This window comes from Paenibacillus sp. Y660 (assembly GCF_057221575.1).
Genome location: NZ_JBXBBJ010000001.1, coordinates 230,687 through 288,357, shown reverse-complemented (window position 1 = coordinate 288,357; position 57,671 = coordinate 230,687). Strand labels below are relative to the sequence as shown.

The 57,671-nt window shown below is 48.7% G+C and carries 49 protein-coding genes (2 of these 49 running past the window's edge); 13 read left to right on the top strand and 36 right to left on the bottom strand.

Going from position 1 to position 57,671, the window contains the following annotated elements; genetic code table 11:
* Positions 1-3,044: the 5' portion of a glutamate synthase large subunit gene (gene gltB, locus AC2TDN_RS01250; RefSeq protein ID WP_484686757.1), read on the bottom strand. The gene continues 1,561 nt to the left of window position 1, outside the view; only the first 3,044 of its 4,605 coding nucleotides appear in the window; the start codon lies at positions 3,042-3,044; the stop codon falls past the left edge of the window.
* A 429-nt stretch (positions 3,045-3,473) separates the two neighbouring features.
* Here gltB and AC2TDN_RS01245 point away from each other — a divergent pair, with 429 nt between their 5' ends.
* Positions 3,474-4,835 carry a stalk domain-containing protein gene (locus tag AC2TDN_RS01245; RefSeq protein WP_484686756.1) on the top strand — a complete coding sequence of 454 codons (1,362 nt, stop codon included), beginning with the start codon at positions 3,474-3,476 and terminating at the stop codon, positions 4,833-4,835.
* Positions 4,836-4,837: 2 nt separating this feature from the next.
* Here AC2TDN_RS01245 and kapB read toward each other — a convergent pair whose 3' ends face one another.
* Complete coding sequence (gene kapB / locus AC2TDN_RS01240; protein ID WP_482065089.1) at positions 4,838-5,233, bottom strand: kinase-associated lipoprotein KapB; 396 nt, start codon at positions 5,231-5,233, stop codon at positions 4,838-4,840.
* Positions 5,234-5,437: 204 nt separating this feature from the next.
* Here kapB and AC2TDN_RS01235 point away from each other — a divergent pair, with 204 nt between their 5' ends.
* From AC2TDN_RS01235 to AC2TDN_RS01225, 3 genes are all read left to right on the top strand, one after another.
* Positions 5,438-6,553 carry an MGDG synthase family glycosyltransferase gene (locus AC2TDN_RS01235; RefSeq protein ID WP_482065090.1) on the top strand — a complete coding sequence of 372 codons (1,116 nt, stop codon included), beginning with the start codon at positions 5,438-5,440 and terminating at the stop codon, positions 6,551-6,553.
* Between the two features lie 95 nt (positions 6,554-6,648).
* Positions 6,649-8,052, top strand: a complete 1,404-nt coding sequence (locus tag AC2TDN_RS01230; RefSeq protein WP_482065323.1) for an NAD-dependent malic enzyme — start codon at positions 6,649-6,651, stop codon at positions 8,050-8,052.
* A gap of 387 nt (positions 8,053-8,439) precedes the next feature.
* Positions 8,440-9,081, top strand: coding sequence for a YqaA family protein (locus tag AC2TDN_RS01225; RefSeq protein ID WP_482065091.1), 642 nt, complete (start codon positions 8,440-8,442; stop codon positions 9,079-9,081).
* Positions 9,082-9,154: 73 nt separating this feature from the next.
* On the opposite strand, the gene AC2TDN_RS01220 is transcribed toward AC2TDN_RS01225, so the two are convergent.
* Complete coding sequence (locus tag AC2TDN_RS01220; RefSeq protein WP_482065324.1) at positions 9,155-10,060, bottom strand: cation diffusion facilitator family transporter; 906 nt, start codon at positions 10,058-10,060, stop codon at positions 9,155-9,157.
* Between the two features lie 262 nt (positions 10,061-10,322).
* Positions 10,323-11,321, bottom strand: coding sequence for an ABC transporter substrate-binding protein (locus AC2TDN_RS01215; protein WP_484686755.1), 999 nt, complete (start codon positions 11,319-11,321; stop codon positions 10,323-10,325).
* A gap of 267 nt (positions 11,322-11,588) precedes the next feature.
* On the opposite strand from AC2TDN_RS01215, the gene AC2TDN_RS01210 reads away from it, so the two are divergent.
* Genes AC2TDN_RS01210 through AC2TDN_RS01200 form a run of 3 tightly spaced genes read left to right on the top strand, consistent with a single transcriptional unit; the run spans position 11,589 to position 14,514 of the window.
* Positions 11,589-12,596, top strand: a complete 1,008-nt coding sequence (locus tag AC2TDN_RS01210) for a FecCD family ABC transporter permease (RefSeq protein ID WP_482065093.1) — start codon at positions 11,589-11,591, stop codon at positions 12,594-12,596.
* Position 12,597: 1 nt separating this feature from the next.
* Complete coding sequence (locus AC2TDN_RS01205; RefSeq protein ID WP_484686754.1) at positions 12,598-13,644, top strand: FecCD family ABC transporter permease; 1,047 nt, start codon at positions 12,598-12,600, stop codon at positions 13,642-13,644.
* A gap of 54 nt (positions 13,645-13,698) precedes the next feature.
* Positions 13,699-14,514 carry an ABC transporter ATP-binding protein gene (locus AC2TDN_RS01200; protein ID WP_482065095.1) on the top strand — a complete coding sequence of 272 codons (816 nt, stop codon included), beginning with the start codon at positions 13,699-13,701 and terminating at the stop codon, positions 14,512-14,514.
* Between the two features lie 95 nt (positions 14,515-14,609).
* Here AC2TDN_RS01200 and AC2TDN_RS01195 read toward each other — a convergent pair whose 3' ends face one another.
* The 10 genes from AC2TDN_RS01195 to AC2TDN_RS01150 form a co-directional block, all read right to left on the bottom strand.
* Positions 14,610-16,271: a glycoside hydrolase family 13 protein gene (locus AC2TDN_RS01195; RefSeq protein ID WP_484686753.1), complete on the bottom strand. Its 1,662-nt coding sequence runs from the start codon at positions 16,269-16,271 to the stop codon at positions 14,610-14,612.
* A gap of 16 nt (positions 16,272-16,287) precedes the next feature.
* Positions 16,288-17,379, bottom strand: coding sequence for a carbohydrate ABC transporter permease (locus tag AC2TDN_RS01190; RefSeq protein ID WP_482065097.1), 1,092 nt, complete (start codon positions 17,377-17,379; stop codon positions 16,288-16,290).
* Between the two features lies 1 nt (position 17,380).
* Positions 17,381-18,463 carry a carbohydrate ABC transporter permease gene (locus AC2TDN_RS01185; RefSeq protein ID WP_484686752.1) on the bottom strand — a complete coding sequence of 361 codons (1,083 nt, stop codon included), beginning with the start codon at positions 18,461-18,463 and terminating at the stop codon, positions 17,381-17,383.
* A 156-nt stretch (positions 18,464-18,619) separates the two neighbouring features.
* Positions 18,620-20,020 carry an ABC transporter substrate-binding protein gene (locus tag AC2TDN_RS01180; protein WP_484686751.1) on the bottom strand — a complete coding sequence of 467 codons (1,401 nt, stop codon included), beginning with the start codon at positions 20,018-20,020 and terminating at the stop codon, positions 18,620-18,622.
* Positions 20,021-20,304: 284 nt separating this feature from the next.
* Complete coding sequence (locus AC2TDN_RS01175) at positions 20,305-21,312, bottom strand: LacI family DNA-binding transcriptional regulator (RefSeq protein ID WP_482065100.1); 1,008 nt, start codon at positions 21,310-21,312, stop codon at positions 20,305-20,307.
* Positions 21,313-21,616: 304 nt separating this feature from the next.
* On the bottom strand, positions 21,617-23,236 hold the full coding sequence (locus AC2TDN_RS01170) for an ABC-F family ATP-binding cassette domain-containing protein (RefSeq protein ID WP_482065101.1): 1,620 nt from the start codon (positions 23,234-23,236) through the stop codon (positions 21,617-21,619).
* Between the two features lie 46 nt (positions 23,237-23,282).
* On the bottom strand, positions 23,283-23,864 hold the full coding sequence (locus AC2TDN_RS01165) for an MFS transporter (RefSeq protein WP_484686750.1): 582 nt from the start codon (positions 23,862-23,864) through the stop codon (positions 23,283-23,285).
* Between the two features lie 10 nt (positions 23,865-23,874).
* The gene (locus tag AC2TDN_RS01160) at positions 23,875-25,305 is read right to left on the bottom strand and encodes an FAD-binding oxidoreductase (RefSeq protein WP_484686749.1); all 1,431 of its coding nucleotides are present in this window, start codon (positions 25,303-25,305) and stop codon (positions 23,875-23,877) included.
* 113 nt (positions 25,306-25,418) lie between these two features.
* Positions 25,419-26,486 (bottom strand): Gfo/Idh/MocA family protein, encoded by a 1,068-nt coding sequence (locus AC2TDN_RS01155; protein WP_484686748.1) that lies wholly within the window; start codon positions 26,484-26,486, stop codon positions 25,419-25,421.
* Between the two features lie 161 nt (positions 26,487-26,647).
* Entirely contained in the window at positions 26,648-27,799 is a 1,152-nt protein-coding gene (locus AC2TDN_RS01150) for an MBL fold metallo-hydrolase (protein WP_484686747.1), read from the bottom strand.
* 299 nt (positions 27,800-28,098) lie between these two features.
* On the opposite strand from AC2TDN_RS01150, the gene AC2TDN_RS01145 reads away from it, so the two are divergent.
* Entirely contained in the window at positions 28,099-29,256 is a 1,158-nt protein-coding gene (locus AC2TDN_RS01145; protein ID WP_484686746.1) for a virulence factor, read from the top strand.
* Positions 29,257-29,651: 395 nt separating this feature from the next.
* On the opposite strand, the gene AC2TDN_RS01140 is transcribed toward AC2TDN_RS01145, so the two are convergent.
* The 5 genes from AC2TDN_RS01140 to AC2TDN_RS01120 all read right to left on the bottom strand — a co-directional run bounded on the left by AC2TDN_RS01140 (position 29,652) and on the right by AC2TDN_RS01120 (position 34,801).
* Positions 29,652-30,836 (bottom strand): transglutaminase domain-containing protein, encoded by a 1,185-nt coding sequence (locus AC2TDN_RS01140; protein ID WP_484686745.1) that lies wholly within the window; start codon positions 30,834-30,836, stop codon positions 29,652-29,654.
* A 174-nt stretch (positions 30,837-31,010) separates the two neighbouring features.
* Positions 31,011-31,985 carry an alpha/beta hydrolase gene (locus AC2TDN_RS01135; RefSeq protein ID WP_482065108.1) on the bottom strand — a complete coding sequence of 325 codons (975 nt, stop codon included), beginning with the start codon at positions 31,983-31,985 and terminating at the stop codon, positions 31,011-31,013.
* 17 nt (positions 31,986-32,002) lie between these two features.
* Positions 32,003-32,635: a bifunctional 4-hydroxy-2-oxoglutarate aldolase/2-dehydro-3-deoxy-phosphogluconate aldolase gene (locus AC2TDN_RS01130; protein WP_482065109.1), complete on the bottom strand. Its 633-nt coding sequence runs from the start codon at positions 32,633-32,635 to the stop codon at positions 32,003-32,005.
* A 28-nt stretch (positions 32,636-32,663) separates the two neighbouring features.
* Positions 32,664-33,923: an A/G-specific adenine glycosylase gene (gene mutY, locus AC2TDN_RS01125; RefSeq protein WP_482065110.1), complete on the bottom strand. Its 1,260-nt coding sequence runs from the start codon at positions 33,921-33,923 to the stop codon at positions 32,664-32,666.
* Positions 33,923-34,801, bottom strand: coding sequence for an AraC family transcriptional regulator (locus AC2TDN_RS01120; RefSeq protein ID WP_482065111.1), 879 nt, complete (start codon positions 34,799-34,801; stop codon positions 33,923-33,925). Before AC2TDN_RS01120 ends, mutY begins: the two co-directional genes overlap by 1 nt.
* A gap of 176 nt (positions 34,802-34,977) precedes the next feature.
* Between AC2TDN_RS01120 and AC2TDN_RS01115 the strand changes: the two genes are divergently transcribed.
* A complete protein-coding gene (locus AC2TDN_RS01115) occupies positions 34,978-35,331 on the top strand; it encodes a c-type cytochrome (protein WP_482065112.1) in 354 nt (117 codons plus the stop codon).
* Positions 35,332-35,419: 88 nt separating this feature from the next.
* Here AC2TDN_RS01115 and AC2TDN_RS01110 read toward each other — a convergent pair whose 3' ends face one another.
* The 5 genes from AC2TDN_RS01110 to AC2TDN_RS01090 form a co-directional block, all read right to left on the bottom strand.
* Positions 35,420-35,647, bottom strand: a complete 228-nt coding sequence (locus AC2TDN_RS01110) for a hypothetical protein (RefSeq protein WP_482065113.1) — start codon at positions 35,645-35,647, stop codon at positions 35,420-35,422.
* 67 nt (positions 35,648-35,714) lie between these two features.
* The gene (gene acpS, locus AC2TDN_RS01105) at positions 35,715-36,107 is read right to left on the bottom strand and encodes a holo-ACP synthase (RefSeq protein WP_482065114.1); all 393 of its coding nucleotides are present in this window, start codon (positions 36,105-36,107) and stop codon (positions 35,715-35,717) included.
* A 94-nt stretch (positions 36,108-36,201) separates the two neighbouring features.
* On the bottom strand, positions 36,202-38,325 hold the full coding sequence (locus tag AC2TDN_RS01100) for a copper resistance CopC/CopD family protein (RefSeq protein ID WP_482065115.1): 2,124 nt from the start codon (positions 38,323-38,325) through the stop codon (positions 36,202-36,204).
* Positions 38,326-38,384: 59 nt separating this feature from the next.
* Positions 38,385-39,446, bottom strand: coding sequence for a DUF4198 domain-containing protein (locus AC2TDN_RS01095; RefSeq protein ID WP_482065116.1), 1,062 nt, complete (start codon positions 39,444-39,446; stop codon positions 38,385-38,387).
* A 117-nt stretch (positions 39,447-39,563) separates the two neighbouring features.
* A complete protein-coding gene (locus AC2TDN_RS01090) occupies positions 39,564-41,198 on the bottom strand; it encodes a hypothetical protein (RefSeq protein WP_482065117.1) in 1,635 nt (544 codons plus the stop codon).
* Positions 41,199-41,319: 121 nt separating this feature from the next.
* On the opposite strand from AC2TDN_RS01090, the gene AC2TDN_RS01085 reads away from it, so the two are divergent.
* The gene (locus tag AC2TDN_RS01085) at positions 41,320-41,478 is read left to right on the top strand and encodes a hypothetical protein (protein ID WP_482065118.1); all 159 of its coding nucleotides are present in this window, start codon (positions 41,320-41,322) and stop codon (positions 41,476-41,478) included.
* A 53-nt stretch (positions 41,479-41,531) separates the two neighbouring features.
* Here AC2TDN_RS01085 and AC2TDN_RS01080 read toward each other — a convergent pair whose 3' ends face one another.
* The 8 genes from AC2TDN_RS01080 to AC2TDN_RS01045 form a co-directional block, all read right to left on the bottom strand.
* Positions 41,532-41,930 carry a ribosomal maturation YjgA family protein gene (locus AC2TDN_RS01080; protein WP_482065119.1) on the bottom strand — a complete coding sequence of 133 codons (399 nt, stop codon included), beginning with the start codon at positions 41,928-41,930 and terminating at the stop codon, positions 41,532-41,534.
* Positions 41,931-42,054: 124 nt separating this feature from the next.
* On the bottom strand, positions 42,055-42,864 hold the full coding sequence (gene nadE / locus AC2TDN_RS01075) for an ammonia-dependent NAD(+) synthetase (protein ID WP_482065120.1): 810 nt from the start codon (positions 42,862-42,864) through the stop codon (positions 42,055-42,057).
* A gap of 14 nt (positions 42,865-42,878) precedes the next feature.
* Positions 42,879-43,313 (bottom strand): BrxA/BrxB family bacilliredoxin, encoded by a 435-nt coding sequence (locus AC2TDN_RS01070; RefSeq protein ID WP_482065121.1) that lies wholly within the window; start codon positions 43,311-43,313, stop codon positions 42,879-42,881.
* Positions 43,314-43,410: 97 nt separating this feature from the next.
* Positions 43,411-43,788, bottom strand: coding sequence for a DUF3905 domain-containing protein (locus AC2TDN_RS01065; protein ID WP_484686744.1), 378 nt, complete (start codon positions 43,786-43,788; stop codon positions 43,411-43,413).
* A gap of 15 nt (positions 43,789-43,803) precedes the next feature.
* On the bottom strand, positions 43,804-43,944 hold the full coding sequence (locus tag AC2TDN_RS01060) for a hypothetical protein (protein WP_484686743.1): 141 nt from the start codon (positions 43,942-43,944) through the stop codon (positions 43,804-43,806).
* 81 nt (positions 43,945-44,025) lie between these two features.
* Positions 44,026-44,478, bottom strand: coding sequence for a GNAT family N-acetyltransferase (locus AC2TDN_RS01055; RefSeq protein WP_482065124.1), 453 nt, complete (start codon positions 44,476-44,478; stop codon positions 44,026-44,028).
* An 86-nt stretch (positions 44,479-44,564) separates the two neighbouring features.
* Positions 44,565-46,091: an ATP-binding protein gene (locus tag AC2TDN_RS01050; RefSeq protein ID WP_482065125.1), complete on the bottom strand. Its 1,527-nt coding sequence runs from the start codon at positions 46,089-46,091 to the stop codon at positions 44,565-44,567.
* Between the two features lie 252 nt (positions 46,092-46,343).
* Complete coding sequence (locus AC2TDN_RS01045) at positions 46,344-47,180, bottom strand: lysophospholipase (RefSeq protein WP_484686742.1); 837 nt, start codon at positions 47,178-47,180, stop codon at positions 46,344-46,346.
* 63 nt (positions 47,181-47,243) lie between these two features.
* On the opposite strand from AC2TDN_RS01045, the gene AC2TDN_RS01040 reads away from it, so the two are divergent.
* Positions 47,244-48,500, top strand: a complete 1,257-nt coding sequence (locus tag AC2TDN_RS01040) for a BaiN/RdsA family NAD(P)/FAD-dependent oxidoreductase (RefSeq protein WP_484686741.1) — start codon at positions 47,244-47,246, stop codon at positions 48,498-48,500.
* Positions 48,501-48,578: 78 nt separating this feature from the next.
* On the opposite strand, the gene AC2TDN_RS01035 is transcribed toward AC2TDN_RS01040, so the two are convergent.
* Positions 48,579-48,989, bottom strand: coding sequence for a hypothetical protein (locus AC2TDN_RS01035; RefSeq protein WP_482065128.1), 411 nt, complete (start codon positions 48,987-48,989; stop codon positions 48,579-48,581).
* A 179-nt stretch (positions 48,990-49,168) separates the two neighbouring features.
* On the opposite strand from AC2TDN_RS01035, the gene AC2TDN_RS01030 reads away from it, so the two are divergent.
* Positions 49,169-50,074 (top strand): helix-turn-helix domain-containing protein, encoded by a 906-nt coding sequence (locus AC2TDN_RS01030; protein WP_484686740.1) that lies wholly within the window; start codon positions 49,169-49,171, stop codon positions 50,072-50,074.
* Positions 50,075-50,098: 24 nt separating this feature from the next.
* Here the strand turns inward: AC2TDN_RS01030 and xylB are convergent, their stop codons facing one another.
* Complete coding sequence (xylB, locus tag AC2TDN_RS01025) at positions 50,099-51,595, bottom strand: xylulokinase (protein ID WP_484686739.1); 1,497 nt, start codon at positions 51,593-51,595, stop codon at positions 50,099-50,101.
* A gap of 21 nt (positions 51,596-51,616) precedes the next feature.
* Positions 51,617-52,930 carry a xylose isomerase gene (gene xylA, locus AC2TDN_RS01020; RefSeq protein ID WP_169083557.1) on the bottom strand — a complete coding sequence of 438 codons (1,314 nt, stop codon included), beginning with the start codon at positions 52,928-52,930 and terminating at the stop codon, positions 51,617-51,619.
* Positions 52,931-53,160: 230 nt separating this feature from the next.
* On the opposite strand from xylA, the gene AC2TDN_RS01015 reads away from it, so the two are divergent.
* Positions 53,161-54,321 (top strand): ROK family protein, encoded by a 1,161-nt coding sequence (locus AC2TDN_RS01015; RefSeq protein ID WP_484686738.1) that lies wholly within the window; start codon positions 53,161-53,163, stop codon positions 54,319-54,321.
* A gap of 59 nt (positions 54,322-54,380) precedes the next feature.
* Here AC2TDN_RS01015 and AC2TDN_RS01010 read toward each other — a convergent pair whose 3' ends face one another.
* Positions 54,381-57,671, bottom strand: partial view of an Athe_2463 domain-containing protein gene (locus AC2TDN_RS01010; protein WP_484686942.1) — the 3' portion only. 3,147 nt of this gene lie beyond the right edge of the window; 3,291 of the gene's 6,438 nt are visible here — the last part of the coding sequence; the start codon falls outside the window, past its right edge; the stop codon is at positions 54,381-54,383.

Below are 57,671 nucleotides of genomic sequence, written 5' to 3'. Positions count from 1 at the left end.
ACAAGCTCAGCCAAATCCTCGATCGAATAAATATCGTGATGCGGCGGTGGCGAGATTAGGCCCACACCAGGCGTTGAACCACGAACCTCGGCTACCCAAGGATATACTTTAAGGCCAGGCAATTGTCCGCCTTCACCAGGCTTAGCGCCCTGCGCCATCTTAATTTGAATTTCATCTGCATTTACCAAGTAGTTGCTCGTTACGCCGAAACGTCCGGATGCAACCTGTTTGATTGCGCTGCGCCTTGAATCTCCATTCGCATCAGGAATGAAACGTGCAGGATCTTCTCCGCCTTCACCTGTATTCGACTTGCCGCCTAGACGGTTCATCGCAATAGCCAGACTCTCATGCGCTTCTTTACTGATTGAGCCAAACGACATCGCGCCTGTTTTGAACCGTTTCACGATGGATTCAAGTGATTCTACTTCATCAAGAGGCACCGATTGGCGGCCTTCCTTAAACTTAAGCAGCGAACGAAGCGTTAAATGCTTCTTGTCCTCGCCTTGTACAAGCGCTGAGAACTTCTTGTAAAGCTTGTAGTCGTTCGAACGCGAAGCCATTTGAAGCGTATGAATCGTTTGCGGCGTGAACAGGTGGTCCTCGCCGTCTTTGCGCCATTGGTAATCGCCGCCGGAGTCAAGCTCCTTCTCTCCGCCCTCTTGCTCGGCGAATGCACGATTGTGATGCTTAAGCGTCTCTTCTGCGATTACATCAAGGCCGATGCCGCCGATGCGGGACGGTGTCCATGTGAAGTATTCGTTAATGACATCCTCTTTCAAGCCGAGCGCTTCGAAAATTTGTGCGCCGCGGTAGGATTGAATAGTTGAAATACCCATTTTGGACAATATTTTAATAACGCCTTTAGTAGCTGCTTTAATAAAGTTTTTGACTGCTTTGTCATGCGATACGCCGCGAAGCATGCCCTGACGAATCATATCGTCAAGCGTCTCGAACGCTAGGTATGGGTTAACGGCGCTTACGCCATAGCCAAGCAGCAGCGCAAAGTGATGCACTTCACGCGGTTCGCCTGACTCAAGCAATAGAGCTACCTTTGTACGAGTTCCTTGGCGAATAAGGTGATGATGCAAGGCCGATACCGCTAGCAAAGCCGGAATGGCAGCATTGTCCTTGTCGACGCCGCGATCAGATAGAATAAGCAGGTTGTGGCCCTTCGCGATAACGCGGTCAGCAGCTTCGCACATTTGAGTTAGCGCAGCACGCAGGCCTGCTTCGCCTTCTTTCGCAGGGAAGAAGATCGGAAGCGTGATCGAACGGAAGCCAGGACGGCGCACATGGCGCAGCTTAGCGAATTGCTCGTTGGATAAAATCGGCGTAGCCAATTTGATATGACGGCAGCTTTCCGGCTCCGGGTTAAGCAAATTGCGTTCAGGGCCGATCGTTGTGCCAGTCGCCGTAATAATCTCCTCACGAATCGCATCAATCGGTGGATTCGTAACTTGGGCGAACAATTGCTTGAAGTAGTTGTACAAGCGCTGCGGACGCTCTGACAATACCGCAAGCGGTGCGTCGTAGCCCATCGAAGCAATTGGCTCCGCGCCGCTGCCAGCCATCGGCTCAAGCACTTTACGAACATCCTCGAACGTGTATCCGAAGGCTTGTTGTCTCATTTGAACCGTCTCGTGGTTCGGCTCCGGCAATTCCGGCGCTTCCGGCAGGTCTTCCAAATCAACGAGATGCTCATCAAGCCATTCGCGGTAAGGATGCTCCGTTTCGATTTCCGCTTTCACTTCCTCATCGGAGATGATGCGGCCTTTCTCTGTATCTACTAGCAGCATGCGCCCAGGACGCAAGCGGTCTTTGTATAAAATATCCTCTGGCGGAATTTCAACTGTTCCAGCCTCGGAGCCCAAAATGATGTGATCGTCCTTCGTTACATAGTAACGGGCTGGACGAAGACCGTTGCGGTCAAGCACGGCACCGATTTTCACGCCGTCAGTAAAGCCAAGCGCTGCCGGTCCATCCCACGGCTCCATTAAAGTGCTGTGGTATTCGTAGAATGCTTTGCGCTCGTCGCTCATGCTCTCATGGTTGGACCAAGGCTCTGGAACCATCATCATCGCTGCATGTGCCATCGAACGACCGGACAAGAACAGAAACTCCAGCGTGTTGTCGAACATCGCCGTGTCAGAGCCGTCAGGGTTAATGACCGGTTTGATTTTCTCGATGTCGTCGCCGAACAATTCCGTTGCAAACAAGGTTTGGCGGGCATGCATCCAGTTTACGTTGCCGCGCAGCGTATTAATCTCGCCGTTGTGGATCATATAATGGAATGGATGCGCGCGCTCCCAGCTTGGGAACGTGTTCGTACTGAAACGGGAGTGAACGAGCGCCATTGCCGATACTACTGACTCGTCATTAAGCTCGGTGTAGAACGAGCGAACCTGCTCGGTCGTAAGCATCCCTTTGTAAACGATCTTTCTCGAGGACAAGCTCGAGAAGTAGAACATATTGCCGCCTTCTTTGCCGGCATAACGAATCGCAAGCTCTGCGCGCTTACGAATCACATATAATTTGCGTTCAAATGCCATATTGTCCTTCAAGCTATCGTTCATGCCGATAAATAGCTGACGAACATATGGCTTCACCGCTAATGCGGATTCACCCAGCTTCTTGTCATCCGTCGGTACCGTACGCCAACCGATTACCGATTGGTTCTCCTCTTGAACGATCGACTCCACTTCACGCTCAATTGCATTGCGGGCAGCTTCATCCTGCGGCATAAAGATCATACCGACAGCATAATGGCCTTCGGCCGGAAGCTCAAGCTCTTGCTTCTTTAATTCTGCTGCAAAAAAAGCATGCGGAATTTGAAGCAAAATACCTGCTCCATCTCCGGTATTCGGTTCACTGCCTTGACCGCCGCGATGCTCCATATTCTCGAGCAGCATCAGCGCTTGGCGGATGACCTTGTGTGATTTAATTCCCTTGATGTTGGCCACAAAGCCCATGCCGCATGCGTCTTTCTCGAACTGCGGATCATAGAGCCCCTGCTTAGGCGGCAATCCCAAAATATGTTCTTTCATTGTGTGCAACCTTTCTATGAGAAGATTTTTGGGTAAGCGTGAACATGTTGTAAATAAGCTCCGATGAATACGCATTACGCTTCATTTTTGGCTTGTTTTATCATAGAATGGTAGTCAGCGAGGCGCATCGGCCTGCTCCTTGCCATTCATAAGCTAAACGGCCAGCAGCTCGATTTAATGAGCGCCGTTCGTTTAAGCGACCATATACCGGGCCTCTACCGCGACATTGCGATTATTATATTATTTTAACACCAGCCCATAGCGGAATCAATTTAATATTTTCATAATTATTTGCACTATTTTACTACAATTGCATACCTCGAATGTCGGCCTTTTGGCCGTACAGCCTCCGTTTCGTCAAGAATAATAAGCATATCATAAGTTCTCATTTACAATTTCATTTTATTTTATCAGAAGGATGTGTGCGTTTTGTATAGCAAGTTTAGGAAAGCGATGCTGCGCGCGGCGGCCACAGTCGTTATTGCCGGTTCGATGACGTTAGCGCTTGCCCATCCTCTTAAGGCTGCCCCAAATGGAAGTCTTCCTGCTGATTCAGCCTTCTTAGCTGTCGCATATGCCGCCCCGCAATCAGAAAAAGTTATTGAAGAGAATATTTACAAAATCGTCGCAGTTGGCGATTCCGTCACAGCAGGCTACGAGTTCGGCTTTACCGAGCAATCGATTCCATATGGGTTTGCAGAGCATGTCTATGAACAAGCTCTTTTCCATGGACTTCGCACGGAATACACCAATTATGGCGTGCTAGGGCTGCAGACAACAGGACTGAAGCGATGGATGGAGGCAGTCGCAAGCGGAGCGAGCGTGAAGAGCACGGATATACAGAGCAGCCTTCCCGACCCGCGGGCAGACCGCATTTTTGCTAAAACGAAGCAGCTTCGAGCGGCATTAACGAAAGCCGATTTGATCGTGATGACGATCGGCGGCAATGACATGTACAACATCCTTGCGAAGCTGGAAGCCGGAGCAGATCAAGTGGAAGCAGCAGCCGTGCGTGAGAGCACGCTTGCCAATTACGAATCAGAGCTTGAAGCTGCGCTTCGATTGATGCTGAGCCTGCAGCCGAAAGCGGAGGTCGTCGTCGCAGATCAATATTTGCCGATCCCGCCGCCGATTAAGGTCGGAGAGCTATTTTTCCCATTGTATCCCGAGGCTGATCGTTTGTTTCTTCTTGATAGCGTCAAGCAGCTTCGCGAGCGTCTTCATTTAGTGTCGGAGCGTCTAACGGAGGATGGCTTTCATGTTCGCATCGCAAACGTCGCTTCTTCATTTATTGACAATGAGCTTAGCTTCACTTCAATTGCCAAGGGAGATATTCATCCTACTCAAGCCGGCTATGCGGCAATGGGGAAAGCATTTGCGAAGGCCATTTGGAGCGATTACCGAATAGTCAAGCCTAGAGAGAGCAAAGTGCCCGTATCGATTGTTGTCAAAGGGAAAGAGCTCATAGGTTCAAACGAGCCGCTTCTCGTGCAAAATCGAACCTACGTGCCGCTTCGCAGCATAACGGATGCGCTTGGGGCTGCAATTAAATGGAACGCCGCAACACAGACAGCGTCCATCAAGCTGCAAAGCGGTACGGTTGATATTACCGCCTATTCGACAGCATTTAAGCGCAATGGGGTGTCTAAGCCGCTCCAAGCGCCGCCGGCCTTCATACATTCAAGCGGCAAAGCAAGCACGCTATACGTCCCGCTTGCCGCTATATCCGAGGGCTTGCAATATCAAGTTGTGTATCGCGATACCTTAATAACCGTCTTCATTAATAAATAATATTACTTGTATTCCTTGAGAAGCTGCTGCATTTGCTCAAGCCCTTTGGCAGCCCAGCGGTGCAATCGATCCAGACCGGCGATTTCCGCTTCAGCGGCAGTCCTTAACGAAGCGCCGTATTCTGGAATGCTTCCTGTAAACCGCTTCACATCACGCATCAGAACGGTCGTTTTCTCCGTATAGCTAAGCGCGCGCCGCTCGTGAAACATAGGAACATCCGGGTTGTAAGGATTATGAAGGTCACCTTGCTCGGGATGCTTCAGCACGGCTAACACCTTTACGAGCGCGCGCGGCCCGTTTATTTCGATTAGCTCGCCTATATACTGCCCGGAGCGGACTTCCGCACGAACGTGATCTCCTATTTTCATGCTCTGATCTTCCTGATTAAATGATTCCATTTGGCCACATCCTTGCTGGTTATTTTTTTATTTCCTTGTAAATTATATGTAAATATAGTTGACAGTAGGGATACATATCATAATAATATGCACATCTGCATATAAGGATAGATTATCCACCTCAATATTCGCAACCCTATCGGATAAAACTTGTGTTAGTCGCACTTGCATCGTAATATGGAATTAGAAAAGTAGGTGGAATGAATGCGTAAGAAAAGAGTGCTTCTGCTCTCTGAAGGCTTTGGCTCCGGTCATACTCAAGCTGCCTATGCGCTCGCTGCTGGACTGAAGCAGTTAAGTCCGGGAATTCAGACCCGCGTTATCGAGCTTGGAAAATTTCTTAATCCGGTGCTTGGTCCATGGATCATATCTGCATATCGCAAAACGGTAAACAAACAGCCAAAGATGGTTGGTCTTATGTACCGCAGCAACTATAAAAAATCTTTTAATCGCCTTACACAGCTTGCGCTTCATCGTATGTTTTATACCCAAACGTCTCAAGTCATTTCACAGCTCAAGCCGGATTTAATTGTATGTACGCATCCGGGTCCAAACTCGGTTGTAGCCAGACTCAAGCGTCTAGGACTGGAAGTTCCGCTATACACGCTTATTACAGATTACGACGCACATGGGTCCTGGGTAAGTCAGGAAGTCAATCGATATCTCGTCTCCAGCGAGCTTGTAAAAAATCGACTGATAGAAAAAGGCGTCACAAACGATCGAATTGAAGTAACAGGCATACCCGTTCATCCGAATTTCTGGCATACATACGATAAGGAAGAGGTAAGGAAGCAGTTTGAGTTGAAAAATATGCCTACAGTACTCATTATGGGCGGCGGTTGGGGAATTATGTATGAGGATAATGCCCTTGAGTATATGACCAAATGGCGGGAGAGTACTCAGCTCATTTACTGCGTCGGCTCGAACGAGAAAATGAAGGAAAAAATGCTCGCCGATCCGCTGTTTCAGCATCCGAACATCCGAATTCTTGGCTTCACTCGCGAGGTCCATAAGCTGATGGATGTGTCGGATCTCCTTATTACGAAGCCTGGCGGCATGACCTGCACCGAGGGAATGAGCAAAGGAATTCCAATGTTGTTCTATGAACCGATCCCCGGCCAAGAGGAAGAGAACTGTGAATACTTTATTAGCAACGGCTTTGGCGAAATGCTCGATTCGAACGATACTGTCGATCGCTGGCTCTCTCTTATCCATGAGCCCTATGCCTCAGGTCAATTCAGGCACAGTCTACTAACGAAGCGAAACCAACAATACGACCCGACGAGTTGTCCGAACGCTGTCCTGCGCCTTATGCAGTGACGGCTTTCTTTATATAAAAAGAAAGAAGAATAAAATGTTCGTCCTTATCCAAAAATGATAACTGATAAAGGGGGCCGTTTATTGTGAGTTCGCATATGACAGACGGGAAAACGATTATTTTGAGGGTTGAAATCGATACGAATATCGCGCAGTTTGGAAGAGCGGCTACAGCAATCGAGAAAGCCGGCGGCGACATCATCGCTATCGATGTCATACACACGGACAAAAACAAAAGCTTGCGCGACTTAACGGTCAAAATTACGGAGCAAGGCGCAGGCGATCGACTGGCGTTGGCGCTCAAATCATTAGTCGGTATCAGGCTAGTCCATATTTCCGACCGTACCTTCCTGCTGCATCTCGGTGGAAAAATTACGATCCAGCCAAAAACGCCTATACAGAACCGCGACGATTTGTCGCGTGTTTATACGCCGGATGTCGCTAGAGTTTGTCAAGCTATTTTCGAAGAGCCTTCCAAAGCCTTCACGCTTACCGTAAAAAGAAATATGGTCGCAGTCGTTTCCGACGGCAGCGCCGTGCTCGGTCTTGGCAATATCGGTCCTTATGCCGCAATGCCGGTAATGGAAGGGAAAGCGATGCTGTTTAAGCAATTTGCCGATGTTGATGCGTTTCCGATCTGCCTGGACACGCAGGATACAGATGCGATAATCGAAACGATCAAGAACCTTGCTCCGGCCTTTGGCGGCATTAATCTCGAAGATATTTCGGCACCGCGCTGCTTTGAAATCGAGCAAAGGCTAAGGGACGAGCTTGATATCCCCGTCTTTCACGATGATCAGCATGGAACGGCGGTCGTCTTGTATGCAGGTCTGCTTAATGCGCTTAAGCTCACTGGGCGCAGCTTAAGCGAAACCCGCATCGTAATTTGCGGAATCGGTGCTGCTGGTACAGCATGCACCAAAATGCTGCTCGCGGGCGGTGCTCAGCATATCATCGGCGTGGACCGCGAAGGAATCTTAACCGCAGACCGCACTTACGATAATGCGATGTGGCAGTGGTACGCAGATAATACGAATCCGCAGCGCCGCAGCGGCGGGCTCGCTGAAGCACTTATTGAAGCCGATGTATTCATTGGCGTATCGGCTGGCGGCATTTTAACTCGCGCCCATATTGAGACGATGGCAAAGGACCCGATCGTATTTGCGATGGCAAATCCAGAGCCAGAAATACGACCTGAGGCGGCGGAGGATATCGTTGCCGTCTTCGCAACAGGACGGTCCGACTACCCGAATCAAATTAACAACGTTCTTTGCTTCCCTGGCATTTTCCGAGGAGCGCTGGACAGCCGCGCCACAACGATTAATGAAGAGATGAAGCTCGCGGCTGCCGAAGCTATCGCCTCTGTCATCAGCGACGATGAGCTAAGCCCTATGTACATCGTTCCAAGCGTATTCAACGCAAGAGTCGTTGAAGAGGTTCGTCGCCGCGTCATTCAAGCTGCACAGCTCAGCGGCGTATCGCGCCGTCAGACTCGGGAGTAGCACTATAGCAACAATCATTAAGCAAAAGCCCCTTGTTATGGGATTCCTCCCTTGGACAAGGGGCTTTTTTTATCGAATCCAGCCAAAACATAAAAAAAGTTGATGAAACCTGAGAGCAGGATATACGTATTCGTTCTTATGACTTTATTAATCTGGATATAGATCCTAAGAACTAAACTCAAATACTCGAATTTGCTAATTTTCAACAAACACATGACAACTATCATCTTTTTAACCGTATCAATTGTGCTATAATTAAAATATTAAGCGTTAAAGCGCTTTTTCAACAAGCTGCAGCATATGTTAGCACATAGGGAAAGTTCCAAATGGCATAACTCGATAAGCAGGCTTTATGTGCAGGTAAGTTGATGGAAAGGGAGCCTGGTAATGTTTCAAGCTGTAGTTGACTTTTTAAAAGATTTCGGGCCGCTGGGGTTGTTTATTCATTCGTTTCTTGATGCAGTCATTTTCCCTATTCCCGCTCTCTTTCTTCAAGTTTCATTAAGCTTACTAAATCCATCTACAGCACTTTGGCTAGCTACAGTGGGCTATATCGCCTGTCTTTTAGGCACACCAGTTGGGTATTATCTAGGAAAAATAATGGGTAAATCAGTCCTATATAAATTTCTGAAAAAAGAATGGATCGATGCCGCTACAGAAAAGTTCCAGAAGAACGGCGAAGCCGCTATTCTAATCGGCTCGTTCACACCGATTCCATTCAAAGTGTTTACCATTTTATCCGGCTGCTTGAATTTTCCTTTATGGCGATTGATCGGCTACGCAGCAATCGGTCGAGGATTGAAATTTTATATTGTTGGTGCGTTATTTTACTTTTATGGACAGGCCGCGGAAAGCATGGTTAAGGATGTTTCCTTATATATTTTCATAGGAGCAGTTCCGATCATAGTCGTATATCTTTTCCTTCGCAAAAGACGCAACAAGAAAAAAGCGCTGGCTGAGAAGGAAGCAGCAGCTAAATCCGAACCTATTAAACAAACCGAAAGTACAACTATACAAATAGATTCTTAACCATTTAGGCGAAATCGCTTAAACCCAATCAAGGCCGGTCAGGGTATTCCCCTAACCGGCCTTCACGCTTTTCTTAATGCTTCTCCGTCGTAATTACCTCTACCCTCTCCACAAGCTCATGCGGCTCGACGTGAACATGCACGCTCATAATATTGTGCTTGCGGCCCATACGATTCTCGATTTCGTCGCTAATCCGATGGCTTTCAATCAATGTAAGCCCGGGATCAACCTGTACAATCACATCCACGAGCACATGGCTGCCATGCACTCTCGCCTTAATATCCTTTATCGTTTTGACGCCCTTCGTCTTAGCGATTGTTGCGCGCAGGGAAGAAAGCTCGTTTTCGTCAAAACCATCCGTAAGCGCATGTGTAGAGCTGTAGAAAATTTCCCAAGCCGTTTTACATATAATAACGCCTACCGCTAAAGCAGCAACCGGGTCAAGCCACGGCAGGCCAAATTGCGCCCCTATAATCCCGATAGCCGCGCCAATACTGACAAGCGCATCCGACAGGTTATCTTTTGCAGCAGCTAACAATGCTTGATTATTTATGCGAAGGGCTAGCTTCCGATTGTATATGTAGACGCCGCCCATACATATAGCCGCGAACAATGCTACCCAAGCCGACATTAAATTTGGAATATGATGATCGGAAGCAAACAATGATTTAACAGCCCCGATTAATACCTGAATGCCGACTGTGGCCATAATGAATGATGCAACCAGCGCTGCAATCGTCTCTGCCCGAAAATGTCCATACGGATGATCCTTGTCCGGCGGCTTCTGAGATATTCGCAATCCAATCAATACAGCTGCCGATGCAACGATGTCCGTGAGGTTGTTAAAGCCATCTGCAACGAGAGCCCCTGACACGAACCAGTAGCCTGCGCCAAGCTTAATCGCAGAGAGTGCCAAGTAGGACGCTATACTTACCCAGGCACCCTTCTCGCCCTGTTTTATTTCTTCATACTGATCCAGTTTCAATACCCTCCCAAGCGTAAAACGTATATATTTTTAAGCCTTATAAAATAACCTATCGGTATCATACCCGAGAGAACCTATGTGGGTCTAGAGAAACAGTGTTTACCAGGTGCGCACTTTTATGCACCCGTGCAACAATTCATCATGCATTGTGATAGCTAAATGATTCGCATATACCTATTTTCTGATACCATTTACGCAAAATAACCTAAATAAATAAAAACAGCCGGAGTATTTTCCGGCTGTTTTCATAAATTATTTATTGAATTTCATAAATTTTATAAAGCTCATCAAGCATAAGGTTAGCTGCAATTACGCCGCCTGCTGTATTCCAGATCGCATCGCTCACTCGAATGGCTTTGTTGTTCTTCACAACCTGCAGGCTTTGCCACAATGGATCCTTCAGCATTTCTTCCTCCATCGCAGTTCCCTTGCCGTCACCAGTCTCATACGTGAAGTAGAAGAGCATATCCGCGTCTACCTCAGGAAGACGCTCCTTCGTAATTTCTTCAACAAAGGTGTCTTTATATTTTTGGTTATCAGGACGTGTAATGCCAAGCTTGGAGAATGCAATGCCAGTAAAAGTATCATCTAAATAAATACGGGTTTTGCCTGCCATGAAACGAACGACGGACACTTTCTGATTCAGCTTGTCACCTGCTTTAGACTTAAAGTCGACAGTGCGGCTATCAAATTCAGCAATGACTTTTTCTCCCTCAGCCTTCTTGCCGATTGCATCTGCATACAACAGGAAGTTGGATTGCCATGCCCCGCGAAGCGTCTCGGAGAAGACAGTTGGCGCGATTGCTTTAAGCTGATCATAAACTTTCTCTTGGCGCAATTTATTACCAATAATAAGATCTGGCTTTAGGCTAGCGATCAGTTCCATATTCGGCTGGCTCTCCTCGCCGACTTCCGTAACGCCTTCCATTTCCACTTTGATGTGCTCATACCATGGATCACCTGTCCATGATTTAACTGCGCCTACCGGTTTAATGCCAAGCGCTAGAAGTGCTTCCGTTCCTTCGTTCGTCAACACTACGATACGTGCCGGCGTGCCTTCAACCTTCGCATCGCCCATTGCGTGCGTAATTACTCTTGCCTCTTCAGTCTTCGGCGCTTCTGATTGTTCAGGAGCTGCCGCATTTCCGTTGCTATTGTTTGACCCGGATTGACCGCAGCCCGATACGACTACGGCAAAAGCAAGCAGCATCGTAGTAGCAGTCCAAGTGAATTTCTTCTTCAATAAATGTAACATTTGTAAACTATCCCCTTTTCGATGAAAATCATTCTCATTGTTATCTCAAACGAAACTATATCAGCTGTTCAAGGCAAAGTCAATAACGAATGATAATGATTTTCAACATCATTGACACTATGTATTCGATACCCTAAAATGTTTTAGTAGCTATAACTTATTCAATAACAGAAAATATTAAGCTCATCCATTAAATATTTAGTCTCTTGGCATGAAACAGGGCTAAGGCACAGTCATTCATACTGGACACTGAGGAAAGAGGCATTTATGGATACATTATTACATACGCGCTCCCAGAAGGTAGCAGGGCTTATTGTTGGACTGCTGCTCTTTGTTGCGGGGATCATTTGCAGCATCGCCTTCGGTGTAACCAATATCAGCTGGCGAACCATTCTCGCTTCCTATAATGCGTTCGATGGCTCTCAGGAGCATCTCATTATTCAGACGGCTAGAATGCCGCGCGCGCTTATCGCTGCCATTACCGGCGCAAGCCTTGCTGTAGCGGGCTCACTCATGCAAGGGATTACGCGCAACCAGCTGGCTTCGCCAAGCCTATTCGGCATTAATTCAGGAGCAGCATTCTTCATTGTCGTAGGGTCGGCCTTTTTTGGCGCAAGCGGCTTAACGACGTTCGCTACTCTCGCCTTCATCGGCGCTGCTTTCACAGCAGTGCTCGTCTATACGCTTGGCTCAATTGGCAACGACGGCCTGACGCCGCTCAAGGTTACTTTGGCAGGAGCGGCATTGACCGCGTTCTTCTCGTCTCTATCGCTAGGCTTGCTGCTTACGAGCGGTCAAACATTCGATCAAGTACTCTACTGGTTTGTTGGCTCCGTATCTGGGCGCGATATGCCTATCTTCACTGCTGCCGCTCCATACATGGGGATTGCCTTAGTTGGCGCAATCGTGCTTGCAAGACATATGAATGTGCTGGCACTCGGGGAGGATGTCGCCGTAGGGCTGGGGCAAAAAACGATCTATATTAAATTAGCAGCTGGTATCATCATCGTTTTGCTCGCAGGCGGCTCGGTCTCTATGGCTGGTCCGATCGCATTCGTAGGCATCATCGTGCCTCATCTTATGCGCTACATGGTAGGCATAGATTATCGCTGGGTTATTCCTTACTGCGTATTGTATGGCGGTATTTTGCTGCTGGCGGCCGATATCGGCTCACGCTACATTTCTTTTCCGAAGGAAGTTCCCGTAGGCATTATGACCGCGATCATAGGCGTTCCTTTCTTCGTTTTTATCGCTAGAAGAGGAGGCCAATCCTAATATGAACAAATGGATTACACTTAGAGGCCGCAGACATTCCTTCCAGTTGAACCGCCGGACATTAATGATCATTCTATTTTTAGCTATAGCGAATGCAGCAGCAGTCGTCATCTGTGTCGGCCTTGGCAGCAAGATGATAAGTCCGATCACCGTCATTCGCGCATTTTTTGGAACCGCTGACTCAGCTGATTCGATGATAATATTATCGCTTCGAATGCCGCGCGTTTTGATTGCTGTGATGGTAGGCAGTGCGCTCGCAGTGTCAGGAGCGTTGCTGCAAGGCATTGTACGCAACCCTTTGACATCGCCCGACATTATTGGAATAACCGGCGGCGCATCGCTCGGAACCGTCATATTCATCCTTTACTTCTCGCATGTGAGCATCCGCTTCATGCCTCTGAGTGCAGTTATAGGAGCTTTTGCCACTGCTTTTCTAATTTATTTATTCGCTTATCGCAAAGGAGTTACGCCGCTTAGGCTCGTTCTTGTCGGTATTGGGATGGCAACTGCGCTAACTGCCTTGACCTATATGCTTATTCTAACGGCATCCTTTACGCCTACAGCCGTTGCTGTCAAAGCTTTTACGTTTATGACGGGCAGCATATATGGGGTGTCGTGGGAGAGGGATGTTGCTACGCTGCTTCCTTGGATTGTCGTCCTTCTACCAATCGCTCTGATCTTCGCTCGGCATCTTAATGTACAGGAGCTTGGGGATGAGGTTGCAACAAGCGTAGGAAGCTCGGTCCAAGTGAAACGGACGATTCTTCTCATCATCAGCGTGGCGCTCGCAGGCGCAGCGGTTGCTATCGGCGGAGCCATCAACTTTATCGGCCTAATGGCACCGCATATTGCTCGAAAGCTTGTAGGGCCGTCTTACGGAGGAGTTATCCCCGTATCCGCTTTAATCGGATCGCTCGTATTGCTGCTCTCGGATCTGATCGCAAGGATTGCGTTCATTCCGCTTGATATTCCCGCTGGCGTTTTCACCGCAGCCATAGGCGCGCCGTTCTTCATCTATTTGCTTTATCGTCACCGAAACGGATCATAATTAGCTTTAAGACATGCATGTATATAAATTGAAAAAGAAAAAGGAGTGGTCCTCATGTCCTCCATTCAAGCAAAAAACCTTACCTTATCCTACGGTCAAAAAGCGATATTCAACAATCTCGACTTGCTCGTTCCTCCAGGTAAAATTACGGTGTTCATCGGCAGCAACGGCTGCGGCAAATCAACGCTGCTTCGTTCCCTTGCCCGTCTATTAAAGCCTCAGGAGGGCTCAATCCTGCTTGATGGCGCTGAGATAGCTAAGCTATCCAGTAAGGAAATCGCTAAACGTCTCGCTATCTTGCCGCAAGGACCGCTGGCGCCGGAAGGGCTTACCGTTCATCAGCTTGTGAAGCAAGGACGCTATCCTTACCAAAGCTGGCTCCAGCAATGGTCACGCGAGGATGAGAAGATGGTAAAGAAGGCACTCGAGGCAACGCATATGAACGAGCTATCCTCCCGTACCGTTGACTCGCTATCCGGCGGTCAGCGTCAGCGTGCTTGGATTGCCATGACGCTTGCTCAGAACACGCCGACCATTTTGCTTGACGAGCCGACCACCTATCTGGATATGGCTCATCAGATAGAGATTCTTGATTTGCTTTATGACTTGAACGAGCAAGAGAATCGTACGATTGTGATGGTTCTGCATGATATTAATCTTGCCTGCCGTTATGCCGATCATATCGTAGCTGTGAAAGACGGCCGCATACATGCCCAAGGCAAGCCGGAAGCCATTATGAACGAGCAGCTCATCCGTTCCGTATTTGAGATGGAATGCCAAATCACGACCGATCCAATCTTTGGAACGCCGCTTTGCATTCCTTACGGCAAAGGGCGCAGGCTGCCAGTTGCACAGAGAACCGCGCTTTAGTCGCATAACGAAAAAAATGGTGGAGCAGGAATTCATGCTTCACCATTTTTCGATTATAAGTACTTGCTATTCTTTCGCAAAAGAATGCTTGTTAGCTAAGATAACACCTTGTAGATTCGAGCCTCATAAGGCCTTAGCACCATGCTGCGATCCACATCATTCCATGTGCTGGACGTATTTACATAATTGCCAAGCACAAGCTTCAAATTCATAGTCTCGCTTCCACAAACCGGTTCCGAGAACGTAAAGGTATGGGCTTCTTCCCCATGGTTGAGCAGCACGATCCATTCGGTTCCCTCAAGCTCCCGCACATATACATATAGATGCGGATCATCGCCGCTAATGTCGGTGAAATCACCATAAACCATAACGGGATTTTCCTTTCTTAGCGCAATAAGGCTCCGGTAAAACGCCAGCACCGAATTCTGATCATTTTCCGCTTGCTCTACATTGATCTCCTCATAATTCGGATTGAGCTTAATCCACGGCTCCGTGCTGCCAAATCCCGCATAATGGCCAGCATTCCACTGCATCGGCGTTCTCGAGTTATCTCGGCTAAGCGGCTGCAGAGATTGGAAAACTGCTGCCGGGTCTTTGCCCTTGCCGATCTCCTCCACATACTTATTTATCATCGCGATGTCCTTATAATCGCCGATCGTTTCATACCTTACGCCCGTCATCCCGATCTCTTCGCCTTGATAAATGTAGGGTATGCCTGGCAGCGTATGTATCATTGTCGCAAGCAGCTTAGCCGACTCCTCGCGGTATTCCATATCATTGCCGTATCGCGTCACTTGTCTCGTATGGTCATGGTTATTGAGAAACTGCGAGCCAAACCCTCGCCCTTCCAAAGCTTCCGCCCATTGCCTTTGTATTTGCTTGTAGCGAACCATATCCCACTCCGGCATTTCATCAGCAACCTCAAAATGAAACAGCGTATTCAGCTCCGCGCGCTCCTCATCGACAAATAGAGCACCCAGCTCAGGCGTAGCAAATGCGATTTCGCCAACGGTCATCATATCATAGTGACGAAACACCTCATAGTTCATTTCCTGCAAATAATCGTGAAGACCCGGATTATGCGTCAAATACCGAATATCGCGCGGCTCCTCTACATCTGCAAAGCTTTGCGGCTTAGCGAGCAGCGCCAGAGCATCGAGCCTAAGCCCGTCGACACCTTTATCCAGCCAGAATCGCAGCATTTTATATATTTCCAGCCGCATCTCTTTGTTTGCCCAATTCAAATCAGGCTGCTCGATCGCGAACGAATGCATATAATATTGACCTGTAGCCTCGTCCAGCTCCCAGCATGAAGGATTAAAATAAGAGCGCCAATTCGTAGGAGGTCCATCATTCACGCCGTCCTGCCAAATGTACCAGTCCCGCTTCGTGCTGCTGATCGAAGAGCGTGATTCTTTGAACCAAGGATGATGATCCGATGTATGATTGACGACGACGTCCATCATCAGCTTCATGCCTCTCGCATGGGTCTCTGCCACCAATTGATCAAAGTCCTCCATCGTGCCCGCCTTGTTCATGACCGTATAATAATCGGACACATCATAGCCATTGTCTCTGTCAGGTGATTCGTTAAATGGATTGATCCACAACATCGTCACGCCTAACGATTTGATGTAATCAAGCTTCTCAATGACACCTGGCAGATCGCCAATGCCATCCCCGTTCGTATCGCGGAAGCTGCGCCAATAAACCTGATATACAACCGATTCCTTCCACCAAGCCGGCTTTGCCTGCATCCCAATCTCTCCTTTTCTATCCCTTGATGGAGCCGCCGAGCATACCGCGTACAAAATATTTTTGAAGAGCGAAAAATACAGCTAACGGCATCAGCATGGAGACAAACGCAGCGGCTGTGAGCAAATGCCAGTCATTGCCGCGAGAGCCGACCATATTAGCGATATTCATGGACAATACCTGTACCTCCGGCTGGCTGCCGAGGAAAATGAGCGATACCAGGTAATCATTCCATACCCATAAAAACTGGAAGATGCTGATCGAAGCAAGCGCGGGAACGGAGAGCGGCAAAATAAGCTTGCTAAAGATCGTAAAGTTGGTTGCCCCGTCCATAAACGCAGATTCGAATAAATCCTTTGGCAGCTGACTGATTGAGGTATACATGAAATAAGTTATCAACGGCAAGCCAAACGCCGTATGCGCGAGCCATATGCCAAAGTAGGTACCATTGAGACCAAGCGACGTATAATCGCGCAAAATCGGAATGAGCGCCACTTGGAGAGGCACAACGAGCAAAGCGATTACGATGACAAACAACGTCTTTCTTCCCGGAAAGCGAAGCCATGCGAAGGCATAGGCCGCAAATGAGGCGATGAAGATCGGAATAACGGTCGCCGGTACCGTCACCGCAATCGTATTCCAGAAGGAACGCGACATCCCGCTTCCCTTCTCTGTTTTGGTCGTTCCATCGGGCATCGTGATCGAGTAGGTTTTCCCGCCAAGCACCGTCTCATAGTTCTGGGTCGTGAAGCTGGAAATGACCGTCCACTGCTTCTCCTGCACATTCAGAGTACGTGCCCGCCGATTTTCCCAAATCAGCCTCTCCCCTTCAACCTCTACCCCAGCACGCAGCTGATCATCGGTAAACGTAACGCCGTTAACCTTGATTGGCTCGCGGAGATCGGTATCCTTGGGCAGTTGAAGCTGCTCTGTCGTTTGCCAATCGCGATGCGGCAAAATATTCCACCAGCCCGTTGCCAAAATATCTGCGGCAGGCCGGAATGAGGATACGAGCAGTCCGATTGTCGGAATTGTCCAAATCAGGCAAATGACGGCGAGTATCGTATTCACAAGCCACTTGGACTTGCGAGGTTTTTTGTTTTTGCCCATATTAGAAGCCCCCCTCTCTACGGAACTGGCGCAGATTGATAATAATGACCGGTATAACAGCGATTAGCAGTACGATAGCTAAGGTCGAACCGTAGCCTGCATTTTGATACATAAACAGCTGGCGGTAGAACTGCGTAGCCACAACATCCGTCTCATATTGTCCGCCTGTCATGATCATGACAACATCGAATATTTTGAGCGTAAATACGATGATCGTTGTCGTAACCGACAGCAAGGTGCCCGCAATGTAAGGAATCATGATTTTGAAGAAAATGCGAACCTCGCCTGCACCGTCCATCCGGGCAGCCTCCAGCATATCCTCAGGAATGCTCTTAATAGCTGCAGAGAATATAACCATGGCAAAGCCCGTTTGCATCCAGATGAGAATAACGATGAGGAACAGATTGTTCCAAGGCTGAATCATGCTTAGCCATGCCTGCGGTTCGCCTCCGAACTTCACGACTATCGCATTTAGAAGACCAATCTGCTCCTCGCCCGGCTGATAGTAATAAATGAATTTCCAAATGACGCCGGCAGCTACGAACGAGATCGCCATCGGCATAAAGATAAGTCCCTTAGCAAGCTTCTCAAAGCTGCTTCGGTCAGCCAAAATCGCGATAAGAAGACCTAGGCTTACGCAAGCCAAAGTACCGAAAAATACCCAAAGCAGGTTGTTGCGCAGCGCCATCACGAGAAGTCGATCCGTAAATACAGCAACATAGTTGGCAAAACCGACAAAATTGACGGAACTAGCATCGAAGAAGCTTAAATACAAAGTCCGCAGTGTCGGAAAAACAAGCAGCCATCCAAGCAGCAGCACCGCCGGACCAACAAATACAAAAGGCAATATTCTCCGCTTCCATTGATCCGGATATTGCTCAACTACCCAGTTGAAGGAGTAGTAAATAGAATAAATGCCGAGTGCCCCCCATATAACGGCCAGTACTGCGTTGATGACTGGCGGAAGATTGGAGTCGCGAAAAAATAAAAAGATGCACCAGTGAACGGCAATATTCAGAACTGGTACGAGCACGGATAACAACAGTAGCCGCAGAGCATTGCCTTTCCTAGCTTGTAGTTCCATATGGATCCTCCTCCAAGGTTTGTGAATACAAACCTAACTTCGTAAGCGTGTGCTTAGGTTTGTGAATACAAACCTAACTTCTTACTAATTGTATCTAAGATTAGGGGAGGGCTTTCGCCTTGCGGCAAGAAGCCCTCCAATCCTTAAAGCAGTCGATTATTTTTTCCAGCCAGCTTGAATTTCTTTTAGTGCCGTATCCAAATCTACCGTTCCGCTTACCCAGTCTGTCATGCCTTTCCAGAATGTGCCTGCGCCTACTGCTCCAGGCATCAAGTCGGAGCCGTCAAAACGAATCGTATCCGCTGTTTTCACGAATTCAGCCATTCTGCGCTCTTGATCATTTGGGTACCAGGACGGATCAGCATCATTCATTGGCGCCGTTACGCCGCCTGTTTGAATCCATGCTTTAAGCGATTCTCCCGTTGTGAAAAACTCCATTACGGCACGAACCTCTGGACGATCGTTAAACATAGCGTAAATATCGCCCGAAATAAGAGCTGGTTGGCCGTATTGCTCGTCAATAGCAGGCAACGGGAACCAATCGTAATCATCGGCAGTCAAGCCTTCTGGGAAGAAGCTTGTAATAAATCCAGCTTGACGGTGAAGCCATGCTTTTGGCGGATTATCGAATAGAGGCTTAACAGCGTCACCAAATGATGTTGTAGCAATCGATTTTTTGCCGCCGTACACATAATCCTCGTTAAACCAAATTTCAGCCATTTTTTCCGCAGCGTTTTTAACTGCAGGATCTGTAAACGGAAGCTCGCCAGATACCCACTTGTCGTAATTTTCTGGAGTCGTTGTACGGAGCATAATGTCCTCCATCCAATCTGTAGCCGGCCAGCCAGTCGCAGTACCGCTCTCAATGCCAATGCTCCATGCTGGGTCGCCATCCTTCGCGATTTGGTCAGTCAAAGTCATAAGCTCCGTCCATGTTTTCGGTACGGTATAGCCAGCTTCTGCAAAAGCCTTTTTGTTGTACCATACTAGGCTTTTTACGCTGCTGCGTGCCCATACGCCCGCCATTACGTCTCCGCTGGCACCCTTCATTGTTGCCATGTCAAGCCAGCTTTGGTTATATTGCTTTTTCAAATATTCATCGCTCAGGAACGATTTCACGTCAATCACTTTTCCGGCATTCACGAACCCTTTAAGCAAGCCTGGTTGCGGGAAATCCGCAATATCAGGAGCATTTCCGCCGTTCACTCGAACAGAGATGGTAGCCTCAAATTCCTTTGAGCCTTCATAAGAGATATCGATACCTGTCTTGTCCTCAAAAGCTTTGATGCTTTCATTAAATTTCACTTCATCCGCATCCGTAAACGGACCGAACATCGTTACTTTTTTACCTTTAAAATCACCATTCATCGCCTGTGCCAGCGCTCCGTCACCTGTGCCTGTGTCGGTTCCGCCTTCGGTCGTATCGCTTGGCTTCTCAGTCGGCTGGTTGGTCGTATTATTTGTATTTTTATTACCTCCGCAAGCCGTAATCGCCATTGCAAGCACAACCATTAAAATAAAAATAGTTAATGCGTTCTTTGTTTTTCTCGTGTACATAGACCTCATCCTTTCATGTTCAAATCATTCAGTAATGAATTACACGTACATGGCTCATTTGAAACGCAACTTTAAAATTAGAAGACGAGCTGAGTCATCACCTCCTTTAAAATGCCAACATAGGCTCTTTTTATGCTCAAAGCAGTTCAAAATCAGAATGACAATTGATAGGCAACGCTTACATCGTCTTGAAAAGCTTTTCAAGATTCGACAGCGAAAACGATCAAAGCCGTATTTTGCGGCGTTAGCTCGTTTCGCGATTATCATTTACAACAGGCACGGTGTTATTGTACAGGCCTTGTCGACTCTCGCACGATTAAATGATGAGGCAGCTTTTCTCTTAGAATGGCTACCTCGCCTGTCGTAATTAGCTCATGCAGCTTCTGTACCGAACGGTACCCAATATCATAGGTCGGCTGGTCAATCGTTGTCAGCTTCGGAATAAACATTTGGGCCATACGAATATTGTCAAAGCCGACTACGGATACATGCTCGGGAACTGATTTGCCATGGTCACGCAAATACGAAATCGTCCCCATTGCGAATTCATCCGACGCTGCAAAAACCGCCGTCAGGCCGGGGCAGCGCGCCAACAATAGCTCAGCTGCGTCATAACCATGCTCGAACCGATGCTCGGCAAATTCGATGCAATTCTCATATTCCGCAAGACCATACTCCCGCAACGCCATCTTGAAGCCAGCGTAACGCGGTTCCCCGGAAATGGTATCCCCTAGCGGAAAACCAATCATACCGATTTGGCGATGGCCTGATTCAATGAGATGTTTAACCGCTTCATACGCGGCATGTTCATCATCAATATCGACCGAAGGAATATGATACTCAGGAGCATTGGTTGAAGCAAGCACGAAAGGCAGCCGGTAGCGCTGCATCTCCTCGTAATACTCTTCATGCAGTGAATCGCTTGTAAATATGATGCCATCGACCTGTTTCTCGAAAAAGCTTTGCACGTACGCGATCGTCCGCTGCTTGTCGCGATCTGTATTGCAGATCATCAGACTATGGCTCAGCATATTGGCTGCGTCCTGCATGCCGCGGATCAAGCCGGCATAGTAGGGGTTCTCAATATCCGGAATCATAACGCCAAGCGTATCGGATTTTTTGTAAATCAGCCCCCTAGCAAATCCATTCGGTTGGTATTGAAGCGCTTCAATAGCCTCAAGCACCTTCATACGCTTCTCTTCCACCACTGTTTCCGGCGCATTCATAACCCGGGAAACGGTGCTGATAGATACGTTTGCGTATTTTGCGACATCGCGTATTGTCGATTTCATAATTGCACGCCTTTCTTGATGAGCGAGTTCGTTTGCATGGTGTAATTAGCGGTAGTTTGCTCTAGTTCAGATCATTTTACAATGATACTTGTTTACTCACTTCATGAAAGGGCTTTCTGAAAAGCTTTTCTGAAAACCTTTTCAAACGTAGTATAAACCCTATTCACCCATTATGCAACCAAAATTTAAGCTAGCTTGTTCACTGCGCTTGCGCCTCTTATGCAGCCTATTTATTGCTCATTCCGCACAAAAAAAGCGCCGTCTACAAGATTTCTCATGCAAACAGGCGCTTTTCTATATGATCTTATACGGCGTACATACGCTCGCGAAGTGCTTTAACTTCAGCACTCTCAAGGTACTCGTCATACGTCATCATCCGGTCGATTACGCCGTTTGGCGTAATTTCAACGATGCGGTTAGCAATCGTTTGAACGAACTGATGGTCATGCGAAGTAAATAGAACGGTACAATCCGTGTCCGTAAGACCGTTGTTGAGTGCCGTAATCGATTCAAGATCCAAGTGATTCGTTGGCTCATCGAGAATAAATACGTTGGCGCCCTCAAGCATCATCTTGGATAGCATGCAGCGAACCTTCTCGCCCCCGGACAATACGCTTGCTTTCTTCATCGCATCGTCGCCGGAGAATAGCATACGGCCAAGGAAGCCGCGAATGAACGTCTCATCCGGGTCCTTCGAATATTGACGAAGCCATTCCACAAGGTTCAAATCTACCCCATCGAAATAAGGGGAGTTGTCTTTCGGGAAATAAGCCTGTGTAGTCGTTACGCCCCATGAATAGCTGCCGGAATCCGCTTCAACCTCGCCGACAAGCAGCTGGAACAGTAAAGTCTTAGGCAAGCTGTTTGGTCCAACAAAAGCAACCTTGTCGCCCTTATTAAGCGCAATGGTCAGATTGTCGATAATTTTCTCGCCGTCAATTGATTTCGTCAAGCTGTCAACAAGCAATAGCTGCTTGCCCGCTTCACGCTCCCCTTTGAAGAGGATAAACGGATATTTACGGTTCGATGGACGAATATCATCAAGCGAAATTTTCTCAAGCAATTTTTGTCTTGATGTCGCTTGCTTCGCCTTCGATTTGTTCGCGCTGAAGCGCTGAATAAACGCTTGAAGCTCTTTAATTTTGTCTTCCTTCTTCTTGTTCTCGCCGCGCATCAGCTGCAAAGCAAGCTGGCTGGATTCGTACCAGAAGTCGTAGTTGCCGACGTACATTTGGATTTTGCCGAAGTCGATATCCGCAATGTGCGTACAAACTGTATTCAGGAAGTGCCTGTCATGGCTGACTACGACAACAGTGCCTTTGTAGTCGGCAAGGAAATCTTCCAGCCAACGAATGGACTCAATGTCCAAGTGGTTGGTAGGCTCATCGAGCAATAGAATGTTCGGCGCGCCGAACAAAGCTTGAGCCAGCAATACACGAACCTTCTCGTTACCGCTTAGGTCAGCCATCTTCTTATCATGCAGCTCAGGCGTAATGCCGAGACCGTTAAGCATTTCTGCCGCTTCCGACTCCGCTTCCCAGCCGTTCATATCTGCAAACTCAGCTTCAAGCTCGCCTGCGCGCATGCCGTCTTCGTCAGTAAAGTCCGCTTTTGCATAAAGAGCGTCCTTCTCCTTCATCACTTCGTAAAGACGTTTGTGACCCATCATTACCGTCTCGAGTACGACAGACTCGTCGTATTCGTAATGGTTCTGCTTCAGAACGGCAAGCCGCTCGCCCGGCGTTATATGAACTTCTCCGTGCGATTGCTCCACTTCGCCTGATAGTATTTTTAAAAAGGTCGATTTGCCTGCGCCGTTAGCGCCGATCAAGCCGTAACAGTTGCCTGGCGTAAACTTGATGCTCACATCTTCAAAAAGCGCCCGCTTCCCATAACGGAGCGTTATGCCACTTGTACTAATCATTCGTTTAATCCCGTCCTTCACTACAAAATCGCTTTATATCGAATCATTATACCACAGTATGCGCGGAAACCGAACCTTCTTTTGCCTTGCCGTCAACCTTTCTGCTCATCCGCCAAATCATCCAAGCGCTCGCTCCGTACAGCAAACCGCTCAAATAAAACAAAATATTAATCGTCAGCCAGTCTATTAAATAGCCTCCCGCAATGACCGCAAAGCCCGAAGCAACCGATGTCCAAAAGTGATACGACCCGATTGCTGAACCTCTAGCTCCTGTCTGGGTATAATCAGCGAGGAGCAGCCGTTCGCTCATCTTTTGCATCGCATTGCACATCCCCATGACAAGCTGCAAAACAAGCACCCAGCCATAGGATGCTGTCCACGGAAAAGCGAGCATCGCCCCCATCATGCCGACCGAGCTTAAGATCAGTATCGTTAAGCCATGCTTATCCAGTCTAGGCGCAATCCATTGCGATACTGCTGCAGAGCTAATCGTAAAAACGGCAAAGGCCAAGCCATACTTCGAAAAGCTGTTGCCCAGATTTTTAAGAAAAAGCAAATAATAAGGATAAATCATGCCTGCCGCTAAAGTCATTATGCTTTGAGCTCGTATTAGCCATTTCAAATTCATAACCTGCCTCCTAAGGTCCGTATTGCTCATAAAAATAGTTCATAAATAGCTCGTCTGGATCATACTGCTTCTTCATTGCGAAAAACTGCTCTTGCTTCGGATAGACAGCTCGAAACTGCTCTACCGTTGGATAAGCAATATAAGGTAGATAATATGAGCCTTTATGCATAATGACCTCTTCGATAATCCGCTCCACGCCCAGCTTCATCTGCTGCTGCCCTTCCTTCGACAAAGGCGCATGGAACAGGCATACAATAGCCAGCATGTCCTGCATTGCATAGGAGAGGATCGCTTCCTCATCCTTATTCACATAACGGATCGTTATATTAAGTAAATTCATGTCCTCTTCCTTCACAATTGCGCCCAGACGTTTTACAAAATCATCAAAATGATTCAATGGTATAAAATATTCCTGCAGCAGATCGTTCGCTCCCGGCCCGCTATACTCCATAAATTCCGAGGCTGCACGCATCGCATTGTTCCGGCTGACGATCTTGTCCGATTGCTCCACGTAAAAGTATTTCTGCAAATTCCACTGTAGATTTTTGCCCCAATCGGTAAACCGATTTAAATGGAACAGCAGCTTCCCGGGCGCAACCCATTTCTCATTGCTCTCGAGTTTATTATATTCTGTCAGTTGCAGAGAGCGGTCTACCGTATAATTTTTGGCAAAAGCTTCTGTGAAATAACTGTCCTTCGCAACTGAAATCCTGGCAATATGCAGCCGGATGTCTGGATTCTTTAGTACCGTGTTTTGAAAATAAGAACGGTATTCGTCAAGCTTCATTAGCATCGTTGACTCACGATATATTTCGTCCTCTGTCAGATCCAGAGTCACTTCCAAAATAATGCCAAACAATCCATATCCGCCAAGCGCGAGCGGAAACAGCCCGGCATTTTCCGTGCGGCTGACATTTTGAATACTTCCATTTGCTGTTAGGAGGCGAAAGGATTGTATGCTTTTGATAAGCGAGCCGCTGCGTATATCCCTGCCATGAGCGTTGATGCTGATTGAACCGCCAATCGTAAAGGTATTCTGCGACTGCATCGTTTTTACGGACAGTCCAAACGGATTAATCGCCTTCTGCACGTCCTCCCACGTCGCCCCAGCTTGCACCACAATACGCTTTGCCTTCGGATCTACCGATAAAACCTTATTGTAACTTGTCATATCAACAACGATTGCGTCCTTGTAGTAAGTGTGGCCGCCCTGACTATGCCTCTGTCCTGCAATGGATATTTTCATTCCTTTGTCCTTCGCCTCTAACACAAGCTCGGAGAGCTGTGCTTCTGCCTTGCCTTGAATGACACGCTCAACCTTAACAGGATGAAGGCGGCTATAATCGGTTACGAGATATGGATTCTGATCAGCCGAGCCAGTTCTCACATATTGCACAACAGCCAAACTTATTAGCAGCAGCAATACGATCCCTTTTTTCAATCCTATAACCTCCTGTACGCAAAAAAAACCTCCTCAAAGTGACCAGCATCATGTCATTTCATAAGAGGAGGCATTACTCTATTTTATTTTTTTCGCGCTTGCACTTTAAACCATTAATCCCAGTTCAGCTTAACTTCATTGCCCGTGCGGGATGACTCGTAAATGGCGTCGAGAATGCGGTTGTTCGTATAGCCAGACAGCGCGGATGTAATCGGCTCCTTGCCTTCACGAATGCATTCCACAAAATGACGACTCATCAGCATGCGGTCCTCTTCGCCCTCAAGCGGAGCAATATCGCTCTCAACGACTTCATTGTCCGTATGCGTGACATACTTTCCGTTATTCCCAATGATCGCTACACCGCCCTGCGTTCCCATCAGATGAATAAACGGGTCCTCCGGCAGAAAGGCGGAATGTGCCGCCCAGCTCACCTCAAGTGATAAGGTTGCCCCGTTATCGAGCTTGATGAGCGCCGAAGCAAGATCCTCAACATCGTAATACCCGTCCCAATTCGGCGTCCCCCACGTTCCTGTGCCTTGACGCTTCGGTCCGAATTCCGCATAGGTAGAGCCATATACCGAAATCGGCTTCGGATTGCCCATCAAATAAAGTGACAGGTCCAGCATGTGAACGCCGATATCGATAAGCGGGCCGCCGCCGGCTTGGTCTTTGCGAGTGAACCACGAGCCCCAGCCGGGAATGCCTTTTTTCCGGAACCAGCCAGCCTTCGCATTGTAAATAGGACCGACATCACCATTGTCAATGCGCTGCTTAAGAGCGCGGCTTAGCCCGCTCCAACGCATTTGATGCGACATCATTAATATTTTGCCGGATTTCTTGGCTTCCTCAACAATGGAGCGAGCCGCTTTGGAATCGATAGCCATCGGCTTCTCCAGCAGCACATGCTTGCCTTGCTTCAGCGCCTCTATAGCAAGCCCTGCATGGAATTGATTCGGTACGCCGATGACAACCGCGTCGATCATTGGATCCTCAAGCAGTGATTGCGGGCTTGCGTGTACAAGCTGAATGCCATGCTCCGCAGCGCGCTGCTCGGCAAGCGGCAGATAAACGTCCGTAACAGCGAAGACGTCGATCCCATCTACCTTATTAAACGTCTCCATGTGGACGCTCCCGATCGCACCCGCGCCAATAACACCAAGACGTATGTTTGTGTGACTCATGTATTGCTCCTCCTATTAGGTTTGCGGAAGCAAACCTTACTTCGTAAGATTAAGCTTAGGTTTGCGGAAGCAAACCTCACTTCGTAAGATTAAGCTTAGGTTTGCGGAAGCAAACCTTGCTACGACAATTTCTGAAAGTTTACTAGCTCAGTATACAGCTTTCACTTTCCGCCGTCACTGTCCGCATTTGGCACACTCTTGTACTCGTTAGTCATTTGCCGACAGAGGCGCCACGTTTCGCCATGCGGCAGGATTAGAATACGTTCATCATCGAGGCATCGTTTTCTGCGCTCGGCCTCCAGCCGATCCAGCGCTTCACGCGGCGTATCATCAGCCAGCTTGAAGGCACCGTAATGCATCGGCACAAACCATTTGGCTTCCAAATCCTCAAAAGCTTGTAACGCCTGCTCAGGCGTAATATGCTGAGGCCCCATGAACCATTCCGGCTCGTAAGCACCGATGGGGAGAAGCGCAACGTCGATTGGAAAACGGCGGCCGATCTCCTTGAAGCCATGAAAGTATCCGCTGTCTCCTGCAAAATATATAGTCGGCGCCTCCGATACGACAGGCCGGTCAACTTTGGAATGCTCACTGAAAAATGGTTTTTCCCATGCCGCAGCAGGCTCCCCCGCACTAGCAATTTGCGCTCGAGCATCTCCTTCATCGGAACTGCTTCGTGACTTTTTGACGCCAGCGTGACTGACAAGCTTCCCGCTTCGCGATGCCGTACGCTCGATAACGAAGCCGCCCCAATGCGAGCTGTTCGTATCCCATGGATTCCGGCGCGTCGAATGCTGAGAAGGCACGAACGTGAACTTCACACCGTTGATTATTACCGATTCCCACCAATGCAGCTCCTTGATTCGAATAAAGCCTTTTTTACGCAGCTTCGTGCCAAGCCCGGCAGGCACCAGCAATTGCCTAGTGCCGATAAGCCTGCGCAGCGAATTTATATTTAAATGATCATAATGGGAATGTGAAATAAGTACGACATCTACCGGCGGAACGTCCTCTACTTTGATCCCCGGCGGCGAAAGTCTCTTTTGAAATGCCATCTGGGTCGACCATACGGGGTCCGTAATAATGTTCAATCCGCCCAGCTGAATGAAAAAAGTCGAATGACCAACCCAAGTTATGGAAGGCCATTTTCTGTTATCCTCCAAGTATGCGATGTCAGGTTCAACATTCGGAACGGTGAATGAATAATCCTTCATTCTCAGTCTGCGAATGCGTTCCTGACGCCATCTTTTGAATTGCTTCAAAGACGTATGCTGCTCAATAGGATCTATGTTAGCAAATCGTTTTAACCTCAACCGTCCATCCCTCCCTCGCAAATATCTGTTGTTTAAATAAGATACCAAGCTGACAGCTCCTAATGCAAATAGGTTAAATATTTTTTATACGTAAACAGCCTGCCTGTCTCGCATTGGTCGCCTTATCAGCCAAAATACGAATGATGGCATCCAAACGCTTCGCTGTTAGCATCCTAACATGAAATCAGTTAAACTACTTTATATAGGTTTTACACATAAGACTACGCTTTCGACGCATCATTTGTTACTGTAAATCAGCTAAAACAACAATCACATCATCATTTCCAGGAGGTTTCCTTATGAAACTAATTTCAATAGAACCGACGCCGAGCCCCAATTCCATGAAGCTGAATGTCGATGAAATGCTTCCGCGAGGGCGCAGGCTTACCTTTAAGGCCAGCGAAGCAAGCGATGCTCCCGAGCTGCTGCAGCAGCTTCTGCAAATCAAAGGCGTGCGAAGCCTGTTCCGTACCGCAGACTTTATTGCGCTTGACCGGAAGCCAGGAGCGGATTGGGCGTCCATATTGGCTGCGGCAGGCCAATTGCTGCAGAAGGATGAAGCTGATGGAGGTCAGGCTGACGGCAAGAGCGGACCATCTGCAAGCTATGGAGAAGCGCAGGTGCTCGTTCAAATGTATCGTGGAATTCCGATGCAGGTACGTGTGCGCATGGGGGATAGTGAAGTTCGGTCGGCACTGCCCCCGCAGTTCGCTGAAGCGGTTGGCGTCGCTGCCGGCTCGGGCATGATTCGCGAGCGCAAGCTGGAGGAATTTGGCGTACGTTACGGGGAGCCGGAGGAAATTGCAGCCGAGATCGTACGCGAGCTGGAAGCCTCGTATACGGCAGAACGATTAGAAGCACTCGTACAAGCTGCCATCGAACTTGGAAATTCAGGCGGGGCGGAAGAAGCCGCTGCTGCGGTTGTAAGGCCGGCTCCGCTTACGCTAGAAGAAGCGCAGGCGCAGTTTGCCTCTCCGGATTGGCAGGTGCGCTATGCCTCACTTAATCGTTACGTCTCATCCATCGAGGGCTTGCCTCTGCTTGCAGCGGCGATAAAGGATGAGAATACTTCGATTCGCAGACTGGCGGTCATCTATCTAGGGGATTTGCGGGCGCCTGAAGCGCTGCCTTATTTATTTATCGCGCTGCACGATTCCTCGACCTCCGTTAGACGGACAGCCGGCGATACGTTATCCGATCTCGGCGATCCGGCTGCCATAGGCCCGATGATCGAATCGCTTCGTGACAAGAACAAGCTTGTCCGCTGGCGCGCGGCACGCTTTCTATACGAGGCTGGCGACGAGTCAGCGGTAGAGGCGCTCCGCGAGGCTGCAAAGGACAGCGAATTTGAGATCCAACTCCAAGCCCAAATGGCGCTTGAGCGGATCGAGCGCGGCGAGGAAGCAGCTGGCTCCGTATGGCAGCAAATGACATCGGCGCGCAAAAATGAGCAATAAACTTACCTCATACTACAAGCTTGCTTCGTGAAAATCATGCAAGCCGAAACCCAGCTATAGAATGAAAAAGTGATCTAAAAATGAGCTGTCTCAAAAGGTTATCGACCTTAAAAGACAGCTCTTTTATTTGCACGCAACCGGACAGACGGGCAGCTGGACGCTCAGTTAGCGAATTTAGATCTAGAAATTAGATTTATTCTTCTCAAACTGGCTCCATTCACAGAATTAAGTCTAGAAAGTAGACCTATTACAGGCGCTCAACCCGCAAACTGGGCAACTGAGGCTATTTCTCCATGAAGCTTGCCACGTTAGAAACCTCTTTACGCAAGAATCTCCAATCTAACAAAAAGAGGCGCATCTCTGCACCTCTTCCATCCTTGGCTCCGACTTTGTTGCTAGCGTGCGTACTCCAGCTGTATGCGGACGATAAGCGAGTCGTTGCCGGCATACGGCTCATAGCTTGCCCGGTAGCCGACTGCCACCTTTACGCTCTCGAAGGCCGCCTTAAGTGCTGCGGGAAATTGAGCGCCATCCTCATATCTGAACTCTAAGCTCGCTGTACGGGAATCAAGCGCCGATTGAATAACCTGGTTAAGCTGCTTCGAGCTCGATACCGTAAACTCAGGCTCAAGCCAGTGCAGGCCCAGCTCCAGCTTCAGCTTGGTGAATCGACTCCGTTCTGCCGCCTGTCCCTGCTGCTCCAGCTCACGAATCGTATCTGCGTAAGTTACGGTTGCGGCAGGATAAGTTTTGGTCCATTGATGGTCTGCGCGAAGCTCCGCGTCCGTCTTCAAATAATAATTGTAGCGGATTGTACTTTTGTTCGCCTTGGAAGCATCCGTTGAAGCGCTCTTGCCAGCAGCCGTTACACCAACTGGATCATCCCATGTTAAATCAAGATGATACCAAGCTCCGTCCAGCTGTACCATATTCCATGCATGCTCGCCCGTGTTGACAGTGCCTTCGGCAATTAATACCGTAATTCCCGCTTCCTTCAGCATCTTGTAGCCGAGCAATGAATAGCCCTGGCATACTGTCTCGCCTAGCGTTATCGCATTATAAGCCGTGTAATGCTTCAAGGACTGATCATACTCGACATGACTAACGATCCAATCGTGAATCACTTTTATTTTCTCATGCTCGTTCATACCCGGATCAATGATCTCTTGGAGCGCCTTCGCTACTTCGCGGTCAACGACAGCTGTTTGCTCTGGCGTCTCCCGGTATCTGGCTTCGAGGGCGATCGTCGATTTAGTGCCCCAGCTTCGAATGGTATAGATATAGGATTCAAGTATGTAAGCCGAATAGTCATCATGACTAAGGGCTGCGCGAATGACATCCGTCAGCTTGCCCGATAGTTCCTGCTTGTCCCCCGTGTACGTTACCGAAAAATGCTCGGCCCGAGCTTGAAACTGCTTAGCGATTTCTCGCTCCAAGCCCTCCAGCTTATTCGAATTATCCACGGCGGCGACCTCCTCCGACTCGGCTGCGGCAGGAAATAGATCCAGCTCGAAGTCAAGATAGAATGCAGCTATTATGATGAAAACTACCACCAGCAACTTGGAAGCTACTCTATGCATTCGTACCTCCTGAACGGCTTGTGAAGCAAATAGCACCGGAATTCGCCGCTTTCCTTCACAAGCATTATTTTTAACTGCAGCCGTTTCGCCTTTTAGCTATGTAATCAAACTGTAATATTTCTCTCATCTTGGTTTCATCTTATGCTTATATAATGAATTCATGACCCCCCTTTATTATATATTCTCTCTTGTAGCCTGCAGCCCCGTGCCGCAGGCTTCCTTTTTTGGAGTATTCATGACCGTTTCCTGTAAAAAAGGGATTACCTTCTCCCAAAATGCAGGCTCCTGTTCCGATGTGCTGTGTCCCTTCGTTGATACGAACAACGTATCAATCATTCCCTTAGGCAATTGCTTCTTCAGCTCTCGCAGATCCTCCGCACTAATAAAATCATCGCCATTCGAGTGAATCATCATGACCGGCGTGCGGCCTTCCTCCGAGCTGCCCGCATGCTTCGATAGCACCAATGGAATGCTGGCCTCTCTGAAATCCGCCCGCGAGATGCGTGCGCGAATGAGCCAAATCATCGGTATAAGATAAGCAAGCGGGAAGAGCGGCAATTTTTTGCGTCTCAGCTCTGATTTCATCATCGTCTCGAATCGAACGGGCATCGAGTCTGTCACAACTGCACACACCTGTATCCCTTGATCAAGCGCAAGCAGCGCTCCGAAGCCCCCAAGCGAATGCCCCAGCACCGCAATCCGATCCGGATCGATTCCTGGGAGCTGCTTAGCAGTTTCGATCGCAGCCCTTACATCATCGCGAAACATAAGCGCGGAGGGCGCAGAAATCGAATCGCTGTTGCCGTGACTTCTCGCATCGTACATAAATACAGCGAAGCCCGCTTCATAGAGAGGACGCGTATAACGCAGCACTCTCGTCCGATTGGAGCCCCACCCATGCGCGATTACGATAAGAGGGTTTTGTCCATTCTTCGAACCGGCAGCCGCGGCTGGATGAAGCAGCCAGCCTTCGAGCTTAGATCCATTGTTCATGAAGGATAAGGATTGCCACTGCGTGTCCACATCAGGTTCGTCCGCATTCGAAAGCTTGCGCGGATTCTGGCTGCGAACTCCCATTTGCCAGACGAGCGCGGCTAGCAATACAACGATAATGAGCAAGCTTCCCAGCAGCCACAAGATGGCGTTCATAGGATATCCCCTTTCCTTTACAAAGCCCGCACAGCGTCTACAAATTGCCGTGCCCGCTCCGTTACTTGCGTGAATTTGCCTTCGCGAACCCATTCCAGATTGACAAGCTTGCTGCCCATTCCGACGGCGTTCGCTCCAGCTTTAAAGTAATCGGCAATATTATGCAAATCAACTCCGCCTGTCGCAATCATAGGTATGTTATTCAGCGGTCCGCGAATTTCCTGCAAATACCCTATGCCAAGCGTTCCCATTGGGAATATTTTCACAGCATCGGCGCCTGCCTTCCATGCTTTGACGATTTCCGTCGGCGTCATGACGCCAGGCCATACGGAGAGTCCACGCTCGCGTCCGAATGCGATAACGTCCTCATCCAAATTGGGCGAAATAAGAAACTGGGCTCCCGCAGCAACAGCCTGCTCAGCAAGCGCAACGTCGGTTACCGTCCCAGCCCCTACTGCCGCCTGCCCGTCGAACTTGCTGCGCCAGCGCTCTATCATTGCTGCTGCGCCTTCCGTATTCATCGTAATTTCCATCATATGAATGCCGCCGTCTATTAGAGCCTGCGCAGCAGCATCAGCATGCCGATCTTCTATTCCCCGCAAAATCGCTACAATTTTGTGCTGCAGCAGCAGCTCGAGCATCCCGTTCATTCGCTTCTCCTCCGATTCATACTTTCATTTATTCCCAAAATTGCTTTAAAATCCGCAAAAACAAATTAGGAAACGGCAAAGTTTCCATATCTTCCTTGCCAATCCATCGATAAGGGTTCGATTCCGTATCCAGCATGCCAGCGGAAGCTTCGCTTTGAGCCGCCGAATGGTGTGCATCGACAGCACCCACCGCCTCATATAATGCGGCAGGCTCAGCAGCAATACTCGAGCCATCTGCTGCGGCAGCCGCGGTCAACCCCATGACCGAGCCAGCCTCTTCACCCAAATCAGCCAAGTAAAAGCGCATTTTCCAGTGGATATGGCTAAAAATATGATCAGCATCCATAAACCAGCTGCGCGGCCTTATAAGCAATCCCGTTTCTTCTTCCAGCATGCGGCTGATCAGCTCGGCAAGCTCGCTTTGCTCCTTCGGCGCAGTCTCAGCCAGCCATTTTGCGTTATCCGGCGACAATAGCAAATGAGGCAGCTCCCACATCTGGGCAAGCAGCCCCGAAGCTGGCCGCTGTCTTACAAGCACTTTGCCCGCATTGTCGCCGCTGCCTAAAATAATGGCCGCTGCTCGGAACTCTGGACGAGGCGGCTTCGCCTTCGTCTTGATCGGCAGCTCCATCTCTCGGCCCGCAAGCCGAGCGCTGCAGTGCTCCATCACGGGACACGGCAAGCAGCTTGGCGATTTTGGCGTACAGACGAGTGCTCCAAGCTCCATCAGCGCTTGATTAAAATCACCTGCCGCGCCTTCAGGAATTAGCGAAGCAGCCAGCTTCTCAATACCAACTCTCGTAGATGGCTTGGCAATATCTTCCTCCAAACAAAAATAACGAGAGAGTACACGCATGACGTTGCCATCAACCGCAGGTTCCGGACGATTAAACGCGATGCTCATAATTGCTCCGCTCGTATAGGGACCTACGCCTTTCAGTCCACCAACAGAGGCCTTGTCATCCGGCACAATGCCGTCATAACGTGCTACCACTTCTTTGGCTCCTGCTTGCAAATTACGTGCGCGCGAGTAATAGCCGAGTCCCTCCCAGCTTTTGAGCACCTCCGTCTCCGGCGCTTCAGCAAGCGCTTTGACGGTCGGGAACTTGCTCATGAAGTTGTTGTAAAACGGAATGACCGTGTCCACCCTCGTCTGCTGAAGCATAATTTCCGATACCCATACCCGGTAAGGGTCCCGGTTAAGCCGCCAAGGAAGATCGCGCTTAATAAGCCGATACCAAGTTAGCAATTCTGTACTAAAAAACAATTTGATGGCTTCCTGTTCCACTAGCTGTAGTCCTCCTCGGATGTAACCGCGGTTTCCAAACGATTGCCAATGCTATGCTTGACGATCTTGCGGTAATGAATCGGCGTAAGGCCCGTATATCTTTTGAACAGCCTTGATAAGTAATGATTTTGCATACCCACCTTCTTGGCAATGGTTGCCACGGGAAAGTCCGTTTCCATCAGCAGCTGCTTCGCAAGCTCGATTCGGCGATTCGTCACATACTGAATCGGCGAGCAGCCCATGAAGTTTTTGAAGGAGGTTATGAAATAATTGGGATGCAGGAAGGCGACTTTCGCAAGATCCTCGATTTGAATATTCACATGCAGATTCGCTTCGATATAAGCGAGCACCTCATTCCATTTTACCTCAAAGTTAGGATCTTGGATCGTTTGTGTCTGAATATGGCCTTCATCCAGATAGAAGGAAAACATCTCTAGAAAAATCGCTTTTAAACGCAGCTCTCTCGTAATCGTAGGGTGATATTGAAAAGTATACATTTTGGAGAAGAGCTCATTCATCATCTGCCTGTCCCGCACATAAACGAACGGCGGCAAATGGATCGAATTAATAAATTCGATATCGCCAAGCTCTAACCGAAAATGACACCAATAGCAGCCATAAGGCTCGTCACCTTCCGTACCGAATGATTGTACCGTACCGGCAGGCAAAAAATAAAGGGCTCCCGGCTCAAGAATATATCGCTCATTTTGGATTTCCAGCCACGCTTTTCCCTTGTCTGGATAACAGAACCGATAAAAATCGGGCTCTGTTTTTTGGACCTTCCAGCCTGGCAGGTTCTCCGAATATGCGGTCATGATGACTTCAGCTTGGATTTTATTCAATTGATTTTGCAATATACTTTCAATTGTCGGTTTCATAAATTCTCCTATAGGTAAAACTGCGATATAATAATAGACATCACCGATTGATATAAACACAAAACTACCTATTCTATTATACGAACTAACGATACAAATTCATATGGCATTCACGTAAAAACCCAAAACAAACCCGAAATTTACAAAATATTGAAAGTGGAGCAGGAGCGCTAAATATGAACTTTAAACGAATGACGACATTTATTGCCGCCTCGGGGCTGCTGCTCGCTCTAGCAGGCTGCGGTGGCGGAGATGGAGGAGCACAAAAGAGCAGTGCACTAGATGGGCCGGACGAGGTCGTTTCCGTTTATAAAGCCAATTGCGTCAGCTGTCACGGAACAGGACTGCAAGGCAGAGTCGGCCCTGCTACGAATCTTCAGAAGGTCGGCTCACGTATGAGCGCAGCGGATATTGCAGAGCAAATCGAGCAGGGAGGCCGCTCAAAAGGCGGCTCAATGCCTTCTTTTAAGGATACGCTGACTGCCGAAGAAATTGCTGGTCTTTCCGATTGGTTAGCTGAAAAAAAATAATAGCAAGGCTTGTTCACTCCTATTTATATAGCAAAAAAGGATGCCGGAGCGGATATACGATTCGCAAGGCATCCTTTTTCATTATGGGCTAATAGCCGATATGGTGACCGTTCATTTTGGGAGATTTCATATGATGAAGAGCATATTGGCCGGCATACGTCCAATGGGTTTCACCCATTTGGGGGTGTGTTGGAAATAGATCGCCCTGCACCAGCACCAGATCACCGCCCCAATCGTCCGAATACAAGCCGTCATATTCGACCCATTGTCCCGTTTTAAACCGACGCTTTGTCTTCCGCTGCCGTTGCTCCTTCATTGCCGCCAACCCCTCTCGACTCGCTAACTTGGTATATTACATTCCAAGTATAGGCAAAAGGTTACCGTTATATCCGTTCTGCAACAGCAAAAGCAGAAGCAAGCTTGCGCTCATGCGTAATCGTAACATGTATACATACAGCTTCAGGACGTAAGCCAAGCCGCTCCCAAGCCGCTTCAGACAAGCTGCACGCAGGCTTGCCGCAGCTTCCGCGCAATATTTCGATGTCCGTAAACCCGATAACCTTGCCGATTCCGCAGCCAAAGGCTTTCACAACCGCTTCCTTCGCGGCGAATCGCCCAGCCGTAAATTGATGGAGACGCTCGCCTGAATAATGCGCTGCCAGCGCCAGCTCACCCGGGGACAGCACCCGTTCTAAAAATCGTTTTCGCGTGGGCCCTTCCAATACTTTAGTTATTCGGGCAATATCCGATAAATCATGTCCGATGCCGATGATCATGCTAACACCTGCCTTTTCCCTGATGGTGAGATTAGCAGATGCTTAAGTTGAAGTCAAGCCTTGCGGCAAGCAGCAAAACATTTTGCCCTCCTAATCATTCCTCTGCCTGCTGACCGCCTATTGCACGTTCATAATGAAAGCTATTTCCCAGCTTGTCTTTGACGTCTACCGTCATCAAGCTTTGCACGTTGCCGTCGATGAACACACCTGTTGCCCGGTATGTGTATTTGGTAAAGCCCGGAAACTCAAAAAGTTCTGCTGCTAGAGGCTGCAGCTCAAGCGGAATTGACTTCTTATCCACATTTCCAGCAGCAGGATCAGCAACAGCAAGCGTAATGTCAGCGCTGGCCGATACAGGTGCCCCGAGTCCTTCAGGCAGCCAAACATCAAGCCTGACAGCTTGCTCCTCCGTCTTGTCATCAACTGAAATACGCAAGCTCATATGTGCCTTCTCGCCCATCACATGCCAATAAATCGGCTCGGACAGCTTCTTCACGTCACCCTCCGCAGGCGGCGAAGTTGAGGATAACCAGCCTGCCAGCACGAACAGAGTGACAGCGAGCAGCACTTCCATTCGAATGCCAAGCAGCAGCCCTTGTGCTGCTCTAGGCTTATTAGCAATTTGCGGCATGAATATGAGCTTATGAAGCGCAGCTATGACTAACACGAGCAGCATGAAGAAGGCTTTGGCTAGTATCAGCTTGCCATAAGCGGTTGACAATAGCTGCCCCCATGCTGAAAGCCTTGCTGCCGTAAGCCATATGCCGCTAAGCAAGATAAGCGCCATACTAGGCAGCGCCCAATGCGAGAAGCGAACTGCCGCATTGTTCAAGCGGTCTAAGGCATCGTGATTGAAGGTTAAAGAAAACAAGCCTGCGAGTCCGCCAAACCAAATCGCAGCGGCACCCATATGAACCGCGTGGGAGGCTATCGCCATAGCGACATCCTTCAATGCCGCGTACGCATGGCCAGTCAAAGGAAACGTGACGATTAACGCTGCAGCAGCTGCAAACTTGAGCGGATTAGCCCATTTCCGCTCTCGAGCGGGTGCGAATGCAAGCAGCAGAACAAATAGCGCAAGTATAGGTCTTAGCGCAGCAACCTTGCCAATCATCGTCCCGTTAGCCAGCTCATAAATAGAAACGCCGCCGAACTGATCCGCTAACATGGAAAGGCGGCTAAAGCCGGATATGATCCAGATCATTGCTGCCAGTCCTATTAACAGCCGCTCCGCCCGCAGCGAGAAACCAAACGGAGCCTCATTCCCCTCGTCTCGCCAAATGACAATTCGGAAAAACAACATGCCAGCCAGCATCACGCCGGTTAAAATATCAAGCACGCGCAGCGTGATCATAAGCTTCTGGCCGCCCGAATGCTCATGCTCGCCTTCCTCGGCATGGCTGCTCTCCCCATGTTCGCCGTGACTTGTATGATTGCTCGCTTCTTCATCCGATTCGGCTTGCTGCGACGGGCCAGCCTTATCCGTTATATCGGAGCCATCATCTACCGATTCAGCGGTCTCTGAACCGTCAATCTCTTCGGAAGCATCATTTGCACTTCCAGAAGCTCCATCTCCAGCTCCAGCTCCATCTCCAGCTTCATCGCCTAAATCCGTCTCAATTGCTGTTTCCTTGCCGCTATCCACAGCAGCAGTCGAGCTTGGCGCAGCACTCATTGAAGGCGCTGGAGCGATAGAACGCTTCGGAGTCGCCGCTGCCTTAGTCGCATCGTTCTGCATTTTCGCATCGCTCGTCAATTTCGTATCGCTCGGCTTCTTCGTCTGCGACGGCTTCGCCGATGCCGATGGCTTGCTGGTTGGTTTCGCTTCGCTTCCTGAGCCGCTTCCCGCGCTCCCGCCGGAATGACCATCAAGCGATATGGTGTCATCCGGCACGGCAGCCTCTATCTTAGTCCCTATGGCGAAATCGAAGGAGCCATCAGTCATATGGGAGTCGAGCGACAACACCTGCCAGCTGACCTCATAAACGCCTTTTTCCAGCTTCGGAATCGTATAGATAAGCGTAAAATCATCTTCACCGCTTAGCTTGCCAGCGATCAAGGCACCGTTATCTTCTCGTTGAAGCGTTATGCTGCTTAGCTTCTGATCGATTTTCTCTGTAAATGTAATTCGAATGGCAGGCGGAGACTCCGTCAGCTCCGCATCCTGATAAGGGGTCGACTGCGCAATATAGGCATGCGCCGAGACTAAGCTCGGCATGCATGCCCACATCATAATAAGTATAGCTATACTATTTATTAGCTTTTTCATAAGCAACCTTATTTCGTGTAGATCGCAACAGCTGCTTGAATGCCGCCAACTGCCGGGAAATATTCAACAACTGCGCCTGCCGCCTCTGCTGCTTCGCGAAGCGTTGCGGAGCCGGTGCCTTTGTAGGCTGCGTCAACATATTGTTTGATGAAGGAAGCATCTACCTTTGTCGTTCCCTGCGCAATCGTTAAGCTATTCACCGCTGTCACATTTCCATTTACATAAATAAGCGGCTTAGCAGTCGTTACAGAGCCGGGAAGCTTTGCCGATTTATTTTGAACCGTAAATGTCATGGTCGCTTCATAATTAGTTGCGCTGTATTCACCTTCCTTAACTTCCTTTGTGCTTGGCTTAGCGCGAACCAAATAATAATCAGCAGCGCCAGTCGTGAACGAAACCAGTCCATTCGCATCGGTTTTCAGTTCGGATGCTTCCGAATTGCTGCGGCGAATGATATCTACAGCAGTATCTGCCAGCGGCTCACCCTTTAGAAGCAACTGGATCGACACCTTCTCGCCTGGCGTTATAGCAGCAGGATTAAACGCCGGGACAAGCTCTGCGCGATCAGGACTTACTTGCTTCGTGAAGCCTTTAAGCGCCTTGACGCGTTCCAGCACGGGAATATCACCAACCGCTACAAACGATTTTGCGCTGCGCAATGTACGGCTTGCAGTCTCTTTGCCCTTGAAGACGCTGTCCCCTTCTGTAGAGATGATGTAAGCACCCGGTATGTTTGATTTGAACGTTGCTACAAAGTAATTATTAAGTGCTGGCGTCGTTTCGGTTGCCGGCTCGCCCGTGTAGAAGCGTGTTCCCGAAATGTCGGATTTCACGCCTGCAGGCGTAGTAACGTAAACTTTAGAGGCGCTGCCCCACTGTCCTTCGAGCCGGTAGCTTTTGTGCTCGTTAGAGTGATTGCCATACATAAGCTCAACGTAAGATACCTGGCCCTGCGCTACGATCGGTGCGCTTGTCTGTGACCATCCATCATGAGCGAATACTGGTGCTGCCGCGCTTAATGTCATTACGGCAGCCAGCGCTGCCCCTACCATTTTTTTCCGAAATGTCATACTCAAAAACCCCCATCGACTTGGATTAACTGACCAAATTGTATCAATGGGGGGGCATGCAGCACATGACTCTTAAGAGCTATTGAGCTGTGAACGATATGTGAAATGAACGTCTAGTTAGAGCGTGTATTCGGAAAAATCAATCGGAGTCTCATTAACCCTTTTCTCAGTTCCGCCGTAATCGTCAACGCTTAGCTGAAGCACGCTTCCATCAAAGGACGCATATCGGACGCTCAGCTTATCATCGGCCGACCAAGCAGGGGCACGGAGCCTTGCTTCATCCGCAAATGTCTCAAAGCTGTTGAGACCCCTTTGCTGCGCCTCCTGTACACGGATTGCTTCAAGAATGACACCGTTTCGGCTTCCTTCGCTTGTTACAATATAACGATCAGTCAACCGCTCAACCTCATAAGGCTGCATCAAATAGACGGCCAAATATACATTTTTCATCTGACCGAGCAGAACGCCTTGCTCCTGCAGCCAATCCGCATTCGGCAATACACCGACAATTTGATGCGCCACGCCTGCTGGAAGCGGATAGAGTGCGGCGATCGTGTTTCTGTGAAATAACACTTCCATATGCTCGGTTTGATGCCTTGGATCACCACTCGCATATGTCTCTGCCGGATGGAAGAAGTAAGCTTGGTTCACGCCGCAAAGCTGATCCAGCAGTGGAAACGTAATATCCCAGCGATGCTGCTCGTTGTCGAACTCCCCATGCCGCTCCCACATTCCCCCGGCTGCAAAGTCCGAGGTAATGTAAGCATAGCTGCGAAGCTGTTTCGAGCCCTCATCGGTAAGCTTCGTGATCACTTTCTTCACCTCGACAGGCTCGCTGCGATTAAGCGCTATTTGACGGGCCGACTCAGGAGCCTCGTAATATAGAAACCCGGCATACTCCGTCCGAGGCATTTCCGCAGGCAGCTCAAAATCGCCGAATTGCACATAGTCGTGGAGCACATTGCCATCAAGCGGAATATCATGCTTTTGGCCGCGGCAATGGGCGCCAACCCAGGCTCCCTTCAGATAAAACGCCGCTCTCTCGCTCCAGAGATAGTCGAGCATGTCGCCGAGCTCTTTTTTGATCGCCGGATCGTTGATTTGCTGCCATGCACATGTGAAGGCCTGCACCCAATGCCAAAACCACGGCAGACTCCCGTACTCGGACATTCCATGCTTGCGAACATGGGCTAAAGTAAGCTGGAGATTGCTGCGCCCGTCCTCTAGCAGCTCAGCATCCTCGTATAATTGACCGAAGATCAGCTTGGCCGCTGTATATTTGGCATCGTGATGGCCGAATACATTTTTTCGCAGGTAGAAGCCGCTTCGGTAAATGTGAACGAGCGCCGATTCAAAAGCAAACGCAAGACTCTCGGTAAAAAGTAGGCGATATCGATCCGTGAAGAAGGCCATCAGGCTCCCCATGAGCTCCACAGGCAATACATTCGGCTTTGCAAGCTGCGGCTCCTGACCTAATTTTAACGGCCAATGCCCGTAGGTAGCGCTTTCAGGGTTCTGATCTTGAAGACGAAGCACCTCTAGCAGAATACGTTCTGCCGTAAGTTTAGCGGCATTCGACTCAAATGGCAGCTGCTCTGGAATACTGACTGCGGCCGCGAATAAATACGAGGCATAATAGAAATTATCGCGTATATCGTGATGAAACCATAATCCGCTGCTTAGGAGTGGCTGGCTATGGGCTTTTATCGCAACTTTCCGTATGATCTCGATTTGTCTAGCTGTGAAGGTCATTTCACTAGTCTCCTTGGTTTTACCAGATTTTCTTTCTATCATATTATAATTTCAATTGTATCGGAAAGCGCTTCATTGTCATCCTTCCGAAATAATGATAGCTGCAACTGGCGCTGAGGCTGTGTCCGGCATATTCGACATCGCTGCCGTACTTGGACAAGCCGTGCCTAATGACCAGCTGCTCCGGCCCGAATTTATGAGTCCTTATGACGATCCTCATCCGAACGGCGCTGCTGGCACTGCGGTTGCCGAGGCGTTTCTGGCATGGTATAGAAAATAATAATAAAAACAAACGAGGAAGCAAGTCATCTCGCTTTCTCGTCTGCTGCTTCATCATTTCATCATGCTGCGTTTGCTGAAATACCCATCAATCAACAGCGATAAGATAATTCCAGCGCTGTACCTCGCCAAGTCAACCCCCAAAAACCCGCGCCCGAGCACCAATGCTCCGATAAAAGTGCTGCGGATCGATTGAATCCAATGCGCCTGATAAAGCTGGCTAAATTCGATGCCAAAACAAAATAAAAGGCTAATTAGCGCAGCCCATAGCAGACTCTTTTGCACCCACACCACTCGAACGCCAAAATAGATCATGCTCGCCCAAAGCGCATCGCCCGCATGCTCCGCAGCAAAAACAGGCAATGCTTCAGCAAATCGCCTAGAGCTCAAGCCAAGTATCATCGTGACCATAACGGCAATGAAGTACGGTATTCTCGCTTTCAATTCATGCACACCTTCTTATTTGATTTGCAAAAACGAGCTGATGCTGCGTATAAAGAAAAGACTGTCCCAAGCCGATTGCTCGGTCCAACGGGACAGTCTCGTAACGAAATCAAGAACAAAATCAGCTTAAAGGTTAAATACCCGGAATCGGGGAGCGCTTGTGCTCGGTTTTCAAATATTGTTTTTCAAGCTTCTCGCGAGCTTCGGCGCTAATATCCTTGCCTTCAAGATAATCGCTATTGTCGCCATAGGTAATGCCCAGCTCACCCTCATCGGTTTGCCCATCCCATAAGCCTGCGGTTGGCGCTTTGTCCAGCACGCTTTGCGGAACGCCGATATGGGAGGCCAACTGGCGAACCTGACGTTTGTTGAGCGTGCTAAGCGGAGTAACATCCACTGCTCCGTCGCCCCACTTCGTATAGAAGCCGGTAATCGCCTCGGACGCGTGATCGGTACCAACGACAAGCAGATTCAAATCAAAAGCAAGCGCGTACTGTACGACCATGCGCGTTCTTGCCTTCACATTGCCTTTGCCGCCGCGGCTCAAATGGCGAGGGATGCCAAGCGACTTGAAGCTATGCTCCACTTCGATCGCAATTTCGTCCACCGCTTCCGCGATATTCGTCTCGGCGCGATGCTTGAGCTGGAACGCTTCTGCTACCGCGTAGCTGTCGGCAATATCCGATTGCTCGCCGTAAGGCTGGAAAACGCCAAGCGTCATATATTCGCGGCCGGATTCCGCGCTGAGCTCATCCGTTGCACGCTTGCATAAGCCAGTTGCGACTGCGCTGTCAATCCCGCCGCTAATAGCGATGAGAAGTCCCGTCGTACCTGATTGCTTTACATATTCCTTCAAGAAATCGACCCGTTTGCGAACCTCAGCCTCTGGATCGATGCTTGGCTTAACGCCAAGTCTATCAATAATTTCTTGTTGTAAACTCATCGTTACCGTCCTACTTAGCGGCAAAACCGATCGAAAGCGTCTGACAGATCGGCTGCAATGTCCGCTGCGGAACGATTTTCAATCTGGTGGCGCTCGATAAAGTGGACTAGCTCTCCATCCTTCAACAAAGCGATGGAAGGGGAGGATGGCGGGTAAGGAGCAAAATATTCGCGAGCCTTAGCAGTCGCTTCTTTATCCTGTCCTGCAAATACAGTAAACAGATGATCAGGAGTAATATCATGCTGAAGCGCCTCGGCAACGCCTGGACGGCATTGGCCTGCTGCACAGCCGCAAACCGAGTTGATAACGACAAGCGCCGTACCCTTTGCGTTTGGCAATTTTTCTTCTACTTCTTCAGGTGTGCGCAGCTCCTGAATACCGATGCGAGTAAGATCGTCCCGCATAGGCTGCACCATATCTAACATGTATCGTTCGAATGACATCGACATCGAAACACACTCCTTTAATTACTTTATTTTAGCTACTATTATACCGTCCGTAGTTAAAATAAAGCAACCGGAGCGCGTACACTCCGGTTGTTCTTTTTCATGTTGAATCGGAAGAACCGCTCGGATCATCAAGGCCGTATGCTGCATTTTTGTCAGGATGCGCAAATAATCCTTCCTTCGGAGGGAGTCCCTTCTCAAAAATATCCCGGTTCTCTTCTGTCAGAAAACCTATATCTTTAAACGGATGCACCCATTCATCGCCCGCCATTACAGCCGGATCGGTATCCTCGCTCCACTGTGATAGCGGCGAGTCTGGCGACTCATATTCATGATCTCCGATCACGATGCCATGCTGATTCACAAAAGGAGCGCGGCTTCCGCGCCCTTCGCGAAATTGCGGCAAAAACTCGATCTCAAACGGATCCAGCGCCGGATCGTCAACATGATTATTGCTCTCATGCTTATCCGCAGTCACATGATCACCTCCGTACTAGATAGACGGACGGTTAGGTCCATCCAGCTTTTTGTCAAAACCAGCGGACTCTGGCGACTTGCCCTTATCTTCCGCGTTTTTTGCAGCCTGCTGCGCTTGCTCAGCCGAACGGTTTTTTCCTTCATTTTGCTGTGACAATGCCAACGCCTCCTCCCAACATACTCATAACCTATAATGCGGGTTATCGTTCAAGGGTAGTATGCGACAATCGTTCCTTCCTTATAAATCCTGAGAGAGACGCACCATATCGACAACCTGAATCCCATTCTCATAAATCGATTCCGAATAATGCCTGACAAAAAAATCGCGGTCAATGCTCGTCATTCTAAAACCGCATTTCTGATAAAGGGCAAGCTGGGCCATACCCGAATTTCCGGTCCCAATTTCGATCGTTTTATAGCCTTGAAGCGCTGCATTCTGAATCGCATGCTTTACCAGCTGTTTCCCTATTCCCTTTCCTTGCTCGGGCTCAGCGACTGCAATATTCACGATTTCAACCGTGTCCGGCCTTGTTGGCAACAGAACATATTCACCGACAATTTCGTTATTTATTTCGGCGACGAAGCATTTACCACGCTTTAAATATTGGGAAACGAGCTGGATCGAAGGATCCGCGAGCAACAGCAGCTCCATCGGAGGCTGCTCAGCGTCAGTCAGCTTGCGAATATCCATCTTCAACACTCCTTACTTCTGTTTTTCTATGCAAAAGAACCGTAAATGAACAACATTCATTTACAGCCCAATTCAGGGTACTCCGCTTAACTGGCCTTCTCCTCTTGCAGGAAGAAGGTTACGACAAAAGCCGTTCCTTCGCCCTCCTTGGATTCCACGTCGATCCGTCCGTTATGGCGCTCCGCGATGCTGAGGCAAAGCGGCAATCCCAAGCCAGTACCCTGCGTTTTCGTAGAAAAAAACGGCTCGAACAAATGCTTCATCTGTTCAGGTGAGATTCCAATGCCTTGATCAGCAATTCGCATTTCTACTTTGCATTCATAATAGTTGGTGCTAATAAATAACGAACCTTTATCGCTCATCGATTCCATGCCGTTGCGGGCTAGGTTTAGAAACAGCTGCTTAATTTCTCTTTTGTTCATCATAATGAGCGGCAAATTCTCACAAAGCTCCACTTCAATCGTCTGGCCGCGCAAATTCGCGTCCGCATTGAGCAGCGGAATGAGATCGTAAATAATATCATGCAGCGATGACGGCTCCATCGTAAGCGCCCTATTCTGCGCCAGCGACAAAAAATCGCTAATAATCATATTCGCGCGGTCAAGCTCGTCAATGACGATTCGAAAATATTCCTGCTGATTATTCGGACTCCGTTCCTGAATGAGCTGGATAAAACCGCGAATGACTGCCATCGGATTGCGAATTTCATGCGTGATGCTTGCTGCCATCTGACCGACTAAACTGAGGCGCTCCATTCGGCCAACCTCATCCTTCAACTGACTCAGCTCCGTTATATCCTGTGCTATAAGCGCTGCTCCCGCATTTTGATCCGTCAGAGACGTTCGCAGCGAGATGGTCGTTAACAGCATTATTTTCTCGCCATCTGCAAACGGAACAAGCGAAGACTTCTTGCCATTAAGGGCTTGATTGAGCAGCTTGACACAAGCATCTCCGTATCCGCTCTGAAATACGAGCGGGAACGCAATTCCAAGCATCTGCTTTGCTTCATTATATTCTGGACGCAAGCTAAGCATCAGAGTCGCCATCTCGTTGGAATGTGTGATTTGTCCTTCACGATCAACGACGATCACGCCAAAGGACGTCTCGTTTATAAATTGCTGCAGCTTCTCCACTTCATTTCGATAATTAGCCGATACTCGCTTCACCTCATCATTGAGCAGCTTCTTTTCCTTTACGCTCTCAATCATGAAGATGGACAGCCAAGTGGCCGTTAATGAAGCGGATACAGATAGGATAAGAGCTATGACCATCCTATACGACCATGACACCTCGCTAAAGGAAATAAAGCCGATAATCGTAATGATGAAATAAAGCATTAATACAGACATCAATAGTATGCTCTTATACTCCTTGCGAAGTGCCGAAGCTCGTTGAAAAGGACGTATCGAAAACAGCATGAGCGTTACAAAACCGACGATGAAAATAATGAAGCTGACTATTTCCCATACGCTGTCCAGCATCGAAAATCTTATGGCTATATATATGAAGGTAAGTACAGTCAGTGTTGGCAGCCCTCCATAAAGCGAGCCAAGCAAATAAGGAATTAGCCGAAAATCAACATCGTAGCCGTATACATTTGTAGTTGTCAGCATACAAAGTATCATTGATATACTGCAAAAAATGCCCATAAACAGAGGCATACCCTTCCTGCCCTGCTCTTTATCATGCCAAAGTTGGAAGGCGAAAACAGGCAATAAGGATAAAATGAATTGTAACAGCAATTCCTTTAACACATCTGATCGGTTCCCCCTACTCGCGCTCTGAATGCATGCCTCATATTAAGTTAATAATTCATTACCGAGTATACGTATCTTTAATCCGATTAAAGCATAAAAGGCATCTATTTACAATTGCTCTTCAAGCCAATTTAACATTTCTAAAATCGCTTTCTCTCCTTCGATATCATTGTGAAGCTCATGCAATCCGCCATCCCAGCGTCTGAAGCGGCACTGCTCGCCAAGCGTTTCAGCTAATTGACTGCTTGCATCAAATGAAGTCACACGATCGGCAGTCCCATGCATAAGCAGCAAAGGAACCTGAAGATTTGCTGCATTAGCAAGCGCCCATTCTCCGCCAGCGCCTACCTCCGTAAAAGTATGGAGCGTAATTTTTGTATGACATAACGGATCCTCTACGATTGGCGCTGCCTGATCGTAGCCAGGGCGGTATAAATCAGCAGTTTTTAAGCCGGTCGATTGGTGCATCGTCGGAACAACGGCTGCGAGCTTGCGCCCGACCCACTCCATCGCCGGATGCGGCCTGAACGCCAGTTGCAGCCACGGACTTGTCAGAATGAGTCCTTTGATCGGCGGATGGAGTCGCAGCGCACAGTTAAGCGCCACATTGCCCCCCATGCTATGGCCGTATAAGAAAACAGGCAAGCCAGGGTGCCGTTTCCCAGCGGCTTCAATCATAAGAGCAGCATCGCTTGCAGCTGCGCCTATCGAAGGCAAATGCCCCCGCTTGCCAGTTGAGCGGCCGTGTCCGTGCTGGTCAATCGCAATAAGCGCAATTCCTGCATCCGTAAAGTGTGACGCCACATGCTTATACCGATCGCCATGCTCGCCCATTCCGTGCACAAGACAGACGACAGCTTTTATTTCATGCGCTTCGGGCTTCCATTCCCTCATAAATAATGTGGAGCCCTTTGCACCAGTTAATTGCCATTCATCACGCAGCATTATAACGCCGCCTTTCTTTTATGGTATTATATATACTACTAATAATATAGCAGGTGGAAATAGATGCAATATGATGTAATTGTTATTGGCGGAGGCTCAGCCGGGCTAATGGCCAGTATAGCCGCGAGCAAGGATGGCGCTATGGTGCTTCTTCTCGACAAAGGCGATAAATTAGGCCGCAAGCTAGGCATCTCGGGCGGCGGGCGATGCAATGTAACGAATAATAAAGATTTGGACGAGCTAATCAAGCATATTCCCGGCAATGGACGTTTTCTTCACAGCACCTTCTCGAATTTCAACAACAAGGACATTATCGCTTTTTTCGAAAACCTCGGAATTGCCCTAAAGGAAGAAGACAACGGGCGCATGTTCCCGGTATCGGACAAGGCTAAGACTGTCGTGGATACGCTTGTTAATCAGGTTCGTAACCAAGGTGTCAAAATCATATTAAACGCTCCTGTCGATCATATCATGTATGACGAAGGAAAAGTGACGGGTGTACGCATTAAATCCGGCGAGACGTTCATCAGCCGGAGCGTCATCGTCGCCTCTGGCGGCAAATCTGTCCCTCAAACCGGATCAACCGGCGACGGCTACGCTTGGGCGGAAAAAGCCGGACACTCGATTACGGAGCTATTCCCAACCGAGGTTCCGCTCACGTCGAATGAGCCCTTTATTACAAGCAAGGAGCTGCAGGGCTTATCGCTTCGCAACGTGGCGCTGTCGGTTTGGAGCCCTAAGGGGAAGCAAATTATTCAGCATTATGGCGATATGCTATTCACGCACTTTGGCATTTCAGGCCCTATCGTGCTGCGGTGCAGCCAGTTCGTGGTCAAAGCCTTAAAGCAGTTTAACACAGGCAATATCGAAGTAGCGATCGATCTTATGCCGGAGAAAAGCAAGGACGAGGTCTACAAGGAAACGCTGAGGCTCACCGAGCTCGAATCCAAAAAAACGATAAAAAATGTGCTTAAAGGCTATCTGCCCGAAAAAATGATTCCGATTCTGCTTCAGAAGGCCGGCTTGGCGGATAGCCTTACTTACGACAATATTCCAAAGCAGGATTGGATAGCGCTGTCCCAGCTCATTAAGCATTTTCCAATAAGAGTGTACGGCTCGCTTTCTATAGAAGATGCATTCGTAACGGGCGGAGGAATCAATTTGAAGGAGGTCGATCCAAAAACGATGCAGTCAAAGCTGATGGCTGGGCTGTATTTTTGCGGAGAGATATTGGACATTCATGGCTATACCGGAGGCTACAACATAACCGCAGCGTTTTCGACCGGCTACACAGCAGGCTTAAACGCCGTGCTTCGATAAATGCAGCAAAGGCTGTATCCATCGTCCCAGGACATTGGATACAGCCTTTTTATTATTGTTTATGTAACGAACAGGCAGCTAAATCCGCACATCACCCGAGAAATGGCCATATGTACCGGGATCAGGCAGAAACTCCTCGTTTAAATCCGCTTCATCGTCACGATTGTGCAGCTCCTCGGAAAATTCAGTATCTCCATAGGATGAAGCCCAATCCTCATTCACTAAATGAGCTGGAATGGCGATTGCATCAAGCGAATAAGCGCTGTCCGTTACAGCATCTGCATCGATTTGGGCTTGCTCGACAAGCTGTCCGCCATGCGATTGCGCGATCTCAAGGGCAGATGTCAGGTCGCTTCCCTCCAAATGCACATGCATGCGGCTCCCTTCATGAAGAACGGTCTCGTAGCCGAGCTCCCTCAGCGTCTCACAAGCAAGTGACGCGCTGCCTTCATCATTAAAATCAAATAATAAGGCTGAGTTAATAGACAATTGTATTCCTCCTTTTTCATTTTGTTTAGCGTGCCCAAACGCCGCAAAATCATGTTAAACACAAGTGATAAATCACATGTCATTCTTTATTCACAAAAAATGATGTAAATATGTTAGGTTTTATGACATAATCATTACATAAGGATTGGTATACGCTTTATGATGGGAAGGTGTCATCGATGAATCATTTATTTTATTTGCTTTCAGATCCCATGCTTATCGTCGAGCTCGACGAATCCCGCTGGTCTATTCGCGATGTCAATCAAGCGTTTGCAGTCTTTTCTGGCTTTAAAAAATCGGACCTCATGCAGCTCGACCCAACCACAATCATCTCAACGCAGACGTCAGGGTTTTCCTTCAAGGAAGCCGTTGATCAGCTCTCTGACGAGGATGCCTACTCACCACAGCTCGAATGCAAGCTTGTTACCAAAACATCAACTCCAGCGGATGTGCGCCTATCTTGCCGCAAGCTGCAGCTTGGAGAACGTATGGTTTATGTCATCATATGCAAGGATTTGCGCGAAGCCAAGTGGATCGACGAATATATTATGCACAATAAAATTATGGTCTCATCCATCGTAAATGAACGTTATTTTATTATGAACTTAAAACATTATTACGCGCCTGTGAAGCAGCCTTCTTCCTTGTATATAAACAAATCGATATTTGATCTCGTTGCAGACCACGATCAGAGTAGAATTAAACGGGTATTAGAATTTGCCAAAAATAATCGTACAGTCGAATCCATTGACTTTCAGCTTAAGTTTGATGACCGATATTACAGCGCCGATGCCGTTATCCAGCCTTTTTACAATGGCAATCGCAGCTTCAAAAACTTTGTTCTCATCTTGAAGAACCTGCATGTGAACAATCCGGAAGAGGACCCGTCGTACAAGCTCCGGCTGCTTATGCTAAGCAAAAACGTTTCCGTAACCTCTCTCGCGCAATCAACTTTAATCTCGCTTACGACCATTTCCAAAATACGCAACGGAAAAATTAAAAAACCCCAGCGCCTAACGGCTGAATTGATTGCCGGAGAGCTGGGTGTGAGACCTGAAACGATATGGAGCAGCTTTAAGCGGTAAATATCTGCTCTTAGCTCTCCATGATCAGCCGCGATATGGCGCGAGCGCCTCGTTCAAACCGCGCGTCTGCTCATATACCTGCTGATATACCTTGAAGATGCCTGCGTATGCAGCAACCGCATCAGGCTGCGGTGAATACGAAGCCGCATGCTTCACGAATTTATCCGCACATGATTCCAAGCTGTCAAACCAGCCGCTGCCGTAAGCAGCCAGCATAGCTGCGCCTAAGCCTGGACCCTGCTCATTCTCGAGCGCTACGACCGTCGCGTCAAAAATATCGGCTTGCATTTGAAGCCATACCGGATTTTGCGCGCCTCCGCCGATGGATATGACAGTATCGACCGTTTTGCCGGCCCGTCTGAACATATCGACCGACTCGTTGAGCGAGAAGGTAATGCCCTCCATCACCGCACGCGCAAAGTGAATGCGCTCATGCGAGCCGTCAACGCCGATAAAGCTCGCGCGAATAACGGAATTCGCATGCGGCGTGCGTTCGCCAACGAGGTAAGGCGTGAACAGCAGTCCGCCCGCTCCCGGCTTCACAGCTCCTACTCCTTCAAGCAATTGGTCAAAGGATTCGTTTGGCGCGAACGTTTTCTTAAACCAGCTAAGGCTGTAGCCAGCAGCTAGTGTAACGCCCATCGCGTAGAAGGAATCCTCTTTGCCATGGTTAAAGAAATGCACCTTGCCCGCAAAACCCTTCGATTTATCATTCTCATAGGATAGAATAACGCCCGATGTGCCAATGCTGCAAAGCGTCAAACCTTCGGACAGGATACCCGATCCAATCGCTCCGCATGCGTTGTCCGCGCCGCCCGCAAACACTTTAGTTGCTGCTTGCAAACCTGAGCGCTCAGCAAACTGCGGCAGCAGCGTTCCGACTAGTCCATGAGACTCGACAAGCGGCGGACAGAAGCTAGCTGGTAGAGCAAAGGCATCAAGCACCTCGCTGCTCCACGCTTTGCCGGCCACGTCTAGAAGGAGCGTGCCTGCTGCATCGGAATAATCCATATGAACCTCGCCGGTAAGCCGGTAGCGGAGATAATCCTTTGGCAATAGGAACAGCTTTGCCTTCGCAAATGCTTCCGGCTCATTCTCACGAACCCATAGCATCTTCGGCAGCGTAAAGCCCTCTAGTGCCGGATTGCGAGTGATGCTAAGAAGCTTATCGCCAAGTGTACGCTCGATTTCACGGCATTGCTGCGTCGTACGCGTATCATTCCAGAGTATCGCATTCCGAACGGGATTGCCTTCTTCGTCCAGCAAGACAAGCCCGTGCATTTGGCCGGAGAAGCTGATGCCTTCAATTGCGCCGGCATCGATGCCAGCATTAGAAGTCAGTTCTCTCAGCGCTTCAATCGTCCCGTCCACCCAATCATCTGCACGCTGCTCGCTCCACCCCGAACGTTCATGGAGAAGCGGGTAGCTGCGAGATGCTTCCGCGGCTACCGTGCCATTGCGGTCAACGAGCAGCACCTTGACTGCGCTCGTTCCTAAATCTATCCCAATAACATAGCTCATTTGGCTGTAATCCTCCCGACCTTAAACGCTGAAAATAACTTCGCTCAGTACGAGGCGAATCCGCTCTTGACGGCCTGACTCGTTTTTGATCGGATTGTTTTGAAGCGCATATTGCTCAAGCGATGCAAGCGTCGCTTTGCCGGACACGACTTCTGCGCCGATGCCTTCTTTGAAGCTGCGGTAGCGGTTATCGACGATATTGTCGAGAATTTTCTCTTCTGTCAATTTCGCAGCTGCTTTCAGCCCCCATGCGAAGCTGTCCATACCCGCAATATGTGCTAGGAACAGATCTTCCGCTTCGAATGAGCCGCGACGAACTTTTGCGTCGAAGTTAATGCCGCCGCGGCCGATGCCGCCAGCTTTCAACACTTCAAACATCGTCAGCGTAGTCGAGTAAAGATCAGTAGGGAATTCATCCGTATCCCAGCCGAGCAATAGATCGCCTTGGTTCGCGTCAAGCGATCCGAGCATGCCGTTGATAGCCGCTGTACGAATTTCGTGCTCAAACGTATGGCCTGCTAGCGTTGCATGGTTCGCTTCAAGGTTCAGCTTGAAGTGATCTTTTAAGCCGTATTTTTGCAGGAATGAGATCGTTGTAGCCGCATCAAAATCATATTGGTGTTTCGTTGGCTCTTTTGGTTTCGGCTCGATCAAGAATTGAGCGTCAAAGCCGATTTCCTTCGCATAAGCAATTGCCATGTGGTACAAGCGGGCAAGGTTATCAAGCTCAAAGCCCATATCTGTGTTAAGCAGCGTTTCGTAGCCTTCACGGCCGCCCCAGAATACGTAGTTTTCTGCGCCAAGCTCTTTACCTACTTCAAGCCCTTTTTTCAACTGTGCGCCTGCATAGGCATAAACATCAGCGTTGACAGCTGTTCCAGCGCCATGCACATATCGCGGGTTCGAGAACATGTTAACCGTGTTCCAAAGCAGCTTTTTGCCCGAGGACTTCATGTTGTCCTTCAATAGAGCCACGATCACGTCGAGGTTTTTGTTCGTTTCCTGCAGCGTTTCGCCTTCCGGCGCAATGTCCACGTCATGGAATGCGTAGAAAGGAATGTTCAATTTATTCATAAATTCAAAATTGGCTTCAACGCGCGCTTTCGCACGGTCAAGGCCGCTATATTGATCCCAGCCGCGAACCATAGTAGGTGCGCCGAAAGGGTCTGTACCATTTGCATTAAACGTATGCCAATAGGCAACCGCGAAGCGAAGGTGCTCTTCCATCGTTTTGCCTAAAATAACTTGATTAGGATCGTAATGTTTGAATGCCAGCGGATTGTCCGAGCCCTTGCCTTCAAACTGGATTGTGTTGATATTTTTAAAATAGCTCATAGAAAATAAAATCCTCCTTCACGGAATTCGATATTTTTGTTAGTGCTTACATTTAGAATAACATGCCTCAACTTAGTTTGTCTATTAAACAAACTAAGATTTTGTGTTACACTAGCCATAACTTATTTCCAGCTTATATCTCCTTAAGGATGATGCATTTCTAACTACCTCCTTAACCGGCATTTCGTGCTACAATGATAAATATCGTGACTTGGACGGAGGCTTCCAGTATGAAAGTAAAACCAACAGGAGACTTAGCGCTCATCAAAAAAATAAACACGGCTATCGTGCTCGAATCCGTACTGAAGCATGCGCCGCTCTCGCGAGCGCAAATATCAGAGCTAACCGGACTTAATAAAGCGACGGTATCCAGTCTCGTTCAAGATTTGATCGACAACCATCTTGTTTTGGAAAATGGGCCAGGACAATCGAGCGGCGGACGCAAGCCTGTCATGCTGTTATTTAATGGAACCGCAGGATACGCTGTCGGCATTGATCTTGGGGTTAATTATATACGCGGCATGCTGGTCGACTTGGAAGGGAAGGTAGTTGCAGAGCATCAGAGCAAGCTCAAGCAGCAGGATGCCGAGCATGTCATTGGGCAGCTGGAAGCATGCATTGAGCTGCTTATCAATGAAGCGCCCGAAAGCCCTTATGGCGTTGTCGGCATCGGAGTAGGCGTACCAGGCATCGTTGACGATAACGGAACGATTCTGTTTGCTCCGAATTTAAAGTGGCGTCAGGTGGAGCTGCAGTCGCAGCTTGAGGAGCGCTTCAAGCTGCCGGTAACGATAGACAATGAAGCAAACGCAGGCGCTCAGGGCGAACAGAAATATGGCGCAGGGCGCGGCATTCCAAACCAAATTTACGTCAGCGTTGGAATCGGAATCGGAACGGGAATTATTTTGAGCAAGGAGCTGTACAAAGGAGCTTCCGGTTTCTCCGGCGAGCTAGGCCATCTCTCGATTGAGTATGACGGCAAACCTTGCAGCTGCGGCAATCGCGGGTGCTGGGAGCTGTATGCATCTGAGAATGCTTTGCTTGAGCGCGCGGCATCGCTGGGCTTCGAAAATTTAGAGGAGCTGCTCCTCGCAGCGGCTGCTGGAGATGAGCGCGTGATCGAGCTTATAGGCTCGGTTGGCGACTATTTGGGCGCGGGCATTGCGAATATCGTCAACGTGTTTAATCCGAATGTCGTTATCATCGGCAACCGCATGAGCCGAGCCGCCGAATGGTTGGAACCAGCCGTACAAGCAGCTGTCGATCAGCGTACGCTTCCGTATCACCGTGAGCGAATGCGCATCCTTTTCGCAGAGCTTCAGGATCAATCCGCTGTCAGAGGGGCTGCATATTACGCCATTAGCAGGTTTTTCACAAAAATTAAAAGCTAAATAGGAAGCAGGAGCTGCCCCGTCGTCTTTTGAGACCAATCGGGACAGCTCCTGTTTGTTTATTGGACACGATGAACGCCCACGGTATTCAGCGCATTCCCATCCATTGATACTTCGACAACCGTCTCCTTGATGGTCCCATTCGAGTAGTAAGCTGTAAATATAAACTGAAGTTTTCCTTGCTCGAGCTCTGCAAAAGCATGATCCCAAAGCTCGCCGCTCCAGCTCGTTTGCGCTGCATTGCCCTTATCTAGCGCTTCTGCATAGCTCGACATCTTAACTTCGACCCGCTCAGCCTTCGTCGCTGTTCCTGTCAACGTCGTATCCGCCTCCAGCACAAACTTCTCGCCAGCCCAAAAAACCGAATAACCGCGCGGAGAATCAGGTCTTCCTGTCTTGTCCAAATTGTAATCAATCCGTCGCTCATCCCATAGATCCGTATGCTTCACAAATCCCGTAACATGAAGCGGCAGCACCTGCACCTGCTTGGTTATGCTAACCGGATCGGCAATCCCGTCGCTTACCATAATCTTCATGCTCCAGACACCTGCCGCTGCTAGCTTTAGAGAAGGACCTCTTGCCGGATAGGTTGGTCCATTGACCGTGTAGGAATAGCTGCTTTTGACTCCCAACGGGCTCGTCAGCTCATAAGCAATCGAAAGCGCATTGCCGTCCGGATCAGCCGCATTTGAAGAAAAGGTGGTCAAATCTCCCTCGTAAACCGGCTTTGGCGACCAATCAAAATCTGCGGTCGGCGGACGGTTGGTCACAAAATGAATATACGCGTAGTGTCCTTCATTGCCAGCTTCGTCATAATCAAGAACGGTAAGACGATATTGCTGCCCGGCAGCTAAACCTGTTACCTGGTAGGACAGACGGTCTAGCGCTAGCGGGATGCTATACTCTTTTGTTCCATCATTGTTAAGATCAATATTGGCAATACTGCCATCTGCATTTACCTTTTGCAAGTAAAAGGTTCGAGTTGCATGTCCAGAGGATGGAGCAGCATCGCTAAATGCATTGAACTGCACCGTTACCGCGGTCGGTTCAACAAGCAGCTGTTCATCAACATCTGCCGGTTTAACCGTATCTACAAAGAAAAATCCATTGCTAGAGTACGGCCCCCATAAAAAGCTATCGTTTGCCCTGGCGCGCCAGTAATGCAGCCCTTCCGCTAGAGCTGTCGTTGTGTAGTTGGCTGTAGCTGTGGCCGCATTCGTGTCTACTACAGTTGCACCGCTTGATGCACGGAACACCTCGTAATCAATTGCAGCAATCGGATGATTCTCAGGATCAACAACAAATGTGCGCAGCTGAGGACGATTCGAATTAGTAAAAATCGGATTGTCTCCATCTGGTCCGTTATACGAGAGTAAATAAGTCGCAGGAGGCAAGTCTAGGACAAAGTATCGAACGTTGCTTACATTCGACCACACGCCTGCAGAGTACACTTGACCTTGTACTTTTACCACGCGGCCAGGTGTGATGGTTTCAGCCAACATTTGATAGCTTAGCGCATTGCCCTCATGTTCAATGTACAAAGCTGTCTCATTATTGTCTACATACGTCATGGATAGACGATAGCTCTCTTGCGGATTTCCCTCTGCATCAAAGTAAGACCATGTGATCGATGGTTCTTTGATTAGAACGGTTGGAGCTGCTGCCGTTACGCCTGCAGGGTACGTAATTGTCATGACAGGCTTGGTTTGGTTTATAGGAGGTAAACTATCTTTTAAGACGATGTACTCCCCCCAATAGGACCATGCGCCGTGTATGTCTCTTACTTGCTCCTGCACAATCAGCTCGACGCCCGGACGGTTGTAATACTCGCGTTTCCCTGCTGTCCATGTGCTTTCATCAGCCCAGCGTGTGCGGAATAGCTTGTCCGATAATAGATGTGCGATGTCAGGATCATAAGACGTATCATACGTTTCATAATCAAGCGATTCGCCTTCTGCGTACACTCGGCCTGTAAAACGCACGTCTGGCTGCGCTAGTGGTCTACGGTGGGCATAAATAATCTTTTTAACCGGCTGTGACCATTTGCGATAGGAGGCTAATCCAGGATTATCCTGTCCGCGGAATGTAATCTCGTACGAGCCTGCTCGATCTAAAGCATTGATCGTGCTTGGGAAAGATTGACCATTATACGCACTTAGAGCATCAGGATTCTCGAAAAAGTTTGGGTTATGGCTATAACTCCATTCTTCAGCCCCCATCACATCTTTATCAATATCATTGAAGATTTTCTCATATAGGAGAGGTTCGTTTACTAGGACTGTTTCATACGTTTGTTCGGTGTACGTGTCACCATAATTTGTTATTTTCACACTAGAGAAGATTGCGTTTGACTGCCCCAGCGCCATAAAACCAGCCGATCCTTTCACATAAGTACCATCGGAAACCTCAAGCAGTTTAGCGTAATTCACATAGACGCGCTGGATGCCGTTGATGGATTCTACTTTGATCGGGTACGTATTGAATGCTGAACGTGCTAATGGTGTAGATTGCAAAAGCGTCTTGTTCCCGTTCACAACACGGTACATGGAAAGGGTATTATTGCTCCACTCCACCGAGTACATATTCCGTTCATTTTGAATCTGAAAGCCAGCACCGATTGTTTTGTCGTTTTTGATGTCGTTTACACTGACGTTAAATTCGAATGCGTAATTTTTCTTTATAGCATTTTGATCGTAAAGCAAGCCGCCCCATTCATCGCCAGATACGCTTATCGTGTTAGGATCAACAGGATTGATTCCGCTTTTGCCCGAAGTAGAGGCAAAAGGGATAACCACAAGGCTTTCGTCAGTTAGATGGAAAACATAGAGTGAACCATCCGGTAAAATAGGAGAATCTTCTTCAGAGCTATTAAAATACCCTGTAACGAGAGTTCCTTCACTTATTAAAACATTTTTTGTTATGTTAAATAAGCTGTAATACGAATGCGCATTATCTCCTCCGCTAGGTACATACCTTCTGTTTATGGAAAATAAATCGCCATTCGGTAGTTGTGATACTCGTACTGCATTTTTAAATGTATTAGGATCATAAGGACTCAAGATTTGCGTTCCGTCCTTTTTAAAAACAAGAGCATCAGCTCTGTTTCCAGTTACGAGTACGTCATCGTTTTTCATCACAAGTAAACGATTCGGTATTTCCTCTTCCCTTGTTGTATTGCTATAGGTTTGCCCTCCCGTTTTTACTAACGACAAGTTACTAGAATTATAGGTCTTAACTTGAAACGCTAAACGGTAATCGGAGGCTCTCACATAAGTAAATACATATAAATACTGTCCATCGTTCGATATGGATACAGGAGAAACTGTTGGAGCTGATCCCGAATACGCTGT

Bases quoted from the DNA above. Each gene is read 5' to 3' on its own strand.
- kapB (WP_482065089.1), bottom strand. From the start codon at position 5,233: ATGGAATCATTTAATCAGGAAGATCAGAGCATGAAAATAGGAGATCAC.
- AC2TDN_RS01235 (WP_482065090.1), top strand. From the start codon at position 5,438: ATGCGTAAGAAAAGAGTGCTTCTGCTCTCTGAAGGCTTTGGCTCCGGT.
- AC2TDN_RS01230 (WP_482065323.1), top strand. From the start codon at position 6,649: ATGACAGACGGGAAAACGATTATTTTGAGGGTTGAAATCGATACGAAT.
- AC2TDN_RS01225 (WP_482065091.1), top strand. From the start codon at position 8,440: ATGTTTCAAGCTGTAGTTGACTTTTTAAAAGATTTCGGGCCGCTGGGG.
- AC2TDN_RS01215 (WP_484686755.1), bottom strand. From the start codon at position 11,321: ATGTTACATTTATTGAAGAAGAAATTCACTTGGACTGCTACTACGATG.
- AC2TDN_RS01210 (WP_482065093.1), top strand. From the start codon at position 11,589: ATGGATACATTATTACATACGCGCTCCCAGAAGGTAGCAGGGCTTATT.
- AC2TDN_RS01205 (WP_484686754.1), top strand. From the start codon at position 12,598: ATGAACAAATGGATTACACTTAGAGGCCGCAGACATTCCTTCCAGTTG.
- AC2TDN_RS01200 (WP_482065095.1), top strand. From the start codon at position 13,699: ATGTCCTCCATTCAAGCAAAAAACCTTACCTTATCCTACGGTCAAAAA.
- AC2TDN_RS01195 (WP_484686753.1), bottom strand. From the start codon at position 16,271: ATGCAGGCAAAGCCGGCTTGGTGGAAGGAATCGGTTGTATATCAGGTT.
- AC2TDN_RS01190 (WP_482065097.1), bottom strand. From the start codon at position 17,379: ATGGGCAAAAACAAAAAACCTCGCAAGTCCAAGTGGCTTGTGAATACG.
- AC2TDN_RS01185 (WP_484686752.1), bottom strand. From the start codon at position 18,463: ATGGAACTACAAGCTAGGAAAGGCAATGCTCTGCGGCTACTGTTGTTA.
- AC2TDN_RS01180 (WP_484686751.1), bottom strand. From the start codon at position 20,020: ATGTACACGAGAAAAACAAAGAACGCATTAACTATTTTTATTTTAATG.
- AC2TDN_RS01175 (WP_482065100.1), bottom strand. From the start codon at position 21,312: ATGAAATCGACAATACGCGATGTCGCAAAATACGCAAACGTATCTATC.
- AC2TDN_RS01170 (WP_482065101.1), bottom strand. From the start codon at position 23,236: ATGATTAGTACAAGTGGCATAACGCTCCGTTATGGGAAGCGGGCGCTT.
- AC2TDN_RS01165 (WP_484686750.1), bottom strand. From the start codon at position 23,864: ATGAATTTGAAATGGCTAATACGAGCTCAAAGCATAATGACTTTAGCG.
- AC2TDN_RS01155 (WP_484686748.1), bottom strand. From the start codon at position 26,486: ATGAGTCACACAAACATACGTCTTGGTGTTATTGGCGCGGGTGCGATC.
- AC2TDN_RS01145 (WP_484686746.1), top strand. From the start codon at position 28,099: ATGAAACTAATTTCAATAGAACCGACGCCGAGCCCCAATTCCATGAAG.
- AC2TDN_RS01140 (WP_484686745.1), bottom strand. From the start codon at position 30,836: ATGCATAGAGTAGCTTCCAAGTTGCTGGTGGTAGTTTTCATCATAATA.
- AC2TDN_RS01135 (WP_482065108.1), bottom strand. From the start codon at position 31,985: ATGAACGCCATCTTGTGGCTGCTGGGAAGCTTGCTCATTATCGTTGTA.
- AC2TDN_RS01130 (WP_482065109.1), bottom strand. From the start codon at position 32,635: ATGAACGGGATGCTCGAGCTGCTGCTGCAGCACAAAATTGTAGCGATT.
- AC2TDN_RS01120 (WP_482065111.1), bottom strand. From the start codon at position 34,801: ATGAAACCGACAATTGAAAGTATATTGCAAAATCAATTGAATAAAATC.
- AC2TDN_RS01115 (WP_482065112.1), top strand. From the start codon at position 34,978: ATGAACTTTAAACGAATGACGACATTTATTGCCGCCTCGGGGCTGCTG.
- AC2TDN_RS01110 (WP_482065113.1), bottom strand. From the start codon at position 35,647: ATGAAGGAGCAACGGCAGCGGAAGACAAAGCGTCGGTTTAAAACGGGA.
- acpS (WP_482065114.1), bottom strand. From the start codon at position 36,107: ATGATCATCGGCATCGGACATGATTTATCGGATATTGCCCGAATAACT.
- AC2TDN_RS01100 (WP_482065115.1), bottom strand. From the start codon at position 38,325: ATGCCGAGCTTAGTCTCGGCGCATGCCTATATTGCGCAGTCGACCCCT.
- AC2TDN_RS01095 (WP_482065116.1), bottom strand. From the start codon at position 39,446: ATGACATTTCGGAAAAAAATGGTAGGGGCAGCGCTGGCTGCCGTAATG.
- AC2TDN_RS01090 (WP_482065117.1), bottom strand. From the start codon at position 41,198: ATGACCTTCACAGCTAGACAAATCGAGATCATACGGAAAGTTGCGATA.
- nadE (WP_482065120.1), bottom strand. From the start codon at position 42,864: ATGAGTTTACAACAAGAAATTATTGATAGACTTGGCGTTAAGCCAAGC.
- AC2TDN_RS01070 (WP_482065121.1), bottom strand. From the start codon at position 43,313: ATGTCGATGTCATTCGAACGATACATGTTAGATATGGTGCAGCCTATG.
- AC2TDN_RS01055 (WP_482065124.1), bottom strand. From the start codon at position 44,478: ATGGATATTCGCAAGCTGACTGACGCTGAGCAGCCTCCGATGGAGCTG.
- AC2TDN_RS01050 (WP_482065125.1), bottom strand. From the start codon at position 46,091: ATGCTGACAACTACAAATGTATACGGCTACGATGTTGATTTTCGGCTA.
- AC2TDN_RS01045 (WP_484686742.1), bottom strand. From the start codon at position 47,180: ATGCTGCGTGATGAATGGCAATTAACTGGTGCAAAGGGCTCCACATTA.
- AC2TDN_RS01040 (WP_484686741.1), top strand. From the start codon at position 47,244: ATGCAATATGATGTAATTGTTATTGGCGGAGGCTCAGCCGGGCTAATG.
- AC2TDN_RS01030 (WP_484686740.1), top strand. From the start codon at position 49,169: ATGAATCATTTATTTTATTTGCTTTCAGATCCCATGCTTATCGTCGAG.
- xylB (WP_484686739.1), bottom strand. From the start codon at position 51,595: ATGAGCTATGTTATTGGGATAGATTTAGGAACGAGCGCAGTCAAGGTG.
- xylA (WP_169083557.1), bottom strand. From the start codon at position 52,930: ATGAGCTATTTTAAAAATATCAACACAATCCAGTTTGAAGGCAAGGGC.
- AC2TDN_RS01015 (WP_484686738.1), top strand. From the start codon at position 53,161: ATGAAAGTAAAACCAACAGGAGACTTAGCGCTCATCAAAAAAATAAAC.